Below are 56,981 nucleotides of genomic sequence, written 5' to 3'. Positions count from 1 at the left end.
AGCGCAAGGATCACCGCAGAGTAGGCAGCGAGCGTCCAGCGGACGACTGCTCTCGCTCCTCTGGTGTCGACCATTCGGCCGCGTACTGGGGCGGTCGCGCCGAAGGCGAGCGAGTAGGTGGCTACTGCGACACCAGCGCGCGCGATGCCGAACTGGTCGGCCACGACCAGCAGCAGGCTCAGGCCAATCATTCCCTGGGGCAGTCGGGCGCCCAGCGAGGCTAACAAGTACAAGACGGACCGGCGACTGCCCAGCATTCGCCGGTACACGTGCACGTTGGTCTCCATGGTCAGCCGCCCAACCTCACAGGAAGGCTGCGCAGCCCGCGCAGCGTCGGATTGTGCTCCCATGTTGGCTCGCCGGCGAGCACCGTCCGCGGGAACGACTCGGCGAGCGGCACCAGTACAGAGCGGGCGATCACCTCGGCGTACGGTGCCCCGAAGCATGAGTGCGCACCGACTCCGAATCCGAGGTGTGGGTTGGGCGTGCGTCCCAAGTCGATGCGGCTGGGGTCAGCGAAGATCTCTTCATCGTGGTTCGCCGAACCCAGCAGCAGGACGACCTCGTCACCCTTGCGGATCTCTTGGCCCCGCAGGTCGACGTCGGTGAGTGCGACCTTTGTCTGCGCCTGGAACGGCCCGTTCCAACGGACGAGCTCGTGGAAGGCGGTGCCGAACGCGGGTGCCTCGCGCAGTGCCGCAGGTCCCGCCGGCAGCTCCAGCAACGCCAGCAGGGCGTTGCCCAGGAAGCGCTGCGTTGAATTGACCGTCGCGAGGACCAATACGCGAAAGGAATTGAAAATAACGTGTTCGGGCACACCTGCTGCGCGCATTTCCTGAATCGCGGAACGGAACGCTTCATCGAAGCCGCCGTCCGTAAACTCCTCATGCAGGAGTTCAGTCAACCGCGATCTTGCGTCCAATCCGGGTGCCTCAGTGGAAGCATCAAGGCCAGACATCATGCTTCGGACAATCAATTCCGAAGCTTCATCCAGTCGGTCACGCGTGGATTGTCCAATTCCGACCAGGCTGACGGCGGAAGCGGTGGTCAGCGGTATCGCGATGTCCTGTACGAAATCGACCGCATCCCGTTCTTTCGCGATCCGCAGCAGCTCGGCCGCCTTCGCGGCGGTGTGCCTGTGGAGTGCTTCGGCGTGCCGGATCCGGAAGGCGCGCTGCAGTGGTCGCCGCACTGCAGTCTGGTCGGGAGGGTCGAGGGTTTGGACGCTAACGATCGCGTCATCAGTGGGTATGCCGACGCGGCGGAAGTCCGAGCCAAACGTCAGCGCGTCCTTGAGTCCCCGGCGACACTCTGGATAAGTGGCCACAATCCACGCCCCGAGCTGCGGGTGCCACAAGGGCACAGTGGCCTCACGCAGGCGGCGATACGTAGCATATGGGTCTTGGACGAAGCTCGTCGAGTTCGGATCAAATTCAACGGAGTCTAATTCTCGCTGCTGAATGAGACTCTCCTCAGAGGTGCTGAATGCCATTGCTTAAGGGGGCCGCCGCGGCAAGTTGCCGCGGCGGCGCACCGTCATAACTCAGTAGGCGTGGCGCATCTCGTCACCCCCTAGCTGGCGTTGATCAACTTGGCTGGATCAGTGAATCCAATAGTTTCTGCCGTGTCAACAGATAAGTTTTGGGTTGGGGTTCACGGTTAGTTTTCCGCCACCTTTCGAACAGATCCCGCCGGTCTGCACGTGCAGAGCCCCGCTCCAGCGGGCGGAGAACGGAACGGTGGCGAGCTGACGCCGCCGAAGCACCGGAGAGCTTGGCTGCGGAGCGGAGGCCAGGCCAGCTCCCCGCCAAGCTCGCCTATGGACAGCCTTCGGCATCCCGACTTCGGCCTCGGACCGCTTGACCAACACCGTGGACCGCGGCTGCGCGGATCGTGCATGCAGGGCCACGGCCTCGGACTGCTGCGCGCTCTCGGCTGGGGCCCGGCGCATAACAGCCGCCTCGCCGGCGGTGAACCGCGGCTATGGGCCGGGAATCTGTCGTTCGGGCTGGTCAGCTTGCCGGTGGGCCTGTACACGGCCACCGAAGCCACACGATCCACTTCCATCAGCTTCAGCGCGGCACCTGTGACCGGATCCACAACCGGCGCGTGAACGAACGGACGGGGGACGAGGTAGAGCTCGACGACATCGTGAAGGGCTACGACACCGGCGACGAGTACGTCCTGGTCGAGCCAAAGGAGCTGGACGAGATCGCCCCGAGCCGTTCCCGCTCTCGGGAGATCACCGGGTTCGTGGAACTGGCGGAGGTGGATCCGATCTTCTTCGACAAGACCTCACCCGATGGGGGCACCCGTCGCCGTGGCGCCTTGACCTGCTGACGCGCCAGGGATTTCGTCTGCGCCGGGCCCGTGAACGCCCGGCCGCGCGATGGAAGACGCCCCCGCCCCCTTTCGCCGAGGACCGGCCAGAAGCATCACCATCCGTACGAGACCTGCTGACCCACTTCACGTAGCGCTCGCCGCCGGGGGCCGGTTTGGCGCGGAACAGCGACCACGATGCCTCAGGCCGCCCTGGCCCTCACCGAAGACCGCCGCCGCAGCACCGGCGAGTCCCAGCAGGCCCTGCACGCGCTTCTCAGCGACGACGAGCAGGCCTTCGGCATCAGGGGCGGCGGGCGAGGGCGTAGTCGATGCTGGAGGCATCGGCGACCCAATAGGTAGGACCGCCATGTTCGACGCCCCGCCCCTGCCACCGTCGACCGGATGCTGGCCGCCCAGCAGCACGCCGCCGACCAGTTCGGCCTGCGCGCCACCGGCCGCCGGGTGTGGGGTACCGGGGCCGGACCCTCTCGGCGCCCGCCGGCCCGCACCCGCAGGGTCTGCGCCGAGGCCGGAACCGAGGGCGGCAAGCTCTGGAACGGCCCGTAGGCGTAGTAGTAGGCGTCGATCTTCGGCTTCTCCCCGTAGCCAGCGGCTCCCGTCGCCCTGGCGAGGGAGGAGTGGAGGCCGTCCGCTCCGACGACGATCCGAGCGTGATCGGTGCGGCACCTCAACATGCGAGCCCACCAGTCCCGAGGCCGAACCGCGCCCCCACCGAGCGGCCGGTGGGGGCAGGGTCGTGCACCGGCGTCAGTCGAGCATCGCCACGCACTCCCGGAGCAGCGGTTCCAGGCGCAGCAGGTGGTTCTCCTCCCGGTCAAGGACCTGGAAGGCATCGAGGCAGGTGACCACCCAACGGGCCTCGTCCTCGTCCTCGATCCGGAACGCTACGGCGGTCACCGCGCTCTCCAAGTCGAACGGGGTCTCCTTGAACTCCGCGGCGAGAGCCCGGTAGCCGGTCGCGAGCAAAGGGTCCGCGAACACCCCGGTCGCCTCGGCGAAGGACCGGGCGGCAGCCCGGTCCAGGCGCAAGCCGGCCAGGCTGTGCAGGGCCGCGTCTGGGTCGCTGAGTTCGCCGTGGAGACGGTGCGCCCTGTCGACCAGGACCGGCCAGCCTCCGGTGAGCTCGTGGAGTCGGTCCAGGCGGTCCTCCGTGTGGAACTTCTCGACGCGCTGTGCCCAGCCGCGCAGGGTACGGCGGTCGTGCCGGCGCAACACCACGGGAGCGGCCGAGGTGGGTTCGGTGCCCGTCAGGAGGGGACGCCACAGTCCGAGCTGGTTGGGGTCGGTCACGACTACCACGGCGCGCGTCACGCCGGGTGTGGTGGGCAGCATCGTCTCGGCCTGGTCGACGGCCTGCCGGGGGGCTTCGGGGCGGGCGTCCGGGTAGCGGGCGAAGTCACTGATGACGACCCGCCGCTCTCGGGGGCGCCCGCCCGTCAGCTCCTGCTTGTAAACACTGGGCTTGCCGACGGCCGGCAGGGTCCAGTCTGCGATGCGTCCCGCGATTGCACGGAGGGTGTCGCCGACGTCCCCGACTCCGGTCGCGGCGGTGCCGAGCACGACTCTCGTCTGGTTCGACCGCTCCCCCAGGAGGTCGTCGAGCTGGGTGATGGTGAGCGGGGCCGGTCGGCCGTCGGGCAGCTCGGGGCGGCCCTCCTGGACGATGCTCTCCTGGAGCTCGCAGTCCTGCTCGGCCCTGAGCAGACGGGCGTCCACCTCGTGGGAGGTGCCGATCATGCGCAGTGCGTTCGGGCCGCGCAGGTGCCAGCCCTGGCCGTCGTGGTTGGGCGCGAGGACGCCGAGGCCCACCATTTCGGAGAGGTAGGCGCGGAAGCCCTCGGTGTCGAGCTGCTCGAAGCCCTTGGGCCAGAACGTCTCGCACTCCTCGCGCAGCTCGGCGTCGCTCAGCCGTACTTCCAGGCCTCGGTGGCGGGCGTGGTAGGCCAGGACGTTGGCGATCACGTCGTAGCGGTGGTCGAGGCTCAGGGTGTCCTTGAAAGCGGCCGAGATGCTGTCCCGCAACCCGGTGTCTGACTCCACGACCTCGATGTCACCGATCCCCACCGCGTACGGGGGTCCTTCGGCTCCGCGTCGCATCCGCTTGCGATGCATGACCTCGACCAGCCGGTGGCCGAACATCTGGAGCAGGAACGGCTGGTAGGAGCAGTAGCCGAGCACTCGGTTGACGAGGTCCATGTCCTGGAACTCGAAGCCGAGCGCCCGCATCGGGTCGACTAGCAGTTCGGCGGCGGACTGGGGCGCGAGCGGGCCGACCACCTTCGGGGTCTGGGCGAGATGGCTGAACGGCCCGTTGCTGGCGAGCTTCGTGAAGCGCTGCACGGAGTGCAGGCCGGCGAAGACGACCTTGGCGCGGTCCTTGGTGTCGGTTCCGAGGCCCTTGAGCTTCTTGGTCTGGTCGAAGCGGGGGGCGTCGGCTTCGAAGAACTGGTCGCACTCGTCGAGCAGGATCAGCAGACGGCGGCGGGAGTCCGCGTCGAGCCAGGCGCCGATGCCGGCGCGCACCCGTTCGGAGATGTCCTTGACGGACTTGCGTCCCTGCTGCCCGACCAGGACCTCGGCTTTCCTGAGCTCCCGGTCGAGGACGCTCCACAGCGCCTCGAGCCCCAGGGAGCTGCCTTTGCCGATGTTCTCTTGGTCGAGGTTCACGTACACCGCCAGCTGGTAGCCGGGCCGCTGCCCCTCGAAGCGCTCTCCCGCATCGCTGAGGAGGGCGGACTTGCCGAGCCCGCGGCCGCCGAAGATGACCTGTGTGCCAAGCGGGTCGAGGACGCTATTGCGTTCGGCGTCGCGGCCGTAGAACATCTCGCCGCCGATTCGGCCGCGCTTCTCCCTGATGTAGGGGTTGACGCCGGAGAACGGCAGCAGGGTCTGCGTGGCGGTGCTGACCTGGCGGTTGCCGCGCGCCGCGAGGTAGGCCAGGACGGCGTCGTCCACGACCAGCATCGGCTGCAGCCGGCTAGAGCCGGCGGCGAGTTCGACGCGGGCCCCGCGGCTCAGCGTGCCGAAGTAGGCGACGAGGAGGCTCGTACCGCTCGTGTCGCTTTCCGCCAGGCTCATGACGACCTTGGCGGGCGGGCGGCCCCAGACCAGCAGCACGCGGAGGGTGCCCCCCTGTTCGCGGATCTGCGAGCCGAACGCGGGCGCCTTCGCCCTGCCGTTGATCTCCACCTCCGTCGCTTCGAACAGACGGTACTCACGCCGGCGGTGAGACCTCTCGTCCAGCGGCTTGGCGCTCTTGGCGTCGTAGCCGAGGAGTTTCAGGGCCGGGAGCAGCTGCCTCCGGGCGGACACCTCCAGCCGGTCCTTGGGCTCTGTGGCGCCCAGTGCTCGCCACTCTTCAAGGGCATCCGCCGCCAGGGCCGCCTCGTCGGTGGAGAGGGCGCTGTAGTCGAGGACGGGGAGGTCCGGGTGAGTACCGCCGGACCGGACGAGGTCGACGAGGGCCCGGTCGATGCCCTTGGGCAGGCCGTCGGGCACGGCCGGGAAGAAGTCGGTCAGGTGGGACTCGCCGGCGTCGATCTCGGGGACTTCCTCGCCGATCTCCAGGAAGTAGACGAGGTCCGCTGCCGTGGCCAGGCCCCCGGTTTCCAGGTGCCTGAGGACCTGTGCGCGCAGTTCCTCGCTGGGGTCGAGGGCGTCGAGGCGGGCGCGGATTCGATCGGCTGCCTCCTTCCGGAAGTCGGGCAGTGCCTCCCGTACGGTGTCGAGGGCGCGCCGTACGTCCACGAGGTCGTACGTGTCGGAGTCGTCGAGCCGCCGGACGGCGTCGGCGAGGAGCTCTTGGAGGCTCAGGTCCTGGTCGTCGGTGACGGCGCCGTCGGCTTGGGCGCGGTGCAGCTCGGCGACGAGCTCCCGGTGCTTCTCACGCAGCTCCGCGCGCCGGGATGCCGCCCGGGCGTCGATGTCTGCCACCGTGGGCAGGGGTAGCGCACCGGGCTGCGGCCCGGGCAGTAGTCGCCGTCCCGCTAGCGCGACGAGCGTCCGCGCCGTGGCGAACGCGTCGTGGGCGAGCCGCTCGGCGAAGGCGTCCTGCCAGCTCCGTTCGACCGCTGTGAGCAGCCAGGCGAGCGGCGGGCGTTCGTCGATGCGGTCGCACACCTTGAGCAGTTCCACGTCTAGTGCGAGTTCGGGGTCCACCGGGCTTTCGGCAGGTGCGGCTGCTGCCTTGCCGGCCAGCAGGTCGAAGAGCTCCTCCATCGACGCGTGGGCCGCCCAGGCGGTCGCGCCGTTGACGGCACCGGAGCTTTGGGCCAGTTGCAGCAGTTCGCCCAGTGCCGCCTCCCGGACGTCCAGCAGGGATCGGCGCAGGGAGGAGATCTCCTTGACCGCCCTGTTGCCGTCGGAGCGGTCACCTCGGCGGATGGTGTCGACCACCAGGCACCACTCCTTCGCCAGGGCGGCGACCCGCTCCACGAGGTGCACCAGGTCCTGCCGTCCGGAGCCCTGGAGGGGCTTGCCGCTGGGCGAGCGGTGTTTGCGGTCCATGCGGTCGATCTCGTTGTTGATGTCGGGCAGCTTCGACAGGCGCTCGGCCTGCTCGCGGACCCCGGCCGCCTCGTCGCGGTCGTCGGCGGCGACCGTCCTCAGCATGCTTCCGAGGAGCCCGTCGTCGGCCAGCCACCGCTTGGCGATCTCCGTCGCCCGTGCGAAGCGGAGCCGCGGCGGCAAAAGGTGGATACGGCACTGCTCCAGCAGCTCCCGCAACCGGGCCTCCGCGCCAGAGACGTCGGCGCTGACCACCAGCGGCGAGGCTGTCATGAGGGCCCCGCTGAGGGCGCGGTCGGCAACGGCGGTCGCGGCCTCCGCAAGCCTTTCCGGCAGGCGGGGTGCAAGGGCCTTCAGCTGGGCGCCTGCCAGATGGTCCCCAGTGATCAGCGCCGTGCGCAGTAGGGCGGGCAGGAGGACGAGCTCGCTGCCTTCCGTGTCCCGGCCGGCGTACCCGCTGTACTGCTGGAGCAGGTCGGCGGTCAGCCGGGCGCCCTGGCTGTCACCGGGTGTCAGCAGCCCGGCGGCGCCGGCCAGGCGGAGCGCCACGACCTGCGGCTCGGGGTGGCCGGCCGCATTCGCTACATGGTGGGCCAGTCCGAAGCGTCGTTCCACGATCAGGTGGGTCAGGACGCTTTCCGTGGCCGCCTCATCCGCGTTCGCCTCGCTGGCGGCGGGGGCCGGGGCCTGCGTGGTCGGCTCGGCTGGCAGGGCCTCCCCGTTGGGCGGCGCGGGTGCGGCGGGCACGAGCCTTGACTCTGGGGCCGCGGCGGGTTCCGTCGGCTTGTGGGCGGTCGGCGCGGTCGGCGTGTGGTCGGTGCCGGCGGGGTCAGCCTCCGGCTTCGTGACGGGCGCTTCGGTTGCGTGGACGGCGCGGGGCCAGCGCCCCTCGGAGGCGGGGTCTGCCGCCGCCTCGGCCGGGCGCTCGTCCGTCTGCCCGGCGACCGGCTTGGCAGGGTCGGCCGTCGTGTCGGCAGCGGGGGGCTCGTCGGCCGCCCCGGCGGCGCCTTCGGCGGTCTCCGCCGTCGGCTGTCCGTTCGTCTCCGGCGGCTCTGCGGCCACCTCCGGCCGGGCCAGGACAAGGTGGTCGGCGACGAGCACCGCCATGGCACAGCCGGGCAGCACCTGCACCACGCGGTCTTGCAAGGCCAGGATCTCTGCCGCCTCGTACGCCTGCCGCCCTTGGCGGAGCAGCCGTGCCAGGTCGGCGAGGGCGGCGACCTCCTGCCGCTGCGGCTGTTCCCACACCGCTGCGTCGAGCAGACGGCGGGTCTCGGCACGCACGGTTTCGGCGGCGAGGGCGGCGGGGGCGCTGTCCGGCAGGGCGGCGACGCCGAGCAGCTCCCGCAGCGCCTTCCGCGCTTCGCGGTCGCGCTCGAGTGCCGTCCGGTGCTCGCGTGCGGCCCGCGCCATGTCATTCAGACGACGGGGGACCTCGGTGATCCCCGCTGCCCGGAAAACCGCGCCGGCGCTGTCGAAGGCGGCGCCGACCGTGCCCAGCGCGGCCAGGTCCCCTTCCTGCGGAGGGCGGCCGTCCGCCACGGCAGCGGTCGCGTTCTCCGCGGCCTGCCGGGCCGCCGCGAGGGCCACCTCCACCTCTCGGCAGGCCGCCTCCGGGTCTAGGCCCTCCGCGCCGCCAGCCTGGGCGTCCCCGGCCTCGTCGCCCGCGGCCGCGGCCACATCGCGCGGGGCGCCGGGCTCCGGCACGGTCAACATGGCACTCTTGGAGTCACCTGCGGACGACCGCTCCAGGCCCTTCCACAGGTGCTCCAGGTCCGGGTACGCCGCCCGGGCGGACCGGGCCGCGTCGGTCACGGCGGCCAGGCGTACCGCCTGCTCCGCGTCGGCCATCTCCGTGAACCAGTCGTGGTCGGCCGCCCAGGCGAGGACGTGCGCATGGAAGACGGAGGCGTTGCACCAGGCGAACACCGTGGTCCGAATCAGCGTCGCGCCCCATCGTGAGACGGGATCGGAGACGGTCTTGCCGTTGCCGTCCTGTGCGACGACGGCCTCGCCGATCTGGTTCATCACAGTGGTCGTGAGGTCGCTGATGCCGCAGCGGCACTTGTGCTGCCGGGCGTCGCGGCGCAGCCGGGAGAGAACGTCCTGGCACAGCGCCCTGCCCGCGCGCCGGGGGGCCGCCATGCGGATGCCCAGCGTGCCGAGCAGCCCCTGCCGGTGTGTCGGCGGAAGGGAGTTGAAGGCCAGTTCCACCATCTCGGCCGTGAGCTCGTTCACGGCGGCGCCGACCGGATCCTCCAGGGCGTTGAGCGAGGAGGCCAATCCCTGCAGGGCCTCGGCTGAGACGTTGGGCGGGGACAACGGCGGCCCCGTTATGACGCGGTAGCGGTCGTGCATGTACGCCTGCTCCGTTTCTGCGGCTGGTGGTGCGGGTGCGGGATCGGCTCACGCGGGCTCCGAGCCGAAGGAGAGGGGGTGGCGGGAGGGGTGAGGGCATGGATGCGCGACTCAGCGGCCGCGCATGTGCTCGGTGACGAAGGTGTAGCCGTAGGGCAGTTCCCAGCCGTCCGCCTTGCCGAGCCTGCGGCAGTGGTCGCGGAAGGCCGCCCGCTGCGCCGAGCTGGGAAAGCAGCCCGGCCGCAGGCGCCGAAGGTGGCCGGCGACGACCTGAAGGGGCAGCTGCCCGGCGCCGTCTGGTTCCGTGTCGCCCCAAGGGCGTATCACCCGGCGCCGCACCGGGCGGTAGGCGATGAGTGGGATGACGGGCTGCCCCTCGCGAGCGGGGTAATGCGGCTGGCCCCAGGCGTCCCGGCTGCCGAGGGCGGACTCCAGGCGGCGCTCCGCCAGGAGTTCGGCGACCGCCACTTCGAGCGCGAGCGCCTGCGGCCGTGCGGGCGGGCGCCCGTAGGCTGCGCTCGGCAACACGAAGCGGTCCAGCAGGGCATGGCCGTCCAGGGTCAGCAGCCCGCAGCGGCGCACGGCGCGCATCACCAGCTGCTGCGGGCCGAGACCGACCGCGCTGTCGCCGTGGCGGTCGCTGCCCGGGGTGTCCTCTCTGGTGAGGACACGGGGGTCGTAGCAGTGCCCGATCACACGATCGTCAACCTCCAGCGTCTCCTTAAGCCGCGTCGTGGCAGCGCGGATCACCGATCCGCCGCGGGGCCAGCACAGCTCGAGGACCAGGCCGGGGAAGAAGTCGCGGGGCCAGGCGATGCCCGCCAGCCGGCTCGATGCGTCACCGAGGTTGGCGGTGACGTCTTGTCCCGCCTCGTGTGCGTTCGTCGTCCGGCTGGCGTGGTCGAATTCGAGACGTGCCCTGACGCGCGGGCCGTGCGACCGGCGGAGTTCGCGTACGACGTGCGGGTGCAAGGGAAACCAGCCGTCCATGAGGTGGGCCAGCCGCAGGGGCGACTGCCACACGACCCCCTCGGTGTCGTTCCGCAGGAGTTCGCAGGGGCCGAGGTCGGCGTCGGTGAGGGGTTGATCGACCGGATCGACGTCCGCTTCCGGCTCCGTCCCTCCTTCCGCTACCTGCTCCGGCGGAGAGGGGACCGTCGACGCCCAACCGCGCCCTGACGGGGTAAGAGGGTCGCCCGGCGGTTCGGTACCGCCGGGATGGTGCGACCTCCAGACACCCCCGCTCTCGAAGGCGTCGTCGAGCGTGACTAGGCAGCCGTTCTCGAACAGGCCCTGCTCGCTGTCCCGCCGGATGACATCGGCGAGCGTCAGGTTCGCCCGGCACACCGCCGAGGCGTACCCCACTCCCTCCAGCAGCTCCGCAGCACCGGGCACCTGGCGCAGCCGCGGTCCGACCGCCGTGTACACGGTGACCGGCGCGGTGAGGCCGTGACGCCGCTTCGCCGGCGTGGCTGCGTGTTCCACGGCGGCCGCGAGGGACCTGAGATCGTTGCCGCCCAGCGGGCCGGTATCGCCCCAGCACTCCGCCAGAGAGGTCCGGGTCACGGCATAGTGGCCCCATGTGCGCAGCGAGGCGCTGGACAGGAGACCGGCCCGCACCGTTTCAAGCAGTCCGAGCAGCCCTGCCCGCAGCAGGTCCTCGCCCGTGCCGCCCACGAGTTCGGCGAGGGACACGGGCACGAAGGGGCTGAGCAACTGCTCGCGCCCGGTGGTCAGGAGGTAGTCCGCGTAGGCGGTCAAGTCATCCCGCCGGGCGGCTTCCGGGGACGGGTAGGTGATGTCGACGACGACGTGCCCGTCCTCGCTCAGTCGGCGCCGACGGGTGCGCAAGCGGTGGAGCTGGGCTTGTGAGAGGCGCAGGGCCGGGCCGAAGGCATCGAGATCCGGGACAATGCGCTCCCGGCGGCGAAGATCGGGGCCGCTCGTCGGCCTGCCCGGGCCCTCTGCGCCGGCGGGCGCCCCCGAAACCCAGGCCGGGACGTCCCCGAGCGGCCCGACCTCTGGGTGTGCGCCCTCGCGGTAAACGATCTCCGCATAGAGCGGGTCCGATCCCGTGGCCACGCACACCATGGCACCGACCGGGAGAACGGGAGCGCGCTCCCCGAGGGTGATGACGGGGAAGTCGTCGAGGCGCAGCGGACTGCCACCGTACCCGTCGCCGTTGAGGTCGTACCCGAAGTACACGGCATTGAAGGCGACCGCGGTGTGCACTGGTGCGCGGCGGGCAGCGACCACCGCTTCGAGGTATCGCACCAGCGGCTGCAGCTCGCGGTCCGGTACGGCAGCGCGGCCCTGCGTCATGGAGGATGTCAGCAGGGGCTCGTCACCATACGGATCGAGCACCCTCGTCCGCCCGCTGTCGCTGACCGTTGCCGACACGTACGGATCCCCACCCATGGCACCTCCACCGCACTGCGCACCACCTGCGGCAATTCCCGCAGCCTACGCGGAGGCGTGCTTTCCTGTGGCACTTTCCTCACTTTGCGAACGCTGACGGGCACATACCTGGACATGGCCGTGCCCGGAGGCCGCCCGCGTCGACACAGATGGGCACGGTTCGCGCGCGACGAATACGCCTTGTCGCCACGGACCCGCAACGGACGAACCCGTGACCGACCCAGGCCGAGACGTGGAACCCGGATGGCAACAACGGCCCCAGCACCGTCCGCCCCGCCTACAGCCCTTCAGGCCGTGTCAAATTACGTAACGGCACGCGCTCTCGGCTCTCGCACACGTATCCGCGCCGTGCCAGTCACGCCGAGGGTCCAGGCGCAGGGGGCCCCACTGTCACGGACATCGAGGTCCGGTCGGCCTTCTCAGCCCCGGGCCCGGGCCACGGCGAGCGCGTAGGACGGGCTCCTCGCGGCTCATGGTCGGCCTGCTCCCGCAGGCGGGCGAGCTCGGCCGTGGCCTCCGGCAGGGATTGCGCGAGCCGGGACGCCGGCGTGGCACCAACGGCCAGGTCCCGGATGGTTCGTAACGGGCGCGGCGACGGACGACGCGTTGGCCGCGGCGACAATGCGGGCGCTGATCACGGCGGTTCGCCTGATCGGGTGTTCCGATACGGCTGGGCGAGTGAAGACTTGGCCAGCCCGTCGGCTTCAGCCTCTACAACGATGTCGTGTCTACAGATACGGCCCCGTGGGATGCGCCGCGCGACCAGCCGCGCTCGCTTCGGCTTCACCCGCAGAGCCCGTCCAAAGCCCTCCGTCGCCCCAACGTGGACACTTGTATGTTCTGCGGGCATCACATCTGGTATTTCGACCGGTACGACGGGGGACGCATCCCCTTGGTGCCGCACGAGTTCCCGACTGGCTCGGTCCCTCCGCGGGCTCGCTGGAGTGTGGACAGCGGGATCGCGCAGCTCGGCGACATGGGCCGGTCTTCCTGCTGGATTGCCCATCCAGCCGTTTGTCCGGGCATCGAGCACCCTGCCGACGAGGAGGGCGAGCAGGCGCTCGTGGATGCCCGCCGCGCGCTCGCCGTACGCACTCGCAAGGCCGTGGAGGAGGGACGGTTCACCGCCACCTTGCCGGTCACGATGGAGGAGGCCGAGGATGTGTCGGCCGTGCCCGCGGACGTCTTTCGTGAGCGGCACATCCTCGCCTACGCCGGCGACATGTTGCTCGGTCCCGATGAGATCGACCAGATCCGGTGCGTGGCGGCAACGGATGACGATCAGCGGTGCATGAACACCGTCTACCACGCCGACTCGTCCTATCAGGGTCAGTGGGTGGAAGCCGAGATCCCCGTCGTCTCCAAGCGCCGTGGTCAAAGTACGGTGTGGGCCGGCCAGATGATGTGGGTCTATGTCCTGCAAGGGCTGGACTACGCCGAGCAGATGCGGTGGAACAGCCAGAGGTGCCACGAACACGGCCAGGGCAGCACGCAACCGGACGCGGTAGCGCGCGAGTGGATCGTCTTCTGCCCGTTCCGCGACGAGAGGCACATCCGTACGCACAAACCGGCGGCGGGGCAGCGAATCGAGGAGAACCAGTCCCTCGCCCCCGCACGCACCAGATGTGCGGGGCCGGGCTGCATCAACGGCAAGGAAGGAACGGTCCCGGAGCATCAGGTGCTCCCGGGGATCGGATGGCTGTGCTGGAAATGCCGGCCCCAGCACAAACGCCGCCAGCACACCCATAAGCGTTGGCAGAAGCCTTGACGCACCCGGTACGGCATCAGGAGAAAGGCCAATGACGTTGCTGAATCTATCCCCGGAGAACATCGACTTCGTACTGCTGACGGACGGGTGGCACACAGCCAAGGACTTCGTTGTCGGAGAATCGCCGCTCGGTGACGGAACTCAGTGGTTCGCGTTTGTCGATTCGGACTCAGCGGTCGCCGGCGAACGCCGTGCGGGACCTGTGTCCACGATCCTCCAGGTCACAACCCGAAGTGCCAAGATCAGCAACCCCGGGAACCGCACCAAGGAGTGGTGCGGTTCGTGCGAGGACTCGTCCCTTCCCCTGCGCCGTGTCCAGGGACCGGACGGGAAGTGGGCGCCATGCCCTCAGTGTCATCCGGACCCAGACACCTGGCACCGGCGGCGGGCAGAACGCGAGGCGCAGAGCGAACGGCTCCGAAACGGTGCTCCCACGCCATCGGGAGTACCCAACCAGCCGTCCGCTCCAGAAGAACCCGCGCCAGACGGAGAACCAGCGAAGGCCCGCGCGGCCGCGCACGGGGCGACCCCCAGCGACACGGCCTGAGGGCTGCCCAAGACGATCCACGTGATCATCCGCCGCCTGCTGGGTAACGCCCCCCGCTGACACCCTGAGCCCCGCCCTACACGGCTCGCGGCCGGGGGCACTCTGCCACCGTGCCCAGCAGAGCTCGTATCCGAGCATGTACGTGCTCCGGGTCTGGGCCCTCGGCCCAGGCCCCGCCAGCGGCCGATCCGTCACCGAACCCGACTGCACCCAACCGGGCCTGGGTCGCGTCACGCTCACTCCACCCGAACCGGATTAGGGCCGACCCACGGCAACCTAGGCGTGGCACCATTGAGCCCCGCTGACGGTCGCCCATGGGGACAGACTGGTCCATATCAGGTGGCCTGTTCAAGCGGTCGGGATGGTGACTGAAGGGACAGAGAGGTAAGGCATGCTTTCTCCGCCCGCGCCCGGCTTAAGGCGGCAGCCTCGGTGGCCACGGCCTGGTGACGACGCTGGGAACAGGCGGTCTCGATCGTGGCCAGCCCGGGGTCTGGATCCGGCTCCGAGGCGGGAAACGCCCGGCGGCTGAACTCGCGCATCAGCCGGGTCTGCCGCTCCACTGCCTCCGCGATGGCCGAGTCCGTCTGGCTAGGCGGCGCGGCCTCGCGGTGCGCGGCGATGGCATGGCGGTAACCCTCGCTCTTCTCCGTCGATTTCGCCGGGCCCGTGGACACGGTTCCGCAGGCCGGAGTAGCGCATCCTGTTCGAACGCGGGCACGGCGCCGGGCGGCAGGATCCGCAAGGTGCGCACGACCGTACGGCCAGCCGCTGAATTGGCGGCCTCGATGACGCGGGCCTGCTCCAGTCGAGCTTTCGTCGCCCAGGTCGTGGAGTCCGGCCGTAGCATCAGCTCCCCGCGCTCGGCGTCGTAGCCCATCGCCGCGACGTGGTCGGCGAGGTCGGGGGCGAGGGCTGCCCACCGTTCGCACAGGCCGGCGCCGGCCGCCGGGAGGTCCCAGCCGCGTTCGGCCATGAGGGCGGTGAACGCCTCTTGAGGCCCATGGGGGCGCGGCCGTCGCGCAGGACCGTCCGGGCTGGCCGCAGCTTGCTCTTCGCCGTGCGGGCCCCGTTCTTCTTCGCGGCCTCCCGCGCTGCCCGCAGTGCGACGCAGGCCAGGTCCACGCCGCTGGGGTAGGGGGTCTGGCTCATCACGCCACCTCCCCAGCGAGCTCCCGCGAGAGGTGGGTGAGGCAGACGCTGCGGGTCGGCAGGGCCCTGCGGCTACAGGGCGTTTCACCGTCGCGGCCGGAGCAGGTCCCCGGCACCGACGGCGTAGCGGGAGCCGCGGGCTCGCAGGCGGCCAGGGCGGCGGCTTCGTCGCGGCAGAGCTTGCACAGGCCGGTGTCGATGGCCCTGCCGGTCAGGAAGATCACGCATCCGCAGCCGTGGCACGAGGAGCGCTGCGGGCCTGCGGGTTCCCGGGGAGCCGGGACCCGCGCCGGGCACCGGATGGCGGTCTCCAGCTCGCAGTCGGCGCAGTGCCCGGACGGGCCGAGGCGGGTGCCGTGCTGGGGGCACAGGCCCTGTTCCAGGCGCTGCTCGCGCTGGCGGGCGGCGTACCGGTCCTGGACGGTCTCGGCGCACAGCTCGCAGGCTGCCCCGGTCCGCCAGATGATCCCGGCCTCGCAGTCCTGGTAGCCGCAACCCCAGCGAGGCAAGGCCACCCCGAGCAGCCACCGGCCCGGGTCGCGGATCTCCGAGAGTGCCACCTTGGCCAGACGATCCGTCAGCCGGTGCTGTAGACGGTCGACAGCGGTGCCCTCGCGCAGCTGCCTCTCCACCTCATGGCCGATCTTCCGGACGACGAAAGTGCTGGTGACCCGCTCCAGCAGCACGTGGACCGGCTCCAGCACGGCATAGATTTCCCCGTCAATGGCCAGCTGCGGTCCGGTGTACGACGACCGGGGCGACCTCCCGTCCTTGCTGCTGCGCTTTTCGCCGTTCGGCTTCGAGGAGGGCTGGTTGATCTCACCCGCGCGCAGCGCGACATCACCCTCGCCTTCCCAACGCGCTTGTGCGTCAGCCGGCTTTTCCACAGCCTCAGCGCCTTCAACTACCTGTACCTCGCCTACGGCGGGTGAGATGAGTGCGCGCTCGTCATCAGGTGAGTCAGTCCTAGGTGATTCCCTATTCGCGAGGGATCCCTCACCAACCGGGGAACCCGATCCCTCACCAACTTGGGAACTGCCCGCCCTCTCAATACCACTGTTCACAGCCGCCGAAGCGGACTCCGGAGCAGCGTCGCAATGGTCGGTGGGGACGTCCGGGCGGGCCTGTGGAGCGAGGTCATGCGCGATGTACAGGTTCCGGCCCCGTACCCCCGCACGCCGCTGCACCGTCATCCAGCGCGCCGCCTCCACCTCGTCCACGACCGCCGACGCCGCCGTCACCGACAGCGCCTGGCCGGCCTTCTTGCCCGAGTGGTGCCGAAGACACGACGCGAGCTCCGCCTCCGTCAACGCGATCCCCAGCGCCTGCGCGTACACCACCAGCGCGTACACCCGAAGCTGCCGGGGCGTGAGGTCCTCCGCGGCCGCCACCGGCAGCCACACGAACGCCTCCACGCCCGACATCGGCCGCATTGTGCGCACCGCCGACTGCCCCCTTCCGCCCGGCAGCGTGCGGCGCTCCGAACGCAGCTCCACCACGCCGTCCGGGCCCGGACGGCGCAGCTGCGTCATCCCCCGCTCCACCGACGCCGCCGACAGTCCCAGATACGAAGCGATCGTTTCTGTCCGCGCCTGGCAGCCCTCCGGCCGCGCCGCGAGGGCCTTCACCTTCACGTACACCGACAGCGCGACGTCCTGATAGGCCGCCGACCAGACCAGACGCATCGGCACCCGCACCCGCTGCCGACGAACCAGACCCGTCGGCGCAGCCATCGCCTTCACGACAGCACTCACTGGCCCACCGCCCCGGTGGTAGCGGTGGACACCGCAGAGGTGGAACATCCGAACACGGCCTGTGTCGCCATCGGGCCGGTGTACACGCCAAAGTGGACAACCCCCTCAGCAGGCAAAACGCGCGCTTCGTGATCCATCCGCCGACCCTGCAACACGCGGCCTGTGGACAGAGCCCGCTCAGCCCGGATCACCCCCCGCGCTCCCGCACGGCGGGCAGAAATCTTGGAACCCGTCCCGCCGCACGGGACGACGCCTTCGCGGGTGTCGCCGATGGAGTTGGCGATGGCGTCCGCGAGCAAGTGCACGAGCCGGGCGGCCGACACCGCGACCGAGCCCGGCGAGCCCGCTTCCAAAGCGGAGCTCTTGTAGCTTCGTACCGGAAATCCAACTTCTGGTACGAATCGCGCGAAGAGGGGGAAACCGCACGCCGATCCCGTCACACGGGACGACCGCCGCGCTTGAACCGGCATGAAACGGACAAGGTCAAGCTGACAAGAAGACACCACGTCGTGCACTATGAGAAACGACCTGCTCTCCATATAGCTGGACGACCGCGCCCCTCGGGGCTGGCCACCGGATGTGTGGATGTGACGGGTGAGCCCCCCTTCGTGAGAAGCGGGGCAGACACCGATCGGGCGGGGGGAGACTTCTCCCCCCCTTGGTTGCCTGCGGAGCGCGAAAGCCCCTGTGGTGGGGGCCTCCGGCGAAGCGGGCGGCACTGCTACAGCTGTGGTGGCCGTGGTTAGTGGCCGGTGGTGCAGTGGCCCTGATAAGGGGCCGGGATTGAAATGAGCGGCTTGATAAGCCGCAGCTCAGGACCGGTTGCAGCCGGGACTTGAGCGGCCGACGCGGGTGGTTATTCCGGTCGGTAGACGGGCCGCGCGAGGCCAGCGGGAGGTTAGTCCGCTTCTTGGCGCGCGCGGCCGATGGCCACTAGGTCATCCCGACCCCCCTTCGGAGGCCGGCGTCGGCATGCCCTCATTCAGCTCGGCAGCCTCGGGGAAACGCTCCGCGAGCCGCTTGAGCAGGTGAATGTAGACATCCCGCTGCGGACGCCGGGGAGTGCTCTTTCCCAACTCCCAACGCACTACGGCAAGACGCTTAACGCCCACCGCTTCCGCGACGTCCTGCTGCGTAAGGTTCGCGGCGAGGCGTAGTTGAGCGCGCACGCGCGGCGGCGGCAGGACGTCGTCCAGGCCGTCCAGCAGGGCATCAACCCGCTTCAGGCGGTCCGGGTCGGACATAGCGCAGGCTCCCATGATCGATCGATCGCTGAAACATACAGCATTTGATCTCGGGTGTGGGTGCGCTGCTGCCGTGAACGGCGCTGGGCCTGACGCCCGGTAGGGTCCGGGACCGTGCACCGACTCGCGCTTTTCGATCTGGACGGCACGCTGGCCGACCGACAGTCGGCGCTCAGCGGCGCGTTGACGTGCCTGTGCCGCTCCCGTGCCCTCTCCCCTGAGGCCGAACAGTGGCTGCGCCTCCATCTGGCCGACCGCGCGACCGTCAACGACTTCGCCCGGCTGCGGGACGCCTTCGGCCTGGAGGCGTCGGCGGCGGACCTGTGGCAGGAGTACGTCGACCTCATGTCGGCCGCCGTCACCTGCCGCCCCGAGGTCCTCGAGGGCCTGGCCCGCCTGCGCGCGGCCGCCTGGACTATCGGCATCATCACCAACGGGGCTGGCGACATCCAGCGCGCCAAACTCGCCGGGACCGGCCTTGCCTCCCTGGTCGACGGCGTCGCCGTCTCGGGCGACCTGGAGATCCGCAAGCCTGACCGGCGCCTCTTCGAACAGGCGGCCACCCAGTGCGGCGTCAGCCTCGCGGACGGCGGCTGGATGATCGGCGACAACCCGGTCGGAGACATCGGCGGCGGACATCAGGCTGGCCTGCGCACCATCTGGCTGCGCGGCCGACCATGGCCCGACGGGATCCCCACCGCGCACCACGTCGTCGACGACGTCACCGACGCCATCACCATCCTGCTCAACGAGACTTGGGAGTAGCACCGTGGACCAGCCGACCGTCGGCATCCTCCACCCCGGCAGCATGGGCGCCGCCGTCGCCGCCTGCGCCGCGACCAACGCGGCCGCGGTCCTGTGGTGCGAGACGGGGCGCAGCACCGCGTCCATGAAGCGCGCCGCCCAATTCGACCTGACGCCCGTGGCCACGATGGCAGAGCTGTTGGACCGTAGCGACATCATCATCAGCCTCTGCCCGCCAGCCGCTGCCGAAGACCTGGCCCGTGATGTTGCCAGGCACCGCTTCACCGGGGTGTACGTGGAGGCGAACGCCATCAACCCCGTGCGGACGCAGCGGATCGCCGCCCTGCTTGCACCGACCGCGACCGTCGTGGACGGCGGCGTCGTCGGCTCCCCGCCGGTCGGCGGCAAGACGCCGACCCTGTACCTGTCCGGGCCCGCGGACGCGACCGCCCGCATCGAGGCGCTGTTCGCGGACACCGCCGTCCAGGCCGCAGTGCTGGGCACGGAGGTGGGGAAGGCATCCGCGCTGAAGCTGTCGTACGCCGCGTTCCAGAAGACCTCGCGGGTGCTGGTGGCGCTCGCGGTCGGGATGGCGCGCGAGCACGGCGTCGACCAGGAGCTCATCGAGGTCGCCTCAAAGCGCACCGACTCGTACCTGTCCGAGCCGCAGTACGTCGCCAAGACCGCGACCCGCGCGTGGCGCTGGGGACCCGAGTTGGAAGAAGCCGCCGACGCGCTCGCGGCCGCCGGCCTTCCACCGGAGATGTTGCGCGCGGCCGCGTCCACGCTGGCACGGTGGAACGAAGTCAAGGACGACAGCGAGCTCACGCTCACCGACGCCCTGGACCGACTTGCCCAGCCGTAGCCCGCGCTCATGCCGTCGCCGCTCCCGCCCGTTGCGCCAGCAGCCGGTCGATGAGCCGCGCTGCATCCTGCGGGGCCGCCGCCGTGGTGTCGACGGTCAAGTCCCAGGTCGTACCCGGGTGCGTGTCCAGGTCCTCGAGGGTGGCGTCCCACGCCGCCAGGCGCGCCGCGGTGTCGCTGTCGCCGCGCCCCGCCGACCGCTCCTCGGTCACCTCGCGCGGGCACCACAGCAGCACCAACGACCAATCGGCCGCGTAGCCGCCGACCAGCGCGCGGATGCCGTCGACCTGCCCGAGGTGCACCACGGGCACCCCGGCCTCGAAAGCCGCGTCGACGCCGGGCCGGTCGATCGCGTACGTGTTGCCGTACCGGGAGTTCGCGTAGACGACGTCGCCCGCGGCCTCCAGCTCGTGCAGCTGCTCCGCTGTGCCCATCCGGTAGCCGGCGGCCTTGCCCGTCCCGACCTTGAGCCGTGCGAACTGCGCGTACTTCGAGTTCAGCTCGGTGAGCGCGGCGGTGACGGTGTCCTTACCCGACGCCGGCGGGCCGTACAGGATCACGCCCTGCTTCGGGTTCACGCGTACATCGCCCCCATCGCCTGCCGGGCCTGGTCCGCGAGCGTCACCGCGGTCCCCAGTCGGTTGTCGACGACCAGATGCGGCACCACCGGGCGCAGCTCCAGGTCGATCGTCGCCATGTACTCGTCCCACCGCGCCAGCTTCCACGCGTCCCGGGCCGCGGAACGGAATCCGATGTATTCGCGCATCGACTCTTCGTCGCAGCGCACCCACACGGGAAAGACATCTACTCCCATCGAGCCCGCTCGGTTGGCCAAGCGCTGCATCCAGGCCGGGTCGGTCATCTCGGCAATGAAGGGCGCGGTGAGCACCGTGGAGATGCCGCACTTGATGTTGGCCATGGCCGACTGCATCAGGCAGTCGTACTCCACCGGCCGGACCTGCTCGCGGTAGAGGTCGGTGTGCCGGTCGTTCGCGTCTCCGCCCAGCGCGACCAGGAGACGCTCCACCAGCGGGCGGGTGAGCGGGTCCTTGTCGAGAAGCGGCCAGCCCGTGAGTTGGACGAAGAACCTTGCGAGTTCGGTCTTGCCGCTGCCAGCGTACCCGCCGACCAGGATCAGGACGGGGCGGTGCGGATCGCCGCCGGTGTGCCTGCGCTTCCAGGCATCGATGATGCGCTGCTGCAGATTGAAGTGATCGGCTTCGTCGCTGCCCGGCGCAATCCGATGAATTGCTCGCTCGACAGCCAGGACGTGCGCGCCGTTGAGGCGGTCATCCATGGGCGTGAGCTTGAAGGACGTCTCCTCACCGGGCAGGGCGGTCCTGAAGCCGAGGTCGGGCTCGGTGGCTCGGTAGAGGAGGCAATAGGCGCGCCGGTAGTGCGGTCCCGGGTAGACCTCCCCTTGCTCGTGCTGCCACAAGGTCTGAGGATTCGCCGCGGGGATGCCCTTCAGCTTGGCCTGCTCAGCGACTTCCCGGAGCCGTTCGCCAGCCTTCTCCAGGGTGAGCCCGTGAGCCTCCCGCTGCGCACGCAGCCGGTCCGGCCTCCACCCTGCTCGCTGCTTCCCCACCCTCTGCCCCTCCGTCATCGTCATGCCCGCGAGCCTAGGGCGCGCGCCCCAAACCCCGTGTGTACGTGGATGTTGAAAACCCGTGAATGGAAGTGTGTACGGGCTTCTACAAGCCGCTGTGATGTTCCATCTCCGCCGCCAGCAGTGTGATGGGTCCCACACGACGGCCTTGGGGGATCGGTGGCAAACGCAGCGCTAGGGACATCAGTCGGACTTCTGCTCCAGTCTTTCCAGACGGACAGTCAGTTCATCAACCCGCTCTTCGAGACGGCGGATGGCGTCAGCCGTCGAGTCCGCCTTTGCGCTGGCCTGCTCGCTGACGAAGCTGCCGCGGCCCTGGTGGGAGTAGACGAGGCCCAAAGCGCGCAATTCTGTGAGAGCGCGCTGCACCGTGCCAGCCGCGACTTGATACTCCTCAGCCAGAGCTTTGATGCCGGAAATCTTTGCGCCAGCCGGGAGCTGGCCGGTCGCGATCTGGTCGCGGACGTCTTGAACGATGCGCTGGTAGGGCTGCATGGCCTCGGCGTTGGTCATGACCGTCATCGTAGATCCACCTCACCGAGTTAGTCGGGTTCGTCAGCTAACCCCTTGACACCCAGCTACAGTATCAGCAAAGCTAGCAGTATCGACAGATCGAACCGGCCTGAGAGGGGATTAACCATGTCATTTACGGATGAGTGCTTCGATCTCGAAACCCAGCGTCTTCTTGAGGCCGTGGCTGTCGACATCCCAGAGTTCGGCGACATCGATCTCGACGTCGCGTTCGGGACGCCGCTGGAGATGTACGAGGCCGGCCACCTCCCCCATGAGCGGTGGGACGGCTTGGACATCACCGCCGCCGTCGCCGCGATCGAGGCCCGCGAGAACCGGATGCTCGCTGCCCGCGACATCGCCGCCGACCCGGCCATCACCGACTTCGTTCGTGAGCGCCTGATCGACGTGCTCCTCCCCTATGCCGCGCAGCTGCGCATCACGAGGCCGGCCGCCGTCACGCCGGTTCCGCACGCAGCCTGACCCCCGCATTACGCCGGGTCTTCGGACCCGGCTCCTTCACCCGGAACCGCCACTGGCGGCGCCGGCTGTGGGAGCCGAAAGCGGCCCCGACACCATCCGCCCGGACAGGCAGCGCGTAATGGCGGCCCTGAAAGGCAGCGGCCGGTCTTTGAGAACTCAACAGCGTGATCCACCACCGCAGTACCGGCCGTGCCCACACCAGCCGGGGGTGAGTGGAAACCCGTCGTGTGGCGCCATTACCCCTGGTGATGGCAGTCGGCACGTGCGATGACCCGTCAGGCGCTGCAGTTCGGCGATCTGGAGGCGGTAACACCCGCCAGGTGCTCATTACTGATGGAAAGCCCGGAGGGCTGACATCCACACGACGTAAAAGAACGACGCGACGCACTCCCAGACCCTCGGCACCCGGTCCCAGCCGAGGCGAGGAGCCGCGTCGGGACTGAGGGAACCTCGTCCTCCCTCTCAGCACACAAGGCGAGCAGCGCGGTGGCAGAGGCCGCGCCCCCTGTATTGCAGCCCCGCGCTGCCCAGTCGCCCACCGCTGGCCTTCGGGTCGTTCGGTGGGCGGTGGAGAGCGCGGTGGACACCGGCTCTACCAACGGCGACAGCCCCGGGGATGAGGCCCCCGGGGCTGTCCAGGACCTGTATGGAGGCCCTGATGCTGATCAGCATCGCACGCCCGATCAACAGCAACGACTCCGACCCGGACATGGACGAGGCCCTGCGCCGCGTCCGGCAGGGGAAGTGACCGCGATGGACTGGCGTCACCAGGCTTCGTGCCGCGACGAGGACCCTGATCTGTTCTTCCCCATCGGCAACACCGGCCCGGCGCTTCTGCAGATCGAGGAGGCGAAGGCGGTCTGCCGCCGCTGCCCGGTCATGGAGCAGTGCCTCCAGTGGGCGCTGGAGGCCGGCCAGGATGACGGCGTCTGGGGCGGCCTGTCCGAGGACGAGCGCCGCGCGATGAAGCGGCGGGCCGCCCGCAACCGGGCTCGGCAGGCGGTGTCGGTATGACGGACGCCGACCAGAAGCGCCTGGAGGACGCCCTCCGCCGGACCAACGAGCAGCACGAATTCGGCCGTCGCGCTCACGGCTGAGCGTCCCGCCCCGTAGGACGCAAACCCAACTCACTCCTGTACCACGCCGTTCCACCGGGTCGGCCGCCCGCACTACGGGCGGCCGACCCTTCGCATCCCCGGATCCGGGCATCGACCCGGGTCGACGTCCTGCATCCAGGAGGCACCATGCGAACCATCCGCCGAGACGGCTGGACCGCCGCCGACTACGACTCCGAGCTGATCCTGCAAGAGCTCGGGCACCGCGACGCCGCCGCCCGGGTGGCCAAGGCCCGTCGCCGGCGCCCGGTCCGCCGGGCCTGGCGCACGCTGCGTACCCGGCTGCGCCGTCCCGCCCCGGAGATGATCACGTGCATCGACTGGGACGCCGCCCGGGCGGCCGCCGACGCCGTCAACCGCGGCGACGTCGACGCGGCCGACCGCATCGTGCAGGCGACCGACGACCCGCGCGGCACCGCCTTCGCGGCGTTCCGCTTCATCGGTGTCGAATGACCTCTTGCTGCCTGACGGTTGCCTCCTCCGTCCATCCCGGCCGCGCGCCGGGACGGACGGGGCCGAGGGGAGCCTGGCAGTCCGGACCCACTGGGCCCGCCCTGCGCGATGACCCCACCCACCCGCACCATTGCCGCCCCGGCTTTCGGGGCAGCACCCGACCTGGAAGGAGGCGGCGTGGCCGCCACTCGAACCCGGAGCAAGAGGGCCACCGCCCGCACCAAGAAGCCGGCCACGACGGCCGCGCAGCCCGCCGCCTCCACCCTGCCCATCCAGGCCCCGGCCCCGACCCCCGAGACGGAGACCGTCTCGCAGACGCCGACGGTTTCGGTGACGGACTGGGAGGCGCTGGCCCGGGTCGCGGACGCCCGGGACCGGGCCACCGACATCATCGGCACCGCCCGCGAGCAGGCCCTCGTCCTCCAGACGCAGGCCGAGGAACGGGCGGCGCGCACCATCGCCGACACCCACGAGCAGACCACCGTCCTGCTAGCCGACGCGCGCACCCACGCCGAGGCCGTCACCGCTGGCGCCCAGGAGGAGGCAACCGCCCAGCGGGCGGCGGCGACCACCGAGGCCGAGACGGTGCGCGAGGAGGCGCAGAAGCTGCGAGGCGAGGCAGACCGGCTCCTGGCCGAGGCCCGTACCCGCGCCGACCAGCTCCTCGCACAGGCGCGGGCGCAGGTCGCGGAGCTCACCGAACTGGCCGCTGCCGACCACCAGACCACCGCGACGGCAATCGCCGAGCTGCGGCGCCTGGCCGAGGCCGACCTCACCGAGATCGCCGCCCTGGTCGAGGCCCGCCGCACCGAGGCCGGACAGATCCTCGCCCGCGCCCGCATCGAGGCCGACGACCTGCTCGTCGCCGCGCAGAAGGAGGTCGACCAGGCCCGCGAGCGCCACGCCCAGCTCGCCAAGGCCGCCGCCGAGCAGTACGACGCACGGCGCACCGAGGCGGAGGCGCTGTACGCGGACGCGGTCGAGGCGGCCGCCGAGCGGCGCCGCGAGGCCGACGCCCACGTTGCCACCGTGAGCGCCGAGGCGGAGAAGGCCCGCGCCGAGCTGCGCGCCGAGCTGCGCGAGCTCGATGAGAGGTTCGACATCGAGGCCGCCGCCAAGCGCCAGGCCCTGGCCGAGGAGCTCGCCGGACTGAAGACGGCGTGCGACCAGCAGCGCGAGCGGCTGCGGACCGAAGCCACGACCGTCGCTCAGGAGCTGCGCGCGGGCGCCCAGAAGGAGGCCGAGCGCATTACCGCCGAGGCTGAGCGCAAGGCCAAGGGCATCACCGAGCGGGCGCAGGCCGACGAGGCCCGCGCCCGCCGGCTGTTGACTGAGGCTCGCGAGGCCAAGCAGGCCGCCTCACGGTGGCGCGGTTGGCGACAGAACCTTGGCGGCAAGCTGTGGACGGCGGCGCCGTGGATTGCGCTGGCCGCCGGGGTCGGGCTCGCCGCCTCCGGCGAGTACGAGCTCGCCCGCATGGTCGGCATCAACGAGTACGTCGCCACCCTCCTGCCGGTGTCGATCGACGTCTACTGCGTCACGGCCTTCCGGGCCAAGCGCGACATCCCCGCCGCGCTCGCGTTGATGGCGTCGGCCAACGTCGTCTTCCACCTCTCCGAGCAGGCGCACCTCGTCCCCGAGGGCGGATCGGCCCCGTGGTGGCTGACGACATTCGTCGTCCTGATCTTCGTGGCCGTCATCTGGCGCGTCCACACCCTCATGCACGACGACGGTACGGACGGACACAGTGGTACGAACACGCCGTCAGGTACGGCCGCCGGTACGCCGGTGCGTACTGGCATGGACGACGGAAACGGAATGCCCGCCCGTACAGGTACGCACCGCCGCAAGGACGGTACGGACAGCGCGACGTCCGGCCGTACGCAGCCCGCTCACAGCGCGCTGTACGCCACGAACAGCGGCGGACGAACGGACGGTACGGGCGCCGGATACGACGGTACGGACCCGGCGGATGTCCTCTCCCGCCCGTCGCACCACGGCGGGGCCGAAGGGGCGCTGACCAGCCCGTACACCGACCGTACACACGGCGTACACACCACCCCTGACGGGGCGGCACGTACAGGTACGGCAGCCCCGAGGCGTACCGGTACGGCTCACGCGGCCGTACAGGAACGCACCGGCACGGTCAGCTTCCGTACACAGCTCGGCCGTGACGCCGTCCAGGGTGGCCGTACCGGTACGACCACCGCCTCCTCCCGTGCAACCGGAACCAGCGGTACGGGCCGTACAGCCGGTACGGACCGACCCGGTACGCCCGCCCGTACGGACGCTGAACTCCTCCCGCTCGTACAGGCGCTCCCGCGCGATGAGGACGGCTACGTGACCCTGTACCGCGTCCGTACCGACCTCTCGGTCAACCTGACCCGCGCGGTCCGGCTGCTGAAGGAGGCCGGCCTGCTGCGGCCCGAGGACGCCGATAAGCACCTCTCCTGACCCACCCGTCCGGCACACACCAGTGAGGGCCAGCCCGCGCTAATCGGGCTGGCCCTCGCTGCGACTGCCGGAAGCAGCCACCCCCAGTACAGCACGTTTCCCCTGATCAGACCCCGCTTCCGGCATGCCTGGACGAGCTCGAACCACAACCGAGAGGGAGTCAGCAGCCATGTCCGGCATCGACTGGGACAAGGAGTTCAAGCTCATGGACCCCCAGACGCCCCCGAACCCCCCGACGCCCGAGACCCCGGAGAAGCTGGAGAAGCCGGAGAAGCCGGCGACCTCGCGGTTCTCCGCCGCGGTCGACGGGATGCGCCGCAACACCGCGGCGCTCGCCGTGTGCGGCACGATCGCCGTCGTCGCCGTATGCGGCACGGTCATCGCCGTCACCAACATGCAGGCCGACCAGGCCGCCCAGGAGCGGGCGCGCGCCAAGGAGGACGCCGCAAACGCCCTGGTCAAAGCGGACGCCGAGAAGCAGAGGTCGCAGATCGAGGAGGCCGCGGCCAAGGCCGCGTACGAGCGGGAGCTAACCGTCTACCGCGAGTGCATGAAGGACCGCGCGGCGGCCGTCGCGAAGGCGTCCTCCTACGAGGTCTCCAGGATCCCCGAGTGCAACGCCCCGGTCTTCAGCAGCACGTCCACCAAGGCCCAGCAGCCCGCCGGCGCCAGCTCCGACAGCGGCATCACCTCCAGCCCGTGGCTGTGGGTGGCGCTCGTCGGAGGCGGCGGATTCATTGCCTACAAGAAGCTTTCCGTGCCCTCCGGTTCGGGCGCGGTAACCCCCATGAACCACAAGGGATTTACCTTCGAGAAGGGTGCGTGACATGACGCTTCAGTTCTTCGCCCTCGCCCTGTTCTGCTGGGCCCTGTTCTTCACCTTCAAGAAGACCAAGGGAAAGCAGATGGTGATCTGCATCATGCTGATCCTCTCCGGGATCTTCCTGCCGTACACGCCGTTCAGCGAGTCGATCCGCGGCACGCTGGAGTCCGTGTTCAACACCGCGAACACGACCGTGAACAACATCGGCTCGTCGTCGCACTGAGTGACCGAGTGCGGTTACCGGTTACCGGTTACAGCCCCCGAACACCCCCGGAACCGCCCCCCAGGCGACCCGAACCGGGGTCTCAGGGGCCTGTAACCGGTAACCGGTAACCGCCGAAGACCACGCAGAGTCACAGAAGGGAGGGTCATGGAACTCCTCTTACTCCTCGCCATCAGCTACGTGTTCGGTGTGGAGAAGACGCACGGGAAATACGAGCAGGCGGGAATCAAGAAACCCCCCACTAAAACTAAAGAGAAATGGAACCCGACCCGGGCGCCGGATACATTCCGAAACGCGCCGTACAACATTGCGGCGAAAGCTCATTACGGGCTTCTGGCTGGCGCTCATATGGCTGGTGGCCTGCGTGACGGATGGCGCTCGGCTTACCTCAAAAAGCCGACTGGGAAGCCTTCCGTTTCCACCTCCGGAAAGCCTTCGGCCACCCCGCCGAAGGGGTCCTCCTCGACGGCCCCGCCGACGGCGCCCCCGCCCCCGACGACTCCGCCGACGGCCGCACCTCCCCCGCAGACGACTCCGTCTCCGCCGCCGTCCGCACCCCCACCGCCGACGGCACCCCCGCCCCCGACGACCCCGCCGGTGACGGTGCCGCCGGGCTCCGCGGTTCCCCCGGCCGGGACCATCCCGCGGCCCCGCACCGTCAAGCTGCCCGACCACATCCGGAAGGACCCCGCGATGCAGCCCAACCCGCCCGTCCCGCACTCCGCGACCGTCGACGACAAGGGCGTCCACGTCACGACCGCCGCGGGCAAGTCCCGCACCTACAGCGGCGGCGAGGTCATGACCCTCACCCAGGTCATCGACCTCGCCGACGGCTCGGCCACCCTGTGCCAGGCCAGCACCGACACCGCCCTGGAGCTCATGGACGAGGCCACGGAGCTGGCCACGGACTGCGACACGCTCATCGCCGACATCACCGCGAAGGGCGTCGGCGCGAACCTCATCGCCAAGTGCGAGTTCCTCAAGGAGCAGCTCGACCTCCAGGCCGCCGCCGCCAAGGACGTTCACGACAAGATCCAGGGCGGCGAGGAGGCGTGCCGCACCGCGTCCGCGAACGCCGAGGCCCGGCACGGCGGCATCTTCAGGGCCGTCGCCGACAGCCCCCTGACCAAGCCCGCCGAGCGCGACTTCTACAACGCCCGATAGAAGAGGAGCAGCCACCGCATGAGCGCCACCGAGACCCTGAAGGACGCCGCGAACTACGCGGCCCTGCGCACCAAGCTGGCCTGGCTCACCCACAAGGTCCACGCCCACGCCCAGACCGTCACCAAGCTCGCCGCCGACATCGACGACGCAGCCGAACAGATGCTGGACGCCTCCGAGACGATGAAGGCGCTGGCCGTCGACGACCAGACCACCTCCGAGTTCGCCGACGCCGCGCTGACCATGACCGGCGTCAAGGACGCGGCCGGCGCCTACACCTCCGCCGCCGACAGCGCTTCCGCGGCCGCCGACGACGCGAAGACCACCACCGAGAGCGACCACGGCGGCATCGCCGACGCCGTCGCCACCTCCCCCGTCGACATGGCCGAAGCCGGCTTCTACGCCCAGCAGTAAGGAGACCGAAGGATCATGGGGCCGACCCGAGCTCAGTTCGTTCAGTACACGCCCGCCGCGCTCGCGGTGGTGCCTCTCGGCGCCGGCCCCTGGTCCGCCCTCGCCGCCGCGGCGGCCGGAGCGGGAGCGTGGGCCGTTGGCGTCTCCGCTCCCGTTCTGCGGTCCCTGATCGCGTGCGGGTTCACGGCCACCGGCTGCGGCATCGCCGCCAACGAGGTCCTCGCCGCGGGCGGGAACCCGCTGATCGCCCTCGGGCTCGCGGTCCCGGCCGGGGCGGCCGCCCTGGCCCACCACCGCAACATCGCCGCCCACCTTCCCGCCGCCGCGCTCACGACCACGGGCGCGGGCACGGGGGCTACCGGGCAGACGTCGCAGGCCCAGCTCATCACCGCCTGGTGGCGCGAGTACATCTCCGGTCCCACCCAGACTGAGGGCCGCGTCCTCATCCAGCCCGGGGCCAACCTCGAGCACCTCGGCCTTGAGATCGACGCCGACCACGTGGCGTTCACCGGGATCATCACCCTGCCCCAGGGGCAGCAGGTGCGGGTGAAGGCCGCCGACGTCGCCTCCGTCTACCAGATCCCCGTCTCCCAGGTCGAGCTGGGCGACTCCAAGCACTACGCGCCCAACGCGCTGCCGGTCACCGTGCACCTGAAGGTCCCGGCGGAGCAGCCGCAGATCGCGGCCGGCGCTCCGACGACTCCCGAGGAGCTGTGGGCCGCGTACGTCGGTGTGCCGGAGGGGGCGGTGCCCGGCACCACCCTGACGGTGACCCGCTATGACGGGCCGCTGGACTGGGAGGGGATCGCCACCCGCGACCGCCGGGCGATCGGCTCCGTCAACTTGCAGGACCTCGCGGGCAATCTCGACCTGGAGACGATCCAGATCGCCCTGGCCCCCGGCGACAAGCCGTCGCAGATGGGGATCCGGGTGATGCGGGAGCACGCGCTGATGCACGGCACGATGCTCTCCTCGGTCGTCGACGAGCTGTCGATGGACTCGCGCGGCTACGTCCGCGCCGGCACCTACGTCGACGGCCGGGCCGCGCTCCTGCCGCTCGCGCAGCCCGGCTCTGGTGCCCGCCACCTCTACCTCGTCGGCGGGTCGCGGTCGGGCAAGTCCGGGCTGCTGGAGCAGATCCTGCTCTCCGCCCACCGCTCCGGCATCGCGGTGATCCTCGCCTCCCCGCAGGCCGGGACCATCGCCGGCGCCTCGCTGTCCGCGTACCTCGGGGACGGCCTGGACGAGGCGATGGGCGCGCTGCGCCTGGCCTACGCGATGATGCTCGACCGCGAGGCCCGCTACCGCTCCCCCGCGTTCCCCTTCACCGACCCGCTGGTCCTGGTCGTCATCGACGAAGCCCACATGCTGCTGTCGGCCTCCTCCCCGTACCACGCGGAGGCGAAGGCCATCGTGGAGCAGCTGACCCGCCGGTCCCTTAAGCGGGGCATCGGCGTCGTCCTGGCCACCCAGACCCCGCTGGCTGAAGACCTCGGCAACAGCACGGTCATCCGCAGCCAGTTGCTCATCGGCGGTGGCGCTGTGTTCCTGCGCTGCGCCAAGGGGCAGGGCTCCCTGGTCGGGGCGAACGCGGTGGAGGGCGCGGAGGGCATCGACCTGTCGATGATCCCCTCGCAGTGGCCCGGGCAGTACGCCAAGGTCGCCGACCGCGACATGTCCGGCTTGGCGACTGAGGCCGCTGCCGCTCCCGAGGATGGCACCTTCGGTCTGGGCTACTTGCTCACGCCCGGCAGCCAGGCCGTGCAGTTCCGTTCCCTGCACCTGGACGTGCCGCCCGTCTCCCTCGCCGGAGGCGAGCCGCCGGTCGGGATCGAGGACTGCGACGCCTGGCGCGAGCGCGACGCGGTCGCCCAGACGCCGATGGTCGACAAGCGCGGCAGGAACCTGATCGGCAGCCTCGCCGACCTCCTCGCCGCGGCCGAGGGCGCCCCCTCCTCGCAGGAGCCGGCGGCCCACCACAACCCCACCCATCTCCACGCCGTCCCCGGGCCCGCCCGGCCGGGCGGGGCACCGGCGGCGCCTGAAGGACAGGAGCTGATCAAGCCGCGCATCCTCGAGCTCCTCCAGGAGCACTCCATCCCCATGACCGCCGAAACCATCGCCCGAAAGCTCGAGATCCCCGCGCGGAACGTGAAGCCGCGGCTGTCGGAGCTGAAGAAGAGGGGCGAGGTCACCAACGAGAACGGACTGTGGAAGGCAGCAGTATGAACACCCACACCCAGACGACTGACTTCACCCCCGTCGACCAGGACCTGTACGAGCAGGCGTTCCAGCTCCTCGACCCCGACCCCACCCCGGCACCCGCGCGCCCTGCGGCTCTCGCGGCTCCCGCACAGGTTCCCCTCACCGCCACTGCGCCGGTGCGCCTGACCGGGCCGGTGGAGAAGACCCTCACCGACGCGCTCAACTTCCTCGACACCCAAGGCTGGACCAGGTACAGCCTCATCAACACCGAGGGCGCCCGCTGCTCCATCGGCGCCCTGCGCGCCGCGGCCGGCTCCCGCAACGCCGCCTACCGCGACGCCGGGAACCTCCTCCTGGACGAGGCCCGCCGCCAGCACGGCAAGAAGTGGGAGGCGATCCCCGCCTGGAACGACTCCCACAGCGGAGCGCAGGTGCGTAGCGTGTGGGAGGCCGCCATCCGGCGCGCCCACCGCATGAACATCTGACGCTGGAGGAGCTGCCCGTGTCGTTCTCGTTCACCAACCCCGAATCGGACCGCGACGACCGCTCGTTCTCGTTCACCGGCTCGCAGCCGACGCACGACGACGGCCGGTCGTTCTCGTTCACCGGCTCGGACCCGGCCGACATCGACAGGCAGCTCCAGGCGATCACCGACATGGCCCACGAGATCCTCCGCCGTGTCGACGACGTCCGCAGGCAGATCAACACCTGACCGTCTCCTCCGCCCTGACGCGGAGGCACACCACACAGCTCGACATCACGCCCCGCCCGGATCCCTTCCGGGCGGGGCGTCGCCGTTCCCTGCCCGAACCCACCTTCTCGGGAGACCGACCACCGTGCGCCGCTACCGCTACCGCTGCACCGTCTGCCGCACGACCAGCCCCGTCGTCCTCGCCCTCGACGACCTGGACGCCGAAGCCGGCGCCCACCGCCAGGCCGTCCACGGCGGCCACTTCCCCGACGACGAGCTCGCCGGCGAGATAGACCGCCTGGGCCGCTGGTACGCCGCCCTGTCCCCACTCGCCGTTCTCCACGCCCGCATCGCCGACGGTCTCAGCGACCTGCGCGACGAGAAGGCGATGGGCCACTACTGGTGGGCCAGCGCCGGCTCCGCCCTCCTGATCGGCGGGTCGGCCGCCCTCATCGCCCTCGTCGTCGCCGCCGCCGCGCTCTGACCCTCGGCCGCCCGCGACATGTGGGGCACCACGGGCAACGCCCTCCCGGACACCGACGACGCGTACTGCGCCACCAAGGGCACCTGCTCGATCATCCGCGAACTGCGGGCCGGTGTCCGCCCGCCCACCTACCGCGCCTGACGGACGCTCCGTGCCGCCTCGGCCTCCGTACGACGGAGGCCGAGGCGGTCGCGGTGGTCCCTCAACACGGAAGGAGATGGACGTCATGCGCCGATACGAGGTCGACGTCCCGATACACCACGAGGCGGACCAGGAACGGCGAGGGCTTCACGTCTTCACCGGCCGCGCAGCCGGGGAGAGCGAGGCCCTGGCCGCCGCGCGCAACGCCTACGACCGGGCCGTGCAGCACGTGGCCGCCGGCCTCCCGACCCCCGACGACTCCAGCGACGGATGGGCCGCGCGCGGCCTGCGTCCCGACTGGGTCCTGGACTGGCACAAGGCCACCACCACGGCGTGGGTCAACCCCAACAGCCTGATGTGAATTCGCCCCGGGACAGGCGCCATAGGCGTCGAAACCGTCGCCTGCCCCGGGTTCCCCATCCCGTACGAGACGAGAGGGAGACACCAGTATGGACTCCGTCCTGCACACGACGGGCCGGCTCGGCCCGCGCACCCTTCTGATCACCACCGCCGCCGTGCCGCTGACCGGCTGGGCGGTCCACGCCGTCGCGCTGCACAAGAAGCTCGCTGCCACGAAGCGCGACCCGCTGACGGGCCTGCTGCGCCGCGACTCCTACACCGCCCGCGCCCGCCGGCTCCTGGCCCGCCACGGCGACAAGGTGACCGTCGTCATGGTAGACGCCGACCACTTCAAGCAGATCAACGACGGCCTCGGACATGCGGCCGGGGACACGGTCCTCACCGCGATCGGCGCCCGGCTCACCGCCTGGGCGGGCCAGCGCGCAGCGATCGGCAGGCTCGGAGGCGATGAGTTCGCCGTGGTCCTGGAGCTGAAGGCCGACCGCCGCGAACAGCGCCTCACACAGCTGGTCCGGATGCTGCACACGCCGGTCACCCTGGACGACGGCCGCACCGTCGACGTCGCCGCCTCGGTCGGCGCCGCGGCCCCGGCCTCGGTCGGCTCCCGCGACCTGACCCGGCTGCAGAGGGCCGCCGATGCCGCCCTCTACGACGGCAAGCACACCGGCCGCGCGTCCCTCGCGACGGCGCAGCACGTCACGGTGCCGTCCATCAACGGCCGCAGGGCCGGCCGTCCGGGCACAGCGGCGTGGGGGCGGGCCGCATGAGCGCCGCGACGCTGCCCGAGGGCGACTGGATCCGCGGCATCAGCATCCGGCAGCCGTACGCGGCCTGCATCCTCGCCGGAGCCAAGGACGTGGAGAACAGGCCCGCCCGGTGGCGGACCGGCTGGGTCCTGCTGCACACGAGCCAGACCGTCGACCGGCCCGCCCTGCGCCTCCCGCTGATCGGCCGCACGATCCGCGACCGCGAGCTGGTCACCGGCGCGGTCGTCGGCATCGCCCGGATCACCGACTGCCACCAGGACCTCGAGGGAGCGCCGCTCTGCTCGCCGTGGGCGCACCCGGGCTCCTGGCACCTCGTGCTCCAGGACGTCCAGGAGCTCCCCCTGCCCGTCCCCGCGCGGGGCAGGTCGTGCCCTGGAAGCCGACGCCGGACCTGCTGGAGCGCGTCTTCCAGCAGCTGCCCGGCTTCCGGCCGTGACCACCCGAGGCAAGAAGAAGCCGCCGTTCGAGCCGGGCCTGGTCCCGGCTCCCGGCGCGCTTCTCGAATGGCGCGACAGCCAGCATTACGACCGCTGGCAGGACCGCCCCTGCGTGCTGTGCGAGAAGCCCACGCCGATGCGCTCCCACGCAGGGGAGCCCGTCCACAAGGCGTGCGCTGAGGACTGGATCGCCGCGAACCCCGTTCAGGCCCGCCGCGAGGGCCGGTTCGCCTCCGACACCCAGCCCAAGAGCACCAAGCGCGCCACCCACGCCTGACCCCTCCCACCGGAGGCCCTCATGAGCAGCACCGACCGCGACGTCGACCACGCGCTCGCCTACCCCGAACCGCCGGCCTCTCTGCTGTGGCATCGCCACGGCGCCGCGAAGGCCCGGCCGCTCACGCCCGCTGAGCAGAAGCGCAACTGCGAGCTCCTGGTGCTCGCGCAGCGCACCCCCCGACCCCGCTCCCCTCGCCCCACCGAGACCCTGGCGGAGGCCAGCTGATGGACACCAAACACTGCGCCGTCGACGGCTGGGTCGACGCCATCCCCGCCCCCGGCCGCCGCTCGGACACGGCCACCTTCGACCTGATCGTCCGGCCCGCCGATATCGACACCCTCGCCGACGACGCACCCGACACGGTCGTCTCCTGCACCAGCGGAGACCCCCGGATCACCCACGAGCTGCTGACCGGCATACAGCCCGGCGACCTGCTGCGCGTCACCGGCACCCTGGTCCAGCCCCAGGCGCCCGGCGAGGACGCCCACCTCACTGTCGACGCCCTGGAGGTCCTGGACACCGCGCTCATCCCGGCCCTGAGCGACATGGTCCTCGACCGGTACGCCGACTACGTCGTCGTCTTCGACGGAGACCACGACCAGGTCCCCGTCTTCACCGCGAGCGGCCGCTGGGTCGGCCTGGCCGACAACCCCGACGCCATCGCCACCCTCATCGACATCGACGAGCGCGTGAACGGCGGTGACGACCGATGACCACCGTCGCGCCCCTCCCGAACCGTCCTGGAGCGCTTCCCCGCCAGCCACCCTCACGGCTCCTGGCCCGCCGACGAATACGCCGCCGCCCAACGCGCCCAGGGCACCGACGCCCACGTCGTGATGGACCTGACCACCGACCAGTTCCTCGTCGTCACCGACACCGCCACCCGCTAGCCCGCCGAACCGAGAGGTGCACATGACCGAGACCGAGACGTTCGAGACCATCCGCTACACCGCCGACGTGGTCGTCCTGACGCCTAACGGCGACGTCCTGCTGATCGAGCGCGACTGGCCGCCGTTCGAAGGCCACTGGGCCTGCGCGGGTGGTCACGTCGACCCGGGGGAGACGAGCCGCGAGGCCGCCGCTCGGGAACTCGAGGAGGAGACCGGGGTTCACGTTGCCGCCGACGACCTGCGCCAGATCGGCGTCTTCGACCAGCCCGGCCGCGACCCGCGCGGTCGGTACGTCACCGTCGCGTACCTGGCCACCGTCCCCGCCGACACCCCGATCATCGCCGGGGACGACGCCCGCACCGCCCGCTGGTGGCCCCTGGACAACCTGCCGGAGCGCCTGGCGTTCGACCACGCCGACATCCTCAACGCGGCCACGGCCTCCTGAGACCCGCCACGCCACGCCGAAGCGGCGCGCCCCCCGACCGGAAGGCCGGCGGCGCGGCGCTTCGGCGTGACGACTTCGTGGACACCGCTGCCCGCTACCTGAGCCCAGCTATGCCGACGACCATCCCGCACCCCACCTCCGAGGAGCCGACCCGATGAAGCGCCCCCTTTTCCGCCGCTGCTCTCACGCCCCTGGCGCCCTCTCCCCCGAGGACCAGGCCGTCGTTGATCAGTTCCGCGCGACGCTCATCGCCCTGCGCAACCCGACGCCTTGGACGCCCGGCAGCGCCCAGGACATCGGCGTACGGGTGGGCCCGTTCATCGAGCGCGCGCGCACCCGGCCCGGCGACGACCACGGCACCGAGGTGATCGCCGTCGCCCTGGTCCACCCCGACGCCCCGAACGCCGCGGCCCACCTCCACGGCCGCCAACTCGGCTATACCGACCGCGGCTGGCTGCGCTGCGAGACGACCGCGATCCTCGGCGCCTGGCAGCCGGCCTATGCGATGCTCACCCACGCCGCCGCGAACCTGCCCCTCCCCGACGACATCGGCATGGCCCCCGCCCACTACGCCGTCGACGTCGAAGCGTGCGAGCCCGACGGGTCCGGCTCCACCTTCCTTCGCCTCGGCCCTTACACCCAGACCTGGCTCGCCTCTCGCGACGCGGACCGCCTCAACACCGAGCTGGAGGGCCAGGCGGCCACCCTCGTCCCCGGGTTCGTGGTCACCGCGAAGTGCGTGCCGTTCGACTTCGACGACCGCGAGAACTACAGCGACCCGTACCGGACCGACGTCACCGCGCTCCTCGCCGCCGCCATCGCGGGAGTGAACGCGTGACCACCACCGACCTGTACGAGATCGCTACCAGCGCGGGCGACGACGGCACCCCGCATCCCGTCGAACAGATTTGGACCCCCGGCGCCGACGACGCCGCCGACAGCGGGTTCATCGTCCACCGCGGCCTCCACGTCACCGGGATCGACAACCCCACCGACGACCACCTCTACCCCGTCGCGTTCCTCGTGCTCGGACACCAGCGGTGGACCGACGCCATCGAGGCCGCCGCCGCGTACATGGCCCGGATCCACGGCTGGCGGAACCTGCACCTCTACCCCGGCGACGACCCCTCCGTGCTCATCCCCCTCATCCCGCGCGCGGTCCACACCCACGGTGTCTTCTTACGGCACCCGCACCCGGACCACGGCTGCGGATGCGAGTGGGACGACACCTGGCGCATGGTCTGGACGCCCGACACCGAACCCGCGGCCGTGCCGGTCACCGCCCTGCGGCACCCCGCCGCACTGGCGGCCACCGCCGGCATCCCCAACCCTGACGAAGGCGCGCCCGCGACCTGGGCCGCCTGACAACCGAAGGCCCGACTCCTCCGCGGTCATCTGCGGGGGAGCCGGGCCTTCTTGCGTTTCAGGCTCCTGCGGCGACCCTTAACCGGGTTAAGGGTCGCCTCCCTAATCGTCCGCCATGAGAAGCAGCACAAGCTCGTCTCGATGCTGCCCTGACATGTGCTGCGTAGATGCCTGTTGAACCAGGCCGGGCCGGTTCACGGGAGATCAGACACGCCAGAGTCCGTCGCGTCACCCTTAACCGGGTTAAGGCTGTCACCTGCAACCGCGCCGCCTGTTGCCCGTGCTGGTAGGGCCGGTCCCGCTTCGGGAGCCGGGTCCGCAGGCTTCCGCTACTAGCAGAAGCTGAACTGCCACGCAGATGCCGGGGTCTTAACCGGGTTAAGTGCCTTCTCTGCTTTGCGCGCTGCTGCTCAGCCGGAAGGCGCCCAATCCGTTGCCCCGGCGGTTCGCTCCGCCCTCAAGAAGCACACGGTTCACGAGTACGACGTCGCCGCTCGTAACGGCTCCTCGCTGCGCATCGTCCAACATCCGCACGCCCCCGGCACCTGGCCCGGCGGCGAGGACGTGATCGGCGCCTACGCGGTCCCGACCGCGCTCGGGTGATGGTCCTCCGTGCCGCCCCGCCCCCTGCCGCCCATCGGCCGGGGGCGGGGCGGCACGGTGGTCCCTCACCACCGCGAGCACGAGAGGAGCTGGACGTCATGGCCAAGGAACTTTTCGAGGTGGACGCCCCCATACGGAACATCGAGGGCCTGCGCGGTGTGCACGTCTTCATCGGCCGGGCCGACAGCGGCACCGCCACCATCAAGGCTGCCCACGAGGTCTACGACGAGGCCGGCGCCGCAGCGGAGGCCGTGCCAGGGCGACGACGACACCCTGTCTTCCGTCGCCTCTTCCGACTCTTCACGGATCCGGTCGGCATGGACCGCCGCCTGCAGTTGGTTCCACCGACGAGATACCGTTGCCCGCCCTACCCTCTGTGTGCACGAGAGGAAGCCAACGTGGCCGTTGAGTTTGCGAGACTGCTCGATCCGCTTATCGAGTGGGTGTACGAACAGGCCGGGGAGAACCCACTGTGCGACAGTTCTATCCTGCCGTTCGCCTACGAGCACGGGATGGCAGACACCCAAGCCTATGAGCTGCTCCAGTACGCCGAGAGCAAGGGTCTGGTGGACGGCAGTCAATCCATGATGGGGGACCCGCGAGCGAGGCTGACCTCTCATGGCCTGAGCGTGATGGAAGAGCGGCTGCGCCAACGCTCGTCACCGGCTGCCCGGAGCGCGGCAGCCCGCAAAGCTCTACTTGTCTGGCTATGGCACCAAAAGCATGAGGGAACCCACTTTCCGGCCATCGACGGGATTCTGGAACTGGACGACTCTCTGTTCGCCGGTGACCGTCTCACCGCCTCTGAGATGGATCGTGCAGCTGGGTATCTGTTGTCCAAAGACCTGATCAGGGGCACCAGAGTTAGTGGTAGAGAGGGGCCGGTACGCGCTGAGATCACGACAGAAGGGCTGGACTGCGTGGAGCACTACGAGGGCGACATCAGCGCGTACGAGCGCCGCAACAACGGTGGGAACACAACGTTCCATATCGCGGAGAACATGGGCAACATCGCGGCCAACAGCCGTGACTTCACGATGAACGCCACGACCAACAAGGACGGGATAGACCCCGCAGCAGTCGTCATGCTCGCCCGGGCGCTGCGCCAAGCTGCACCGGCCCTGGAACTTCCGGAAGAAGATGCTCTCGAGTTCACCCAGCTCGCCACACGCCTTGAGACCGAAGCTGCCGCTGGTTCCCCTGATCTCGGAAGGCTCCAGCGATGGGGCGGCTCCATCGTCGCCATCCTCAACTCCCCAGTCGTAAGTGGGGCGCTCGGAAGCGTGCTCGCCGCCTACACCGGCACGGTACTGCCCGGGTTGCCTGCCGCCTGACCCACACATGACGTGCCTCACGTAGGGGATCTTGAGGTTGCCGACCGGCGTGGATGCCGGGCAAGCCGACCCAGCGGGTCCTGAACATGTAGCCGCTGTCCCGCCCGGCTTCACCTGGGTGCTGATACCGCCGTTATCACCACCTTCAGTACCTGACGCAAGGTGGCTCTGAACCTGCTTCGTCCATGAAGCGGCCGCGGCAGCCGCTTCGCAGCTGTGCGTTGTCCGCAGCGGGTAAGTGATGCCGACGAGACTGATAACGCCGTTATCGGCGACGTGGCGGCCCCCAGGATCCGGGTTGCGGACAGCTTCGCAGTGATAACGCCGTTATCGCTGGCAGCGCTGTTCCTACCAGCATCGAGGTCCGCCCGATCCGCATTGGCTGCGGGCGGCTACGGCACCCCTGGCGGGCTACGGCATCGCGGCGCGTCGGGCCACCCATCGCCGCGGCCTACGCCTGAGCACGCGAAGCGCTCCCGCCACCCAGACCTCGATCCGGGCGGCGGGGGCCGCTTCTTGCGATTTCTGGAGCCGTTAGGCCGCCGTCAGCGATAACCCCGTTGTCGACAAGCCGTGATCATTTTGGGAACAGGTGCGAACTTGGCGCTCATTGTGCGAGTCGGCTGTCCCAACGCACCCTGCAAGTTAGTAAGGTGCCTTCATGGTCACTCAAAGCCCCTCCGGAGACAGAGAGAAAGTTGTCTCCAAGTTGCCAGCCGAGCTCCGCCAGGACCTGAAGGTACGAGCAGCCGAACTCGGAGTGGACATCCAGGACGCCGTCACCGAAGGCATTGACGCCTGGCGCAGCTCCCCAGCGGTGCACGAAGTCATCGACACAGCAGGGTCCGTGACGTTCTCAACCTGGCTCTTCCCGGGCCAGTGGGAGGACCTTAAGGCGGCCTGTGCCGAGCGCGGCATCCCCTTCGTTCAAGGACTCGCGCAGTCGGTCGCCCTGTGGCTGCAGACGCATCCCTCCCCTAAGTACCGGCCCGTCACAGGGATCCCCCGCCGAATCGTGGTGTGCAACCAGAAGGGCGGTGTGGGGAAGACCGCCATCTCCGCCGGCGTCGGCCAGGCCCTGGCCGAGGGCGAGACCTACGTAACCGTTTCCAAGAACACCGAGGCGCTCTTGGAAGAGTTCCGGGGCTTGGGCCTGCGCGTCCTGCTCGTCGACTACGACCCCCAGGGCCACCTCACCAAGCAGCTCGGCCTGCAGAGCCTCCCCGCCAAGGGCCCCAGTCTGGCCAAGTTCATGGCAGGCCAGATCAAGGACTCCTCGATCAGAGACCTCGTGGTCGTCGTCGAAGACGCCCGATACGAAGGCCGACTGCACGTCCTGCCCTCCTGCCCGGACGCGTTCCTCCTCGACATCATGATTGCGATGGATCGCAACCGGCAGGCGACTCTGGAGCGGGCGCTCGAGCCTCTGGAGAAGGACTACGACGTCATACTCATCGACTCCCCTCCCAGCCTCGGCGTGGGTATGGACGCCGCGATCTATTACGGGCGTCGTCGTGAGGGCGAAGCCAAGGAACAGTCCGGCGTGATGATCATCGTGCAGGCGGAAGACTCATCAGCGGATGCCTTCGAGCTGCTGATAGAGCAGATCGAGTCCGGTAAGACGGACTGGCGGATCGACGTCGAGTACCTGGGCCTCGTCGTCAACATGTACGACGCCCGTGACGGCTACGTCGTCACCTCCTCCCTCAGAGAGTGGGAATCCCTCGGCGACCCCAGGGTCCTCGCGAAGGTCGCCCGCCTCAAGGAACAGCGCGAGGCCGTCAGAAACAAGATGCCGCTCCTCTCCTACGCACCGGAGTGCGACCAGGCCATGAGCATGCGCAAGATCGTTCGGGAGATCACGTGAGTACCCGCCAGTCCGCCGCCGACCGTGTCGGGAGCTCGAGCTCCTTCGGCCGGGCAGCCCTCGCCCGCAGTACCCGCGGCCAGCTCATCGCAGCCGCCACAGGCGAAGCCCAAGACGAGACCGTCACCACACTCAGCCTCGACCGCATCAGCCCGAACCCCGACAACCCCCGCGACACCCTCGGAGACATCGAGGGCCTGGCCTCCAGCCTCGCCGAGATCGGACTCGTCCAAGCGATCACAGTGGCCACCGTCGAGGCCTACCTGAAGGAGCGCCCCGGACGCGAAGACGAACTCACCGCTGGCGCCCAGTACGTCGTCATCGACGGGCACCGCCGCCTCGCCGCCGCCCGCGAAGCAGGCATCGACTCCGTCCGGATCACCGTAAACGACGCCCTGGCGGCCACCGACGAGAAGCTGCTCGAAGCCGCATTCGTTGCCAACGCCCAGCGCGAGAACCTGACCGACCTGGAGGAGGCCCAAGCCCTCAACCAGCTCGTCAAGCTCTACGGCTCGCAGCACAAGGCAGCCAAGCGGCTCGGAGTGACACAGCCGTACATCTCCCAGCGCCTCTCGCTCCTCGCGCTCGCACCCGACCTCCAGGCAGACCTCGAAGCCGGTCGACGCAAGGTCGAGCACGTGCGCGGCCTGGCCAAACTCACGCCCGAAGAACAGCGGGCGACAGCCGACGAACGGGCTGCCGCCCCCCAACCGCGACGCCGGAGCGTCGTGCCGACTCAGCCCTCGGCCCCTGCGACTGATAACGCCGTTATCAACCCGCTGGCCGCACAACCAGAGGACACCCCCGCAGTCCTGCCGCAGACTGATAACGCCGTTATCACCTCCAAGGCGCAGGAGCAGCGCGCCGAGAACCTGCCGACTGATAACGCCGTTATCGCCGAAGCCCCGTCCGGACACCTGGTGGACCTTCGGCCGGCCCCTCCTGTGCCGTGGCACGACGGCAACGCCGTCATGGACCTCGTCATGGCCACCCTGGATGAAGACCAGCGAAGCCGATTCCTCCATCGCTATGTCGAGCGCAGCGGGAGCAAGGAGGCGCTGGTCGCTGACCTCGCGCGTGGCCTCCCCCGAGAAGGACGTCTCCAACTTGCTTCGATCCTGGCCGCAGTGGCGGCCGACCTAGGCGCCATCTGATCGACACCCAGATCGAGGGCGGTGCTCAAGCAGCGCCCTTTCCTAGAGGCCGGACTCGGTAAGAGTCCGGCCGCTGCGTCTCGATGTACTGTTGCGTGCCCGCTGCGGAGGAGCGGAGGCCAGAGCGAAGCGCCCGGCGCGTAGGTCGTCGTCCACGAAGGCCGTGACAGCCTGACGGAAGCGGCGGCGCTGTTCGGCAGCGCCCGGGTGGTCTACAACGATTCGAGTCACCAGGCGAGGCCGAGCAGGTCATCTTCGACGCTGCCGTTGTGGTCTTCACCCGGCACATGTTGGACCTGATCCGCCTGATCGCCGAGGACGTGGGCTACCACGGCAACTGGGCCCTGGCCGTCGGAGCCAACCGGCTCCGCGGCCGACGTCGCTGGAGCCCGCCGGGCAGCTTCGCCAGCAACCACCGCTACAGCGCCGACACGTACGAGGAGAGCACCGGCGCCACGCTGGCCGAGCTGCGCGATGCGCCGGGCACGGTGACGCGAAGGCTCCTCGGTCCCCTGCTCCGCTCGCTGGACTCCTAAGAGGCGTTCGCGAAGGTCCTGACCGACGAGGAGTGGTCCTCGCTGCTCCGTGAGACGGCCCGGGGCCGTGCCGCCTCACGGAGCCCGCTCCTTGCTGTTCTTCAGTTGCTGGTGTGTGCCGGGTCGGCGGCCTGGGCTTCGGCGAACGTGCCGTAGTCGGTAGATCGGTTGAGCAGGGTGTAGTCCATGTCGCCGGCGGTGAACCGGCTGGTGTAGTAGTGCCCGGTAGCCGCCCTGGGCTGCAGCCCGGTGACCGTTATCCGAGAGGCTCCCTCGTGCCGGGGGCTGCTGTGCTGGAGCGCAGCGCGCGGCGTGTTGTTGTACAGGAACCCGATCTCGGCAGTGCCGGAGTTCTCAGGAGCGCCGATCGTGGCGTTGCTCGACCGCGAGGTGCTCTCCCTCGTGCGGAGCGTGGCGTGCAGGCTCCAGAAGGTCTGCTCGATCGTCATGTACGCGGTGATCGGGCCCCGGCTTACCCCTTCGGGAATGTGGCTCTCCGGGCTCGGGGACAGCAGCACTCGCCAGGTGCCGGTGACCCAGGGGCGGCCGGTGAGACGGTGGATGACGGGCCAGTGCCAGGCCCATTTGTCGAAGACGACGGTGCCGTAGCCCACGAGGGCCGGGATGTACGCGAAGAGGTACCGGAACTCGGACGGGTACAGACCCAGGACGAGCAGGACGACGGTGTAGAGGGTGGCGGCGATGGTGGCGCCGGTGCGGATGGTGGTCGCGGTGTTCATCGTCAGCCTTCGTAGTTGAGGTAGTGCCACGCGCCCTCGATCAGCTCGCGGGCGTCCTTCTCCGTCCACTTCTGACCCTCGCCGAACACCTTCTTGATCTCGTTCGGCTCCACCATGCGCTGGGAGCTGAACCAGCCCCCCATGAGCTGCCGATAGACCTCCCGCAGGCTCTCGCGGACCACAGCGTCCAGGCTGCCATCGAGACCCAAGACGTCGTCCGGGACGTTGTAGATCAGGCACTCGGAGAAGTACGACGGGAGGGCCGTGATCACGCCCTCGGAGGCGAGGTCGTTCTCGATGTTCTTCAGCACCCGCACCACGAACTTGTACCGGTACTTGGTGTTGGTGTTCTTCGTCCGGCCGTTGGTCAGTTGGAGCTCGGGCCAGTTGATGACACGCTTTCCGTTGCGCCCGTAGACGACGCTGCCCACGTACTCGCCGCCGGGCACCGTGCTGTCGTAGGCCACCCACTTGAAGCACGGCACCACGTCGATGCTGGGACGGCTGCCCACGACCTCCGGAACGTACAAGGCGAGGTTGTGGTTCGTGTGCACCGAGCCGAAGTAGTTGGTGAGCGCGTCCTCGACCTCCCGGCGGAGCTTCTGCCGGGTCCACGGTCCTGCGTAACTGGCCTGCTGCCCGAACCACCAAGCCGCCAGCCCCTCCGTGTGGAAGGGGTCGTTGAGTTTCACCATGATGTCGACGTCGCTGTCACCGCGGACGTTGGTGTTGTTGGGATACGAGCCCTTCGACGCCACCGTGATGTCGAGCCCCTGGAACGGCTCGTGTCGGAGCACCGCCTGTTTCACCATGCGCTCGGCGCGCTCGAGTCGGAGCTGTTCGGAAGCACCTGGGGGTTCTTCCACTTGTGGAACAAAGCGATCCGCTGTTCATAGGTCAGCTGTCGTGCCATGAACGCCTCCAGGCCCCGGCGCGCCTGCGCCGGCCAACAGCGTACGAGCAGGCACTGACAGCGACCACTGGTGGAACACAACCCGCGCGGAGTCCTGGAGGCCATGGCATCACGAGACACTTCGGCGGGTCGCTCAGCCCCTCAGCCGTCGTCGCCCGGCGTTTCGGTGTGCAGACAGTACGTGCACCTCGACGCCTCATCGGTGCGGCCCATGCACCGTCGGCAGGTGCCGCCTTCTCGAACTGGGCCGCGGCCGTCCGCGCATCCCGGGCAGGTCATCACCGGCTGGGCGAAGCCGAAGCTAAGTACCAGCCGTCGCCTCAGCCACCTTGTGCGCCAACTGGGAGACGTCGTTCGCGGAGCGCTCGTCACCGTCGTTGGCTCGTGATCAATACACCTGGGAGGGGCGTGAGGCGGTGGGAGCGGTCGCTTCTGATGCCCTTCGACCTTGTCAGGTGAGCGTTCCCCGATGAGGGCAACACGACTGCGAGTTGGCGCCGCGGGGGTCTGCTGTCGGAGGAGCGTTGTCAGTAGCCTGCGCTACGGTCGTCTCCCCCTACAGGGCGCGCGTTGTCCTCGCCCGGCCTCTATCTCAGGCCGGGCGAGGGCGCGTGGCGTGGCCCCCATCTTCGGCACGGGGAGCACGCCTCTTCCGGATGGAAGGGCCGACACCAAGGTGTCCTGTCTCCATATGACGGGGTGGCGGGGTCCGATTGCAAGGAAAACCCGGAACTTTACGCGTTCGCTGCTTGCGGTGGGCTCTACGTGCAACGGAACGGTCAACTCCGGCCGTGCGTCGACCATCTCCGACTCCTAATGTTCCGTGATTCCTTGATCACGTCGCGTGATACGTGTCCGCCGGTCCATGCTGATGCTCCCCAACAGCGGTTCGGCACCCGCTCGTTGGAGGGGCCCCTCGTGGGGGTCTTCCGGATGGTCGCGGAGTTCGAGACACCAAGGAATGGTGATGAACAAGAAACAGATAGCGGCGGCAATGGCGCTGGCGCTAGTGATGCTGGTGGTCTTCGGCTGGAGCGCGGCGATGGCCGCGATGGGCCACGCGGGCCTGGTGGCTGGGCTGGCCCCAGTCCTGGGTTTGACGGTCACCCAGGTTGTGCGCAGCGCCCGATCGCGGAGTGCGGCAGATTCCGGGCACCGCGTGGCAGCGGTGCCCGACAAGGAGGACGGCGCTCCGTGACGACGTCGTTCAACACACCGGGGTCGGCTTCCGAGCCGGCCCCGGTCCGACCCGGCCGCAAGCTCGGTCCCATCGCGGACACGGTCAGCAGCTCACACCGTGCCTGGTTGGAGCCGACCCGCGAGCGCTACTTGGCCAGCGGCCGCACCCTCAGCGACCTCAGCCGGAAGGTCCTGGCCAAATCGAAACTGTCCGAGCTGTTACGCGGCGTCGGACACTACCCGCGCTGGGAGGTCATCCACCGCCTCGCTGGCGAGCTGGACCTTCCCGGCTGGCCCCTGTACCGGCTGTGGAAGCAGGCAGCCATGGACGCCGGCAAGACCCGGGACTGGGTCGACCGGTCCACCGAGGGCACCACCGCTGTGGCCACGGCCCGCTCCGATCGGCCCCTCGAACACTGGGCCCTGTGTCAGACGATCATGGACGGATACCTGGCCTACGCGGGAGTCTTCCTCACCGACGGCATTGACAAGACCGCAGTCGATGACACTTTCGCGATCCTCTGGCTCTGCTTCGACGATGCCCTCGCCAGCCCTGACATTCGCCGCTACGCCTGGAACATCCTGCGCGCCACCGTCAAGGCGAAGGCGAACTACAGAGACGAACGCCCCGTACTGGCCGAAGCCGCCTTCGACACCCTCGCCCTGTGCGACGCCGTCCCGGAGGACCAGCACACCCAGCTGGCCGAGAGCCTCGAGCTATTCGCCGCGATCAGCAAGCTGCCCGACGCCCAGCTCGACGTGATGGTGCTGCGGCGCCTGTGTGGCTTCCAGCCCAAGCACGTCTCCGACCTTCTCGGGATCCCACTGGCCGCTGTCCGGTCCGACGAGCGCCACGCCAACCGCTTCCTGGACGACACCATCGAGCTGCCGCCCCCAACCGGAGGACTCATCCCATGACCACCCTCGAACACGTGCTGTCCAGGGCACTGCTCGCCCGCAACCGGGCAGTGCCCCGCGATACCGTCCCACCCCGCGAGACCAACCCCCGCAAACACCCGGCCGGGATCAAGATCGGGAACATTGCCGCGGCGGAAGAACTGCGCGCACTGTGCGAGGCCCTGGTCCACCACACCCCCGCCACCACGGTCGCCGCTTTCGTCACCGACCAAGTTCCCGAACCTCGCAGCGCTCTTATCCTCGCCTGCGTGCTCCAGCTGACCGACACCGATGACGGCGCCCGGTTCTGGTGGCAGTACGCCGCTGGAGCCGGCTATCCAGCCGCCGCTTACTGCCTCTACCTGCACCACCTCGCCCTCGGTGAGACGCACACGGCCCGCTGGTGGCACACCCAGACCGATGAGACGCACACGGACACAATCACCCCCGACGCACCCGCCGTGCATACCACCATCTGCTTCGACGGCGCCCCGTTCGTTCTCCACCACGATGACGGCGCCTCCAGCACGACCCTCCTGCGGGTCATGCGCCGACTGGCCAGTCATGTCAGCCGACCCCGGTCCGCCGTGGTCAGCGAGCTGATGACCTACATGCCCACCGCCGTGGCCGTCGGCTACCTCCGCGAACCGGAAAGCGAGCTGCCGCTCCCAGGCCCTGATTTCGCCCACACGATCCGTAGCCTTCTGGCCGCGGCCGCTGACCGACCCGACAACGCCAGCGACCTCCCGCCCCGCCTCCAAGCCCGCACCACCCGGCGCCGAGACACAAACCGGGCCACACGACGGGCACGCCGCAAAGTCGACGAGGCCGCGACCCACTGAACGGCCCTACGGTCCGCTCCCCTGGCCCCTCTGCCGCCGGGGGAGCGGACGGTGGAGCGTGATTCCCTCCGTTCTTGGTGTAGCCGCCGGTGACGGCCTGCGGCCTTCGGCATCCGGGAACGAGCCGCCGCCCGCCGCCCCGTGCCCCAGCCCGCCCCGGTGACGGCCCCACCGCCGCACGCCCAGCCCATCCAGCCCGCGTCAGGCCGGGCAACCCCCACCGGAGCATGACCACCACGCCGCCCGCGGACCCGAGGATCGAAACCGTCGCCGCCCGGCTGAAGGCGGCCGCGCAGAAGCGCGCCGAGGCGTACGTGCCGCTGACGGACTGGCAGCCGCTCTGGAAGCGGCCCCGGAAGCCGAAGTCCATGAAGGCAAAGAAGGCGGAGCTGGCCAAGCAGCGCAAGCGGCTCAAGGCGGCCGGTGTCCGCAGGTTCTACGGCGCCCAGGCGCGTCAGCCCCGGCCCCGGCAGAACCGCATCGGCAGCGCCACCGCCCGCCGCGACGCCCACGCCCTGTCCCGGATGCGGCACTCGAACGCCTGGCTGTGGTGACGACGCCGGGCATCGTCCACCGTGTGGACCGCCCGATGCCGCCACTGAGTGGAGCCCATCGAGCGGACTCCACTCAGTGGCCTCCACCCAGTGGGCGCCCCCACTCAGTGGCCTCCACCGGGTGGAGTCCACTGCGGCGCGCACCGATTGACGGTGGACTCCACTCCCGGGCGCACCACGATGGCCCGCACCCCACCAAGTGCGCCCCTCTCGCCCGCACCTGGTGTGCCGTAGCTGCCCCTCGCCCAGCACGAGCCGCCCCCTTGTCCAGGTTCGGCCGACCCCTTGACCGGAGTCGGCTCCACCCCTTGACCAGGTTGTCCACTGGCACGTTTCTCCTTGACCTGGTCCGCCAGGAGCGACAAACCGCCCACCCTGAGAGGGGAGAAATCTCCGTCCCGGCACGCTGAGCGACGGCCGCAGAAAAGCCGCTGCCGGCCCCGGGACGTCGCTGGGAGACTTCGGGGATGACCACGCAGCGCCTCCCGTTCCCGGTGCCCGACGAACGCGCCCACTACTTCGTCGGCCAGTACGCCGACATGCACGACCTTGTGAAGGACCTGGTCGTGCCCACCGGCGTTCCCGAGGCCGTGGCGACCGTCCTGCGCACGGCCCGGGAGCTGCTGCGCCAGTCGTACTACTGCTACGAGTTCTCCACCGTGGCGGTGATGCACTCCCTGATCGCAGTGGAGATCGTGCTGCGCGACCGCATCCCGGGCGCGGGCAAGAAGCCGCTGCACCAGCTCATCAAGCAGGGCGCCGACACCGGCATCCTGACCGCACGCCAGGCGGAGTACCTCGACTACGGGCGGCAGATCCGCAACGGCATGGCGCACGGTGAGACCACGCACGCGGCGATGCCGCCGGCCATGGGGGTGCCGATGGTGACGACGTCGTTCACGATCGTCTCCGAGCTCTGCGCCGCACCCGTCGAATGATCACGGATCGATAACAAGCGTCACACCGTCGGCTTCCCCGGCACCTGTAGCAGGTGAATGCGGGACTCTGCCCGGAGTCCCACGCCCGCGTGAGGAGCCTCGACGATGACGTACGCCAGCAGTGCCCGTCAGCCCGATCCGGAGCCGCGCCCGACCTGGTCAAGGGGTGCCGAGCGCCCTGCAGACGCCCCGGATTCCAGTGCCGCGTCCAGTGCCGTGAACGATTCCAACGTTGTGCCCATCACCGCAGCTCACACCGCTCGTCAAGGGGCTGCCCGGCACGCTGACACCTCTCTCCCTACCCCTGAGACACCAGTGAAAGGGAAGAAGTCCACTTCCACGGCCGGGAAGGTACGGGCCGATGCGCTGCGGATGCTCGGGTGCGTGCGGATAGCCACGGTCCGGCAGATGGCTCAGGTGATCACGGGGGAGGGGTCGGACGGCCGGTCGTACGTGCGCAGGGCCATGGTGGAACTGGAGAAGCTCGGGCTGGCGGAGACGAACGGCAAGGACGGCAAGCACCAGATCTGGAACCTCACCCCGGCAGGGCAGAAGGCTCTCGCCGACGGCAACGAACTACCGGCACGACCGAAGGCCGGCACCGGAGCGAAGGCCGTCCGAGCCGGGCTCGGCCCGCACGGGCTCGCGGTGACCGACACGATCCTCGCCTACACCGACACCGTCCTCGGTGGGCGCCGGGAGTACCTGACCGACTGGCAGGTGGAGGTCAACCACGCCATCAAGCAGACCGGCCTGTCCTTCAACACCGACGCCGTCCTCGCCGTGCCGACCAAGACCAGCGAGGTCCGCCTCTTCGAACTCGACAACGGCACCATGTCCCAGGCCCGCCTCGCGAACGAGGTCTGGGACTACGAGCGCTACGCCGGGCACCGTGTCTGGGAGGGGGCCCGCGGCACGATCGGCGGGACGTACCCGTTCTGGCAGCGCCACCGCTACACCCGCTCCACCACCTTCCCGCGGCTGCACGTCGTCCTAGCGGGCAAGGCCGAGCACCTCCTCGACAACCGGCTCCAGGCGCTCACGGCCGCCGTGCAGGGCATCACCATCGCGGTGTGGGCCAACACCCTGCCCAACCTCCAGCGCGGCGAGCCCTGGTACGAGATCGGCGTCGACGACCCACACCGGCGCCGCTCCCGCTACCCCGAAGCCATCGGCCGCTGACCGGCGCTGGGCAAGCCCAAGGGGAGCCTGGGCAAGCCATCCCGAACACCGGCTTGCCCACCCCGGCCAGCGCTCGTCGGCAGGGCGGCATCGGTCACGGCCGCCGCTGGCCTTCACGGCCAGGGCGCGGCTGACCGATGACGCGTGACCGATGACCGGTCACCGCCCAGGCTGGGAGTTGCATGGACCGGTCAGGGCGTTGACGTGCTGGTTGACCGATCGTGGGGGATGGATCGGTCAAGACCGGCCCGCCGACTGGGCAACGGTTCTGCTGGGCAAGCCCTCGGAGCGGACAGCCACTGCCCTGGCCCGAGCCGCATAGACGTGGTCAAATTCCGGGGTCAAAGCCCGGGTTCTCGTCGCAGCTGCGGACTCTATTTGGTGAGCAGGGCCGATTGCGTACAGGCTTTCTGGCGGCGTCTGCGAGGTTACGCCTGTGTTCTGGTGTCCGGCCGGGGTTGTCGTGTCGGGCTGCTTTGTGCGCTGGACTGTGGTGTGCCCCAGTCGAGCACGTGCAGGCCCGTGTTGAGGATGAGTTCGGCTTCCAGGTTCAGGAGTTGGATGGGGGATCTGCCGTGACGTTGCAGCCACCTCTGGCGCCGTTGTTGTTCCTCCGCGCTCAGTTCGCTCCACCGGTCGTAGTGGATGCCGGGTGCTCGGTCCCGGTTCTCGCGGGCCCAGGCGCGGACCAGAAGTGCTTCCTCTTGCGCCGTGTGCAGGGTGATGAGGGCCCAGGCGGTGTCGTACAGCAGCGAGGGCCCGTGGCGTTTCACGAGTTGGAGGCTGCGGCGTTGTCGTATCGGTGCGAGAAGCCAGCGTGCGGTGCGCATGTTCACGGAAGTGTGCTCCCTGTCTCGGGTGAGGTGCGCCAGCGGTCTGCAGCGTCCCTGAGGCTGTGGTGGCCCAGCGTCTGCAGGGTCTGGATGAGGGCTTGGAGGAAGACTTCGCGCTGCTGGGGCGTGTGGAGGTCGGTGATGAGTTGCTCGGTGAAGCGCAGGATGTCGCCGCGGATGCCGTCGGTCTCGGCCTTGTCGGGGGGACGTAGATCCTGTAGAGCGGTGGCGAGCGTCTTGAGGGTGTCAATGCGTTCGGGGAATTGGTCGATCCACCACACTTGGCGCAGGTCTGGGTCTGCCAGTACGCCCTGTAGGCGGGCCAGGCGGTCGAGTTCCTCCTCGTGCGCCAGGATCAATGTCTGTTGCCGGAGAGCGTGTTCTTGGGCCAGGTGACGGTCCTGGGGCGTGGCGTCCAAGCGTGCCCCGCCGGTGCACGTCAGCCCGGGCGCGGCACAGCTCCATCGGCCCAGGTCGGCGTTGACGGCATCTTGGGCGGCGGCGAGGTCAAGAATGGAGTGCTGCCGCAGGACTTTCGCGGTGTGTCGGCGCAGGTGGTCTCGGGCTGTGGCCGCGGGGTCTTGGAGCTCTGGTGAATCGGTTTCTGTGCGGCGCCAGGTGCCGTCGATGCGGACGGTGAAACGCACAGCAGTGAGGCGGCTTGCCATCCGCTCGTCCCGTAGGACGAGCGAATGGGACTCCTCCTGGGCTTCGGCCGCACACGACGCGGGAAGTGTCGGTGGGCGGCGGAGCCAGGGGCAGAAGGTCACGTCTGCGGCGGGTAGGTGTCTTCACCGGGGGTGGAAGCGGAGACAACGGGGGGTGTCTGTTCGTCGATCAGGCGGTGGAACAGTGTCTTGCGCCGTGTTCGACCCAGGTCCGGGGTGCTGGAGGTGCCCACCAGGATGCCCGCTGCTCCTGCCCCGTGGAGGCGTCCGCGTAGCACTGCCTCGGCGATCGGCATGAGCAGGGTGTCGGGCAGCGCGGGGGAGTCCAGCCAGTCGGCGAGCCGGGCGTGGGCTGCTCCCGCTGTCGAAGGTTCTTCCAGAGCGGCCCGCCAGCCTCGGACGAAGAGCTGGTCGGTCAGGTTCGCTGTGAGGTCGTCGACGGTCTCGTGTGTCGTAGGCACGAGAGCGGCGTCGGTGGTGTCGGTCAGTGCCAGGAAGCTGGTGGTACCGGCCTTGCGTGTCGCACTTTCCCCGGACTCGGCCCACTGAAGGATCTCCGACAGCACAGGGACGCGCTGCTCCGGTGCCTTGGCCAATGCCCTCACCGCCTTGGCGACCGACTCGCTGGCCAGGTCGTCGTTGCGTGATGCGAGGATGCGCAGTCGGGTCAGGGCCATGCGCGGGTACCTCTGACCGAGCCGGCCGGAGCAGATCTCGGCCACGGCCGAGGCCAGTTCCCTGCTGCTGTTCTTGTTCTGCGCCCACTGGTAGAGCAGCTTGCGGACACCGGGTCCCGTCTCGGGGTGGAGGGCCATCGTCTCCAGGACGCCGATGGCCAGCTGTCGGTGGTCCGTCCGGCCGGTCTCGATCCAGCCGCTCATCACCCTCTGTACCGTGGCGCCGCCGGGCAGCAGGGACAGCTGCACCAGTCGTTCGGCGATGCGGTCGAGATGACGTACGGCGATTCCGTTCGGAGCGCTGAGCTGCGATGCCCATTCCAGCAGCAGGTCGCGCAGTTGCGGTCGCTGTTGCCACACGTACTTCAGGACCGCCTCGGACAGCCCGCGCCGTTCGTCGTCGAGCGAAAGGCACTCCCCGTCGACCATGGAGGCATTGATGGCGCCCAGACGCGCCGACAGGTCGCGGCCGGCCAGCGCCCCGCCGGGCGGCAGAGTACCGCCGACTTCCTTGAAGAGTTTGTCCGCTGCTTCCAGCACGGTCGCGGCGGGCGTTTTCTCCAGGAGGGCTGCGGCCATCAGGAGGGCTCGCTCGCGCAGGTCATCCTCGGTCGAGTGTTTCTTGAACCACGCCTCGAGGTGCGTGTGCCATTCGGTGAACTGCTCCTTGACCGCATTCCTGCCGTCCTGGTCGGCCCCGGCGATGAGGCCGGCCAGGCGGGCGGCCTCGCCCGCGTGCGAGGCTTCGGTGAGCAGAGTGTCGAGCGGGGGGCTCGTCAGCCAGTCCACGCGCCCGTTCGCGCGATGGCGAAGGTGCGCTGCGGCGACCTGCTGGGCCGGCGGGCGGACCAGGTGTGTTGTGGGCACGGTGGTCAGGTTCCTGGGGTTCCAGGAGTCCGCATCGGCCAGGATGACGAGGAAGGCCTCGTCTGCCCGTGCGGCCTTCTGGTAGTCGGCGAGCCCGGTGTAGAAGTCGTCGTCCAACCGACCGGATGACGTCAGGTCCAGGACGAAGCCGTGCCCCGGGGTGTGAGGGATCTGCTCGGTACGCGGTTGGTCCCAGTCCAGCACCAGCCAGCTGATCCGCTCCTTGGGAACGCCTGCCTTGAGCAGGATGTGCAGCGCGGTCGTCCGTCGCCCCGTGCCCGCCTGGCCGCACAGCACCAGCGTATGGCTTCGCTCGTGCGGGCTCGTCAGCCTGCCGGCGGCCAGCGCTGCCCGTCCGCTCCCGCCGGCGCCGGCCACGTCGACGAACGCGTGCTCGGCGAGGTCCAGTTCGGCCGTGTCAACACCGACTCCGCGCAGGTACTGCCAGCTCCGCTCGTAGCGGTGGATGTTCCTTGTGTAGTTCCCGGCGACCTGCGTCACGTTGGCGTTGCCCGACGCCTGTGCATTCTGGCTCGGCGTCGACGCTTCCAGGCTTTCGACTCCGATGCTCATGCTTCCCCCTGGCCACGGTAGTCGCCGCCGACCTGCAGGATTCGTGCCTTGCCCTTGGCCTTGGCGCTCTGCCCTCCCGCGGGAACTGCCGGTTTCTCCGGCGTCGGGCCGCCGTCCGTCCGGTTCCGGCTTTCGAGGTTGCTCCGGTCGGTCGACGAGGTGTTGTTGTCGGCGTTGCAGTAGGAGGCGATGACGGACGGCACGAGTCCCGGCACGTGGAGCCAGCACGGTTCCTTGAATCCAAGCTTGCCGTCCACGAGCGCCGTGGCTTGATGGAAGTCCCGGGGCTTCAGCGTCCTGGTGCGTTGGGCGAGGACGGAGCGGTCGAAGACCGGGTCCGAAACGGCAGCGGCGAGGGGCAGGTCATTGCCGAGGGCGGCGTCCATGGCACGGCGGACGGCCACGCTCTCGACGAGACGGCAGGCGTCGACTGCGGCGTCACCGCGATGGTTGGGCAGGACGAGAGGGCCGACGTGGACGCTCGCGCGCAGCCGGATGGAAGGGGAGTTCGCCAGGCGGCTCTGCTCCCGGCGTTCCAGAGCCAGCTTGAGGTGGCCAAGGAACGGGTCGACGAGCCTGGCCGCGTGTCGGGCCGGGAACACGTAGATGGATCCGTCGCCGCGGTCCTTGACCGCATTGTCGAGGGTGGAGACGTCGTCGATTCCGCACTGCTCGAAGACGGTGGACAAGATGGACTCCAGATCGGCCAGAGTGGGAGCCATCTTCGCCTCGGGGATCTTGCTGTAGTCCTTCATGTCGATGACCAACAGGGCGTATTCCTGCGGGACGTCGTCCGCGTCCGGTGCGACAGCGGGGATCATGCGGCATCGGCCTTCCTGGTAGGAACGATTGGGTGGCCCCATGCTGGCCCCGTCGGTCTCCCGGTGGTGCCCAGCAGTGGGCTTCCCGACCGTGCTGTCGATCACCCCTGAGTGGACGCGTGCGAGCGGATCGACTGGATATCGCGGATGATCAGGCCGCCGACGGCCTCGGTGGCGAGCCATTCCCGCTCGCGCCACGGCTTGAGGGCCGCTCCCACGGCATTGCGGGACGCGCCGATCAACTGCGACAGCTCGAGCTGCGTCAGGCGCACGACGTAGTCGCCGCCCTCCCCGGAGGCCGCCTGCAGCAGACGGCCCAGTGCCGAAGCCAGACGCACCGCCACCGGTGCGGTGGCCATCTCCAGACGCACGGCCTCCGCTTCCCTCACGCGGGCGATGGCGTGGCGCAGCAACGGAGCAAGCAACGTGTGCTCGTCCACGAAAGCGAGGAAATCCAGAGCCGGTATGATGTGCACATGGCACGTCTCGGCGGCGATCACAGACGCCGTGCGCGGCTGCGAGTCCAGCACCGCCAGCTCGCCCAGCAACTCGCCGGCTCCCCGGACCGCCAATAGCGTCCGTTCCCCGTTCTCGCCTGCCAGGGTGACCAGCGTGGAACCCGAATCCATCAGGATCACGTGCGTTGCGGGATCGCCCTGCCGTAGCAGCACGCTGCGTGCCGGCCGGACTCTCCGTGGCGCGAGATCTCGCAGCTGAGACCACAACGACTCACCGAACACCGTGACATGCGGCTGATACACAGACCCCCCAGGCGTACCGTCCGTCCTGACTGCATGTTCTCAGCCCATTACGTACAGCAACAACAGTCCCAATCCGGCCATCGCCAGCGCAGCGACAACCAGATCCACCGCCACGCAAACAACTTGAAACTTGCGCCGCGCCAGGCCGACGAGCACTGCCAACCGCGCCTCCTCCAGCCGTAGCTGCTCCGTGACATTCAACCCGCCGATTGACGCGATCACCGGCCCGATATTGGCCCCCTGCCGTACGCCAAGCAGTGCTTCAGGCGAACCCACCTGCGGAAGCACCGGACGAAGAGCCCACAGCGCCACGCCCACCGCGACTGCCAGCAAGACCGACGCCACCAACAGTGCGGCAACCGAACACCGCGGCGCGCCTTCAAGGGCGGCGAGCAACGCCACGACGGCTGTCAGGAATCCCCCTGCGGCACCGCACACGGCAGTCGCCTTCCCATCCGCACGCTGTAGCTCGACCACCATTACGGCAGCGACGCCCTGCAGCCGCTTCACCTTGTCCGGACTCCCCGTCCCTGAACGCCCCTCAGCCCTCTCCACGAAAGCCCCCTCATCCACGTGCCCGCATCGATGTCTCCGACTGTGCTCTGTTCTCCCGCCGTCTTGTGCACATCAACGGGCTCCGCACCAGCGTCGTCCGTCACACGCCGCCGGCTGGTGGCTGCTGACACCGATCTGTCGCGGACAAGCGCACCGTGGACCTGGTCCGCTCCCGGCCGGACGCGATCGAGCACGTCGACCACGACAAGCGGCTGTGGCGCAGGTTCTACCCGCCGACCGGACGGGAGGGCCTGGTGCCCCTCACGTTCGTGTTCATGGACACCACCGAGGCGAAGGTCGACAACACCGTCGCCGTGCTGGAGGAGGCCGGCCGCCGCTACTGGGGGCCGCGCCGGTACGACTCCCTCTACGAGAAGGCCATCACCGCGCGGGACTACCGCCAGGCGGTGCCCGTCGTCATCACCACCCTGGAGCAGCTCCAGGAGCACGGCGGACGCAAGGGCGAGCAGACGCTGACGGCCGCGCTCGACAACCCCGACGGCCACGACCTCTACCGCGCCCAAGAGGCCCGCGCCGACGCGCAGGACAAGCAGCGCCGCGCAGCTGAGCGGGAGGCACAGCGCCCGGTGTGCACGCGGTGCGGGCGCAAGTTCACCGACGAGCGATGGGAGGAGACCACCGCGCGCGGCGGCGCCTGGACGCCGGAGACCTGACCGGGTGCGGCATCTGCCACGCCGACGACATCGCCCGCAAGGAAGCCGCCCGCCGCCAGGCTGACGCGCCGCCGCCCCGCGAGGACGACGACCGGGAGCCGGTCCGGCCCGGCCGCGGCCTCTTCCGCCTGTCCAGGCTCCCCTTGGGCTTGCCCAGTGTGCGTCGCGGTCAGGTTCGGCGGAAGGCTGGGAGTCCTCCCGCTGAGCTTCTGTGAAGGTTGCACCGGGAGGGGGCTGGACAGGTGGTTGCAGGGGTGCACTAGGCGGGGGACCACAGGTGTGACCGGAGGTGGGACCCCCCGAATTCGATGATCTTCCGTTTGCCCAGGTCAATGGCCGTGGGCAAGCCCCTTTCGGAAAACGACACCTCTAATTCGTTAGTAATTAGAGGTCCTGGATCTCTAAATGGGCCCGGGGCGGCGTTGTTCAGCCCGGGCAGGACGTGTGTGGTCCGGTCGGTGCCGTGGTGACCCCTACGACACCTCCGACCGTGCGAGGTCTTTGAAAAGACTGGTGGCGCTGGGCGCCGGCCGGTCCTCACACGTTCTGCCCCCACAGGCCCATCGGGTTCGGGATCCTCGATGGATGAGCTGCCGCACGGTGACGCGTTTCTCCTCACGAGCTCCGAGCTCTGGACACGGCGCGCGCCCGTGCGGCCTTGCGGCGCCGCGCACGGCTGATGAGGTGGCGGACCACAGAGTCCTGGAATTACTGATGGTTTCAGAATGGGTTGAGCTGCGGGTCTTGCGCTTGACGATCTTGGTCGGCAGGGTGTCCGGGTGCGTGCTGATCTTGTTTCTGAAGA

At 69.5% G+C, this 56,981-nt stretch carries 56 protein-coding genes and 1 pseudogene (1 of these 57 running past the window's edge); 39 read left to right on the top strand and 18 right to left on the bottom strand.

The genetic code is table 11. From position 1 onward, the window contains the following. Nucleotides 1–287 carry the start of an MFS transporter gene (locus tag AC07FY_RS29760; protein WP_479012441.1) on the bottom strand. It extends 916 nt beyond the left edge of the window, so only the first 287 of its 1,203 coding nucleotides appear in the window; its start codon is at nt 285–287; its stop codon lies beyond the left edge, outside the window. 2 nt (nt 288–289) lie between these two features. Further along, nucleotides 290–1,492 carry a cytochrome P450 gene (locus AC07FY_RS29755; RefSeq protein ID WP_479012438.1) on the bottom strand — a complete coding sequence of 401 codons (1,203 nt, stop codon included), beginning with the start codon at nt 1,490–1,492 and terminating at the stop codon, nt 290–292. 491 nt (nt 1,493–1,983) lie between these two features. Here AC07FY_RS29755 and AC07FY_RS29750 point away from each other — a divergent pair, with 491 nt between their 5' ends. Both AC07FY_RS29750 and AC07FY_RS29745 read left to right on the top strand, forming a co-directional pair. Further along, nucleotides 1,984–2,340 carry a Ku protein gene (locus AC07FY_RS29750; RefSeq protein WP_479012435.1) on the top strand — a complete coding sequence of 119 codons (357 nt, stop codon included), beginning with the start codon at nt 1,984–1,986 and terminating at the stop codon, nt 2,338–2,340. Between the two features lie 384 nt (nt 2,341–2,724). Continuing rightward, on the top strand, nt 2,725–2,889 hold the full coding sequence (locus tag AC07FY_RS29745) for a hypothetical protein (protein ID WP_479012432.1): 165 nt from the start codon (nt 2,725–2,727) through the stop codon (nt 2,887–2,889). 201 nt (nt 2,890–3,090) lie between these two features. Here AC07FY_RS29745 and AC07FY_RS29740 read toward each other — a convergent pair whose 3' ends face one another. Then, complete coding sequence (locus AC07FY_RS29740) at nt 3,091–9,207, bottom strand: DNA polymerase III subunit gamma/tau domain-containing protein (RefSeq protein ID WP_479012429.1); 6,117 nt, start codon at nt 9,205–9,207, stop codon at nt 3,091–3,093. 111 nt (nt 9,208–9,318) lie between these two features. Beyond that, nucleotides 9,319–11,529: a hypothetical protein gene (locus AC07FY_RS29735; protein WP_479012426.1), complete on the bottom strand. Its 2,211-nt coding sequence runs from the start codon at nt 11,527–11,529 to the stop codon at nt 9,319–9,321. Nucleotides 11,530–12,349: 820 nt separating this feature from the next. Between AC07FY_RS29735 and AC07FY_RS29730 the strand changes: the two genes are divergently transcribed. Then, entirely contained in the window at nt 12,350–13,393 is a 1,044-nt protein-coding gene (locus tag AC07FY_RS29730; protein ID WP_479012423.1) for a DUF6083 domain-containing protein, read from the top strand. 1,088 nt (nt 13,394–14,481) lie between these two features. On the opposite strand, the gene AC07FY_RS29725 is transcribed toward AC07FY_RS29730, so the two are convergent. The 3 genes from AC07FY_RS29725 to AC07FY_RS29715 all read right to left on the bottom strand — a co-directional run bounded on the left by AC07FY_RS29725 (nt 14,482) and on the right by AC07FY_RS29715 (nt 18,090). Then, entirely contained in the window at nt 14,482–14,916 is a 435-nt protein-coding gene (locus AC07FY_RS29725) for a DciA family protein (protein WP_479012421.1), read from the bottom strand. A gap of 175 nt (nt 14,917–15,091) precedes the next feature. After that, complete coding sequence (locus tag AC07FY_RS29720; RefSeq protein WP_479012418.1) at nt 15,092–16,846, bottom strand: hypothetical protein; 1,755 nt, start codon at nt 16,844–16,846, stop codon at nt 15,092–15,094. Nucleotides 16,847–17,784: 938 nt separating this feature from the next. Continuing rightward, entirely contained in the window at nt 17,785–18,090 is a 306-nt protein-coding gene (locus AC07FY_RS29715) for a helix-turn-helix transcriptional regulator (RefSeq protein ID WP_479012415.1), read from the bottom strand. A gap of 114 nt (nt 18,091–18,204) precedes the next feature. Here AC07FY_RS29715 and AC07FY_RS29710 point away from each other — a divergent pair, with 114 nt between their 5' ends. Beyond that, the gene (locus tag AC07FY_RS29710; RefSeq protein ID WP_479012412.1) at nt 18,205–18,855 is read left to right on the top strand and encodes an HAD family hydrolase; all 651 of its coding nucleotides are present in this window, start codon (nt 18,205–18,207) and stop codon (nt 18,853–18,855) included. Nucleotides 18,856–18,859: 4 nt separating this feature from the next. After that, entirely contained in the window at nt 18,860–19,699 is an 840-nt protein-coding gene (locus AC07FY_RS29705; protein ID WP_479012409.1) for a DUF1932 domain-containing protein, read from the top strand. A 7-nt stretch (nt 19,700–19,706) separates the two neighbouring features. Here AC07FY_RS29705 and AC07FY_RS29700 read toward each other — a convergent pair whose 3' ends face one another. The 3 genes from AC07FY_RS29700 to AC07FY_RS29690 all read right to left on the bottom strand — a co-directional run bounded on the left by AC07FY_RS29700 (nt 19,707) and on the right by AC07FY_RS29690 (nt 21,820). Next, nucleotides 19,707–20,276, bottom strand: coding sequence for a phosphotransferase-like protein (locus tag AC07FY_RS29700; protein ID WP_479012406.1), 570 nt, complete (start codon nt 20,274–20,276; stop codon nt 19,707–19,709). After that, the gene (locus AC07FY_RS29695; RefSeq protein WP_479012403.1) at nt 20,273–21,310 is read right to left on the bottom strand and encodes an AAA family ATPase; all 1,038 of its coding nucleotides are present in this window, start codon (nt 21,308–21,310) and stop codon (nt 20,273–20,275) included. Before AC07FY_RS29695 ends, AC07FY_RS29700 begins: the two co-directional genes overlap by 4 nt. A gap of 180 nt (nt 21,311–21,490) precedes the next feature. After that, a complete protein-coding gene (locus tag AC07FY_RS29690) occupies nt 21,491–21,820 on the bottom strand; it encodes a GntR family transcriptional regulator (RefSeq protein ID WP_479012400.1) in 330 nt (109 codons plus the stop codon). A 180-nt stretch (nt 21,821–22,000) separates the two neighbouring features. On the opposite strand from AC07FY_RS29690, the gene AC07FY_RS29685 reads away from it, so the two are divergent. The 27 genes and pseudogenes from AC07FY_RS29685 to AC07FY_RS29555 all read left to right on the top strand — a co-directional run bounded on the left by AC07FY_RS29685 (nt 22,001) and on the right by AC07FY_RS29555 (nt 42,502). Further along, nucleotides 22,001–22,300: a hypothetical protein gene (locus AC07FY_RS29685; RefSeq protein ID WP_479012397.1), complete on the top strand. Its 300-nt coding sequence runs from the start codon at nt 22,001–22,003 to the stop codon at nt 22,298–22,300. Nucleotides 22,301–23,053: 753 nt separating this feature from the next. Further along, nucleotides 23,054–23,314, top strand: a complete 261-nt coding sequence (locus tag AC07FY_RS29680; RefSeq protein WP_479012537.1) for a WhiB family transcriptional regulator — start codon at nt 23,054–23,056, stop codon at nt 23,312–23,314. Between the two features lie 230 nt (nt 23,315–23,544). After that, on the top strand, nt 23,545–23,868 hold the full coding sequence (locus tag AC07FY_RS29675) for a hypothetical protein (RefSeq protein ID WP_479012394.1): 324 nt from the start codon (nt 23,545–23,547) through the stop codon (nt 23,866–23,868). Nucleotides 23,869–24,045: 177 nt separating this feature from the next. Further along, entirely contained in the window at nt 24,046–26,322 is a 2,277-nt protein-coding gene (locus tag AC07FY_RS29670) for a hypothetical protein (RefSeq protein WP_479012391.1), read from the top strand. Nucleotides 26,323–26,491: 169 nt separating this feature from the next. Next, complete coding sequence (locus AC07FY_RS29665; protein ID WP_479012388.1) at nt 26,492–27,148, top strand: hypothetical protein; 657 nt, start codon at nt 26,492–26,494, stop codon at nt 27,146–27,148. 1 nt (nt 27,149) lies between these two features. Next, nucleotides 27,150–27,368, top strand: coding sequence for a hypothetical protein (locus AC07FY_RS29660; RefSeq protein ID WP_479012385.1), 219 nt, complete (start codon nt 27,150–27,152; stop codon nt 27,366–27,368). A 597-nt stretch (nt 27,369–27,965) separates the two neighbouring features. Continuing rightward, nucleotides 27,966–28,532 carry a hypothetical protein gene (locus AC07FY_RS29655; protein ID WP_479012382.1) on the top strand — a complete coding sequence of 189 codons (567 nt, stop codon included), beginning with the start codon at nt 27,966–27,968 and terminating at the stop codon, nt 28,530–28,532. Between the two features lie 18 nt (nt 28,533–28,550). Then, nucleotides 28,551–28,943, top strand: a complete 393-nt coding sequence (locus tag AC07FY_RS29650) for a hypothetical protein (RefSeq protein WP_479012379.1) — start codon at nt 28,551–28,553, stop codon at nt 28,941–28,943. A 15-nt stretch (nt 28,944–28,958) separates the two neighbouring features. Next, nucleotides 28,959–31,172 carry a hypothetical protein gene (locus tag AC07FY_RS29645; RefSeq protein WP_479012376.1) on the top strand — a complete coding sequence of 738 codons (2,214 nt, stop codon included), beginning with the start codon at nt 28,959–28,961 and terminating at the stop codon, nt 31,170–31,172. After that, nucleotides 31,169–31,633, top strand: coding sequence for a DUF6197 family protein (locus AC07FY_RS29640; RefSeq protein WP_479012373.1), 465 nt, complete (start codon nt 31,169–31,171; stop codon nt 31,631–31,633). Before AC07FY_RS29645 ends, AC07FY_RS29640 begins: the two co-directional genes overlap by 4 nt. A gap of 17 nt (nt 31,634–31,650) precedes the next feature. Beyond that, complete coding sequence (locus AC07FY_RS29635) at nt 31,651–31,860, top strand: hypothetical protein (RefSeq protein WP_479012371.1); 210 nt, start codon at nt 31,651–31,653, stop codon at nt 31,858–31,860. A gap of 124 nt (nt 31,861–31,984) precedes the next feature. Then, on the top strand, nt 31,985–32,323 hold the full coding sequence (locus AC07FY_RS29630; RefSeq protein WP_479012368.1) for a hypothetical protein: 339 nt from the start codon (nt 31,985–31,987) through the stop codon (nt 32,321–32,323). An 18-nt stretch (nt 32,324–32,341) separates the two neighbouring features. Beyond that, on the top strand, nt 32,342–32,464 hold the full coding sequence (locus tag AC07FY_RS29625; RefSeq protein WP_479012365.1) for a hypothetical protein: 123 nt from the start codon (nt 32,342–32,344) through the stop codon (nt 32,462–32,464). 85 nt (nt 32,465–32,549) lie between these two features. After that, a complete protein-coding gene (locus AC07FY_RS29620; protein ID WP_479012362.1) occupies nt 32,550–32,825 on the top strand; it encodes a hypothetical protein in 276 nt (91 codons plus the stop codon). An 88-nt stretch (nt 32,826–32,913) separates the two neighbouring features. Further along, on the top strand, nt 32,914–33,591 hold the full coding sequence (locus tag AC07FY_RS29615; protein WP_479012359.1) for a GGDEF domain-containing protein: 678 nt from the start codon (nt 32,914–32,916) through the stop codon (nt 33,589–33,591). After that, a pseudogene (locus AC07FY_RS29610) lies at nt 33,588–34,027 on the top strand (ASCH domain-containing protein). Before AC07FY_RS29615 ends, AC07FY_RS29610 begins: the two are co-directional and overlap by 4 nt. Then, nucleotides 34,024–34,305, top strand: coding sequence for a hypothetical protein (locus AC07FY_RS29605; RefSeq protein ID WP_479012357.1), 282 nt, complete (start codon nt 34,024–34,026; stop codon nt 34,303–34,305). The pseudogene AC07FY_RS29610 and the gene AC07FY_RS29605 overlap by 4 nt, the downstream one beginning before the upstream one ends. A 21-nt stretch (nt 34,306–34,326) precedes the next feature. Next, entirely contained in the window at nt 34,327–34,533 is a 207-nt protein-coding gene (locus AC07FY_RS29600; protein WP_479012354.1) for a hypothetical protein, read from the top strand. After that, on the top strand, nt 34,533–35,021 hold the full coding sequence (locus AC07FY_RS29595) for a hypothetical protein (RefSeq protein WP_479012353.1): 489 nt from the start codon (nt 34,533–34,535) through the stop codon (nt 35,019–35,021). Before AC07FY_RS29600 ends, AC07FY_RS29595 begins: the two co-directional genes overlap by 1 nt. 199 nt (nt 35,022–35,220) lie before the next feature. Continuing rightward, entirely contained in the window at nt 35,221–35,643 is a 423-nt protein-coding gene (locus tag AC07FY_RS29590) for an NUDIX domain-containing protein (protein ID WP_479012350.1), read from the top strand. Between the two features lie 154 nt (nt 35,644–35,797). Next, nucleotides 35,798–36,481, top strand: coding sequence for a hypothetical protein (locus AC07FY_RS29585; protein ID WP_479012347.1), 684 nt, complete (start codon nt 35,798–35,800; stop codon nt 36,479–36,481). After that, a complete protein-coding gene (locus AC07FY_RS29580) occupies nt 36,478–37,008 on the top strand; it encodes a hypothetical protein (protein ID WP_479012344.1) in 531 nt (176 codons plus the stop codon). The genes AC07FY_RS29585 and AC07FY_RS29580 overlap by 4 nt, the downstream gene beginning before the upstream one ends. A 396-nt stretch (nt 37,009–37,404) precedes the next feature. Beyond that, entirely contained in the window at nt 37,405–37,611 is a 207-nt protein-coding gene (locus AC07FY_RS29575) for a hypothetical protein (protein WP_479012341.1), read from the top strand. Between the two features lie 98 nt (nt 37,612–37,709). Beyond that, nucleotides 37,710–38,945, top strand: a complete 1,236-nt coding sequence (locus tag AC07FY_RS29570; RefSeq protein WP_479012338.1) for a hypothetical protein — start codon at nt 37,710–37,712, stop codon at nt 38,943–38,945. A gap of 661 nt (nt 38,946–39,606) precedes the next feature. After that, nucleotides 39,607–40,812: a ParA family protein gene (locus AC07FY_RS29565; protein WP_479012335.1), complete on the top strand. Its 1,206-nt coding sequence runs from the start codon at nt 39,607–39,609 to the stop codon at nt 40,810–40,812. Then, nucleotides 40,809–41,966 carry a ParB/RepB/Spo0J family partition protein gene (locus AC07FY_RS29560; RefSeq protein WP_479012332.1) on the top strand — a complete coding sequence of 386 codons (1,158 nt, stop codon included), beginning with the start codon at nt 40,809–40,811 and terminating at the stop codon, nt 41,964–41,966. The genes AC07FY_RS29565 and AC07FY_RS29560 overlap by 4 nt, the downstream gene beginning before the upstream one ends. 287 nt (nt 41,967–42,253) lie before the next feature. Further along, nucleotides 42,254–42,502 (top strand): hypothetical protein, encoded by a 249-nt coding sequence (locus tag AC07FY_RS29555; protein ID WP_479012329.1) that lies wholly within the window; start codon nt 42,254–42,256, stop codon nt 42,500–42,502. 101 nt (nt 42,503–42,603) lie between these two features. Here the strand turns inward: AC07FY_RS29555 and AC07FY_RS29550 are convergent, their stop codons facing one another. Together AC07FY_RS29550 and AC07FY_RS29545 are read right to left on the bottom strand one after the other, a co-directional pair. After that, nucleotides 42,604–43,242, bottom strand: coding sequence for a Cap15 family cyclic dinucleotide receptor domain-containing protein (locus AC07FY_RS29550; protein ID WP_479012326.1), 639 nt, complete (start codon nt 43,240–43,242; stop codon nt 42,604–42,606). 2 nt (nt 43,243–43,244) lie between these two features. Beyond that, complete coding sequence (locus AC07FY_RS29545) at nt 43,245–44,039, bottom strand: nucleotidyltransferase domain-containing protein (protein ID WP_479012323.1); 795 nt, start codon at nt 44,037–44,039, stop codon at nt 43,245–43,247. A 1,083-nt stretch (nt 44,040–45,122) separates the two neighbouring features. On the opposite strand from AC07FY_RS29545, the gene AC07FY_RS29540 reads away from it, so the two are divergent. From AC07FY_RS29540 to AC07FY_RS29515, 6 genes are all read left to right on the top strand, one after another. Further along, a complete protein-coding gene (locus AC07FY_RS29540) occupies nt 45,123–45,353 on the top strand; it encodes a hypothetical protein (protein ID WP_479012320.1) in 231 nt (76 codons plus the stop codon). After that, entirely contained in the window at nt 45,350–46,252 is a 903-nt protein-coding gene (locus AC07FY_RS29535) for a sigma-70 family RNA polymerase sigma factor (RefSeq protein WP_479012317.1), read from the top strand. Before AC07FY_RS29540 ends, AC07FY_RS29535 begins: the two co-directional genes overlap by 4 nt. After that, a complete protein-coding gene (locus AC07FY_RS29530; protein WP_479012315.1) occupies nt 46,249–47,073 on the top strand; it encodes a hypothetical protein in 825 nt (274 codons plus the stop codon). The genes AC07FY_RS29535 and AC07FY_RS29530 overlap by 4 nt, the downstream gene beginning before the upstream one ends. Nucleotides 47,074–47,300: 227 nt before the next feature. Continuing rightward, nucleotides 47,301–47,627 (top strand): hypothetical protein, encoded by a 327-nt coding sequence (locus tag AC07FY_RS29525; RefSeq protein ID WP_479012312.1) that lies wholly within the window; start codon nt 47,301–47,303, stop codon nt 47,625–47,627. Nucleotides 47,628–48,094: 467 nt separating this feature from the next. Then, on the top strand, nt 48,095–48,565 hold the full coding sequence (locus AC07FY_RS29520; RefSeq protein ID WP_479012309.1) for a hypothetical protein: 471 nt from the start codon (nt 48,095–48,097) through the stop codon (nt 48,563–48,565). Nucleotides 48,566–48,670: 105 nt separating this feature from the next. Continuing rightward, nucleotides 48,671–49,747: a replication-relaxation family protein gene (locus AC07FY_RS29515; RefSeq protein WP_479012306.1), complete on the top strand. Its 1,077-nt coding sequence runs from the start codon at nt 48,671–48,673 to the stop codon at nt 49,745–49,747. Between the two features lie 428 nt (nt 49,748–50,175). Here the strand turns inward: AC07FY_RS29515 and AC07FY_RS29510 are convergent, their stop codons facing one another. From AC07FY_RS29510 to AC07FY_RS29485, 6 genes are all read right to left on the bottom strand, one after another. Beyond that, the gene (locus tag AC07FY_RS29510; protein WP_479012304.1) at nt 50,176–50,520 is read right to left on the bottom strand and encodes a hypothetical protein; all 345 of its coding nucleotides are present in this window, start codon (nt 50,518–50,520) and stop codon (nt 50,176–50,178) included. Between the two features lie 59 nt (nt 50,521–50,579). Next, nucleotides 50,580–51,248, bottom strand: coding sequence for a hypothetical protein (locus AC07FY_RS29505; protein ID WP_479012301.1), 669 nt, complete (start codon nt 51,246–51,248; stop codon nt 50,580–50,582). A 98-nt stretch (nt 51,249–51,346) separates the two neighbouring features. Continuing rightward, on the bottom strand, nt 51,347–53,365 hold the full coding sequence (locus tag AC07FY_RS29500; RefSeq protein WP_479012298.1) for a hypothetical protein: 2,019 nt from the start codon (nt 53,363–53,365) through the stop codon (nt 51,347–51,349). Then, nucleotides 53,362–54,186: a hypothetical protein gene (locus AC07FY_RS29495; protein WP_479012295.1), complete on the bottom strand. Its 825-nt coding sequence runs from the start codon at nt 54,184–54,186 to the stop codon at nt 53,362–53,364. The genes AC07FY_RS29500 and AC07FY_RS29495 overlap by 4 nt, the downstream gene beginning before the upstream one ends. Before the next feature lie 101 nt (nt 54,187–54,287). Continuing rightward, the gene (locus AC07FY_RS29490; RefSeq protein WP_479012534.1) at nt 54,288–54,857 is read right to left on the bottom strand and encodes a Crp/Fnr family transcriptional regulator; all 570 of its coding nucleotides are present in this window, start codon (nt 54,855–54,857) and stop codon (nt 54,288–54,290) included. Between the two features lie 129 nt (nt 54,858–54,986). Further along, nucleotides 54,987–55,457, bottom strand: coding sequence for a Pycsar system effector family protein (locus AC07FY_RS29485; RefSeq protein ID WP_479012292.1), 471 nt, complete (start codon nt 55,455–55,457; stop codon nt 54,987–54,989). 200 nt (nt 55,458–55,657) lie between these two features. Here AC07FY_RS29485 and AC07FY_RS29480 point away from each other — a divergent pair, with 200 nt between their 5' ends. Beyond that, nucleotides 55,658–56,176, top strand: coding sequence for a hypothetical protein (locus AC07FY_RS29480; protein ID WP_479012289.1), 519 nt, complete (start codon nt 55,658–55,660; stop codon nt 56,174–56,176). Nucleotides 56,177–56,981 lie beyond the last annotated feature (805 nt).

This window comes from Streptomyces sp. NPDC045967, from assembly GCF_056430495.1.
The sequence above is the reverse complement of the archived record's forward strand: the minus strand, read 5'-3'. Positions and strand labels throughout refer to the sequence as shown.

Excerpts from the sequence above, each read along its gene's own strand:
- AC07FY_RS29755 (WP_479012438.1), bottom strand. The coding sequence starts at position 1,492 with ATGGCATTCAGCACCTCTGAGGAGAGTCTCATTCAGCAGCGAGAATTA.
- AC07FY_RS29750 (WP_479012435.1), top strand. The coding sequence starts at position 1,984 with ATGGGCCGGGAATCTGTCGTTCGGGCTGGTCAGCTTGCCGGTGGGCCT.
- AC07FY_RS29745 (WP_479012432.1), top strand. The coding sequence starts at position 2,725 with ATGCTGGCCGCCCAGCAGCACGCCGCCGACCAGTTCGGCCTGCGCGCC.
- AC07FY_RS29740 (WP_479012429.1), bottom strand. The coding sequence starts at position 9,207 with ATGCACGACCGCTACCGCGTCATAACGGGGCCGCCGTTGTCCCCGCCC.
- AC07FY_RS29735 (WP_479012426.1), bottom strand. The coding sequence starts at position 11,529 with ATGACGCAGGGCCGCGCTGCCGTACCGGACCGCGAGCTGCAGCCGCTG.
- AC07FY_RS29725 (WP_479012421.1), bottom strand. The coding sequence starts at position 14,916 with ATGGCCGAACGCGGCTGGGACCTCCCGGCGGCCGGCGCCGGCCTGTGC.
- AC07FY_RS29715 (WP_479012415.1), bottom strand. The coding sequence starts at position 18,090 with ATGTCCGACCCGGACCGCCTGAAGCGGGTTGATGCCCTGCTGGACGGC.
- AC07FY_RS29695 (WP_479012403.1), bottom strand. The coding sequence starts at position 21,310 with ATGACGATGACGGAGGGGCAGAGGGTGGGGAAGCAGCGAGCAGGGTGG.
- AC07FY_RS29690 (WP_479012400.1), bottom strand. The coding sequence starts at position 21,820 with ATGACCAACGCCGAGGCCATGCAGCCCTACCAGCGCATCGTTCAAGAC.
- AC07FY_RS29680 (WP_479012537.1), top strand. The coding sequence starts at position 23,054 with ATGGACTGGCGTCACCAGGCTTCGTGCCGCGACGAGGACCCTGATCTG.
- AC07FY_RS29675 (WP_479012394.1), top strand. The coding sequence starts at position 23,545 with ATGCGAACCATCCGCCGAGACGGCTGGACCGCCGCCGACTACGACTCC.
- AC07FY_RS29665 (WP_479012388.1), top strand. The coding sequence starts at position 26,492 with ATGTCCGGCATCGACTGGGACAAGGAGTTCAAGCTCATGGACCCCCAG.
- AC07FY_RS29660 (WP_479012385.1), top strand. The coding sequence starts at position 27,150 with ATGACGCTTCAGTTCTTCGCCCTCGCCCTGTTCTGCTGGGCCCTGTTC.
- AC07FY_RS29650 (WP_479012379.1), top strand. The coding sequence starts at position 28,551 with ATGAGCGCCACCGAGACCCTGAAGGACGCCGCGAACTACGCGGCCCTG.
- AC07FY_RS29645 (WP_479012376.1), top strand. The coding sequence starts at position 28,959 with ATGGGGCCGACCCGAGCTCAGTTCGTTCAGTACACGCCCGCCGCGCTC.
- AC07FY_RS29640 (WP_479012373.1), top strand. The coding sequence starts at position 31,169 with ATGAACACCCACACCCAGACGACTGACTTCACCCCCGTCGACCAGGAC.
- AC07FY_RS29625 (WP_479012365.1), top strand. The coding sequence starts at position 32,342 with ATGTGGGGCACCACGGGCAACGCCCTCCCGGACACCGACGACGCGTAC.
- AC07FY_RS29620 (WP_479012362.1), top strand. The coding sequence starts at position 32,550 with ATGCGCCGATACGAGGTCGACGTCCCGATACACCACGAGGCGGACCAG.
- AC07FY_RS29615 (WP_479012359.1), top strand. The coding sequence starts at position 32,914 with ATGGACTCCGTCCTGCACACGACGGGCCGGCTCGGCCCGCGCACCCTT.
- AC07FY_RS29600 (WP_479012354.1), top strand. The coding sequence starts at position 34,327 with ATGAGCAGCACCGACCGCGACGTCGACCACGCGCTCGCCTACCCCGAA.
- AC07FY_RS29595 (WP_479012353.1), top strand. The coding sequence starts at position 34,533 with ATGGACACCAAACACTGCGCCGTCGACGGCTGGGTCGACGCCATCCCC.
- AC07FY_RS29590 (WP_479012350.1), top strand. The coding sequence starts at position 35,221 with ATGACCGAGACCGAGACGTTCGAGACCATCCGCTACACCGCCGACGTG.
- AC07FY_RS29585 (WP_479012347.1), top strand. The coding sequence starts at position 35,798 with ATGAAGCGCCCCCTTTTCCGCCGCTGCTCTCACGCCCCTGGCGCCCTC.
- AC07FY_RS29570 (WP_479012338.1), top strand. The coding sequence starts at position 37,710 with ATGGCCAAGGAACTTTTCGAGGTGGACGCCCCCATACGGAACATCGAG.
- AC07FY_RS29565 (WP_479012335.1), top strand. The coding sequence starts at position 39,607 with ATGGTCACTCAAAGCCCCTCCGGAGACAGAGAGAAAGTTGTCTCCAAG.
- AC07FY_RS29555 (WP_479012329.1), top strand. The coding sequence starts at position 42,254 with ATGTTGGACCTGATCCGCCTGATCGCCGAGGACGTGGGCTACCACGGC.
- AC07FY_RS29550 (WP_479012326.1), bottom strand. The coding sequence starts at position 43,242 with ATGAACACCGCGACCACCATCCGCACCGGCGCCACCATCGCCGCCACC.
- AC07FY_RS29540 (WP_479012320.1), top strand. The coding sequence starts at position 45,123 with ATGAACAAGAAACAGATAGCGGCGGCAATGGCGCTGGCGCTAGTGATG.
- AC07FY_RS29530 (WP_479012315.1), top strand. The coding sequence starts at position 46,249 with ATGACCACCCTCGAACACGTGCTGTCCAGGGCACTGCTCGCCCGCAAC.
- AC07FY_RS29525 (WP_479012312.1), top strand. The coding sequence starts at position 47,301 with ATGACCACCACGCCGCCCGCGGACCCGAGGATCGAAACCGTCGCCGCC.
- AC07FY_RS29520 (WP_479012309.1), top strand. The coding sequence starts at position 48,095 with ATGACCACGCAGCGCCTCCCGTTCCCGGTGCCCGACGAACGCGCCCAC.
- AC07FY_RS29515 (WP_479012306.1), top strand. The coding sequence starts at position 48,671 with ATGACGTACGCCAGCAGTGCCCGTCAGCCCGATCCGGAGCCGCGCCCG.
- AC07FY_RS29505 (WP_479012301.1), bottom strand. The coding sequence starts at position 51,248 with ATGGCAAGCCGCCTCACTGCTGTGCGTTTCACCGTCCGCATCGACGGC.
- AC07FY_RS29500 (WP_479012298.1), bottom strand. The coding sequence starts at position 53,365 with ATGAGCATCGGAGTCGAAAGCCTGGAAGCGTCGACGCCGAGCCAGAAT.
- AC07FY_RS29495 (WP_479012295.1), bottom strand. The coding sequence starts at position 54,186 with ATGATCCCCGCTGTCGCACCGGACGCGGACGACGTCCCGCAGGAATAC.